Below are 41,224 nucleotides of genomic sequence, written 5' to 3'. Positions count from 1 at the left end.
TTGAAAAGGATCGGGATGAGCTGTGCCTAGGGGTGAAAGGCCAATCAAACTCGGAGATAGCTGGTTCTCCGCGAAATCTATTTAGGTAGAGCGTCATCCGAATACCCCGGGGGGTAGAGCACTGGATGGGTAATGGGGCCCCACAGGCTTACTGATCCTAACCAAACTCCGAATACCCGGGAGTACTAGATGGCAGACACACGGCGGATGCTAACGTCCGTCGTGGAGAGGGAAACAACCCTGACCGACAGTTAAGGCCCCCAATTCATGGCTAAGTGGGAAAGCAGGTGGGACGACCAAAACAACCAGGAGGTTGGCTTAGAAGCAGCCATCCTTTAAAGATAGCGTAACAGCTCACTGGTCTAAATAAGTTGTCCTGCGGCGAAGATGTAACGGGGCTCAAGCCATGAGCCGAAACTTCGGATGCATTTAATGCATGGTAGCGGAGCGTAGTGTGACATAGTTTCCTGTCTCTTTTGATCCTTTTTGGGTCATGGGAGACGCGAAGCTTTCTGTGAAGCCGGGCTGTAAGGCATCCGGTGGAGAGATCACTAGTGAGAATGATGACATGAGTAGCGACAAAGAGTGTGAGAGACACTCTCGCCGAAAGTCCAAGGGTTCCTGCTTAAAGCTAATCTGAGCAGGGTAAGCCGACCCCTAAGTCGAGGCCGAAGGGCGTAGACGATGGGAACCAGGTTAATATTCCTGGGCCAGGAGATGGTGACGGATTGTGAAGGTTGTTCCTCCTTATTGGATTGGAGGGGCCGCTGATCAGTCCCTGGAAATAGCCCTCCATAAGATCGTACCCTAAACCGACACAGGTGGACTGGTAGAGAATACCAAGGCGCTTGAGAGAACTACATTGAAGGAACTCGGCAAAATACCTCCGTAAGTTCGCGAGAAGGAGGCCCAGTTTCTACGCAAGTATTGGCTGGGGGCACAAACCAGGGGGTGGCGACTGTTTACTAAAAACACAGGGCTCTGCGAAGTCGCAAGACGACGTATAGGGTCTGACGCCTGCCCGGTGCCTGAAGGTTAAAAGGAGGGGTGAGAGCTCCGAATTGAAGCCCAGGTAAACGGCGGCCGTAACTATAACGGTCCTAAGGTAGCGAAATTCCTTGTCGGGTAAGTTCCGACCTGCACGAATGGCGTAACGACTTCCCCGCTGTCTCCAATGTAGACTCAGCGAAATTGAATTGCCTGTCAAGATGCAGGCTTCCCGCGGTTAGACGGAAAGACCCCGTGCACCTTTACTACAGCTTCGCACTGGCATCAGAATTGTGATGTGCAGGATAGGTGGTGGGCTTTGAAACCGGAACGCCAGTTTCGGTGGAGCCTCCCTTGAGATACCACCCTTCGCACTTTTGATGTCTAACCGCGGTCCGTTATCCGGATCCGGGACCCTGCGTGGCGGGTAGTTTGACTGGGGCGGTCGCCTCCTAAAGAGTAACGGAGGCGCGCGAAGGTTGGCTCAGAGCGGTCGGAAATCGCTCGTTGAGTGCAATGGCAGAAGCCAGCCTGACTGCGAGACTGACAAGTCGAGCAGAGTCGAAAGACGGCCATAGTGATCCGGTGGTCCCGAGTGGAAGGGCCATCGCTCAACGGATAAAAGGTACGCCGGGGATAACAGGCTGATACTGCCCAAGAGTCCATATCGACGGCAGTGTTTGGCACCTCGATGTCGGCTCATCTCATCCTGGGGCTGGAGCAGGTCCCAAGGGTACGGCTGTTCGCCGTTTAAAGAGGTACGTGAGCTGGGTTTAGAACGTCGTGAGACAGTTCGGTCCCTATCTGCCGTGGGTGTAGGATACTTGAGAGGAGTTGCCCCTAGTACGAGAGGACCGGGGTGAACGATCCACTGGTGGACCTGTTGTTGCGCCAGCAGCAGTGCAGGGTAGCTATGATCGGACAGGATAACCGCTGAAGGCATCTAAGCGGGAAGCCCCCCTCAAAACAAGGTATCCCTGAGAGCCGTGGAAGACCACCACGTCGATAGGCCGGAGATGTAAGCGCAGTAATGCGTTCAGTTGACCGGTACTAATGGCTCGATAGGCTTGATTTGATCCAGTAATAGTCAGATATTACTCACATCAAAAAGCATACACATATATATGCTTGACTTGGATTTGGTATTTTCTCGGTTTGGTGGCCATAGCACGAGCAAAACACCCGGCTCCATTCCGAACCCGGCCGTTAAGTGCCGTTGCGCTGATGGTACTGCGTCTTAAGACGTGGGAGAGTAAGTCACCGCCAAACCTAGAAAATACCAAATCCGCGTATCTCTCAAAACGATCACAATACATATCCCAAACTATATCGCTCAAAGCCCTTTTCCAACGCGTAAGATAAATCTGCATGCGCGATTGCTAGAACAGGCGTCTTAAATCGAAGGCATCATCGCAATAAACAAGCATCGCCTCGCAGACAGATCCCCAGCGCAAACCCACAAAAAACATCCCTCTAAAACAAACAAAACACGCCCGGATGCGGACATCTGTCGCGATCCCGCGCCAAAAGCCCTCACATCGGTAAAAATCAAATACCAAAACACATGCCTCATCTTGCCAGCGCAACGCATCACGGCGCCGAATTGAACCCAAACAGCCTTCGATCATTGACAGCTTATATATATCGTCAAAAAATGCACGATGCACGATGCACGATGCACGATGCAGGAGGCCAGCGATCAAATAAATAGCTCTTAGCAAAGCCCTAGAGCCAATAAATCAAAACAGAAAGTCTCTGGAAAAAGTTAAGACAAAAGCCACACCGGCACACTGATAAGGCCAATCCGACGTTGCTTTGAGGGAGAGCAGGTATGGCCGAATGTCGCGACACTTATTGCTCAGATCTTCGCAAGGTATTGGGATCATTCACTCAACGCCGTTCTGAGGACATATGATCGAAACTGTATTTTATAAATAGACTTCACTCATCAGTGTAAACGGATCTATTCAGAGCCTGGCTCTATTTGACGCGTGTCCATGTACCGCCATCGCGGCAGATAAACAGCACGCATCCTGACACTTTCAGCGCATTCCCTTCCAGAACGAGTTTCGAAGAATATGTTTTGTCGCGATCGGGCGAGTAGATTTTACCATTTCCATAGTTTCCGTCGCCTTGGTTTTTCATATCCCAAATCAATGTTCGGCCAATATTTTCACTCTCACGTTTTTTCCCGTCAGCTCCGTAGCTCTGAACCAAAACACCGCATAAGGACGTGTCGCAGAGCGATATTTCAACATGGCCGAAATTGCCATTGTCATCCGGGACGGTTTGCCATTTTCCAACCAGCGGATCCGCCGCGATAGAGCTGGCTAGCAATGTTGTAAGCAGGGTGGCTGTGCCGAATAAATTCATGAGGACCTCGCTTCTATATCGGATAAATTGTAAAAATTATTAGGCCTTACGCAAACAGTGGCAGATTGGCTTTCTAAAAGCAACGCTGTGCTCAAGCCAAGATGGCGGATTGAAACGGCCCTTCGGTGAAGTTGCGTAACCATTATGTTGTTTTGAGCACAATTTTGCCCACGGCTTTGCGGTTCTTTAGATCGTTTAACGCCTGTGCTGCCGCCTCTAATGCATAGATCTTAGAGGCGTAAGGTTTCAGCTTTCCAGCCTCATACCAAGCAAAAAGCTGCTTAAAATTTTCATTATCCTCATTGGTGTAATTAAGCCGAAACGCGCCCCAGAACACGCCAACGATCGAACAACCTTTCAACAGCGCAAGATTTACCGGTATTTTGGGAATTTCGCCCGAAGCAAAGCCAACAACAAGAACGCGCCCGCCCCAGGCTGTTGATCTAAGGGCCGCTTCAAACATGTCTCCGCCAACGGGATCATAGACCACGTCAACGCCTTTTTTGCCGGTGATATCCTTAAGCGCGCTGCGCAGATCTTGCTGCGAATAGTCGATTAAGTGATCGGCGCCGGCGTTTTTGGCCGCGTTTAATTTTTCTGCCGAGCTGGCAGCCGCGATGACCGAGGCGTTCATCTGTTTGCCGATTTCAACGGCGGCCAAACCAACGCCGCCACCGGCGCCCAGCACAAGCAGCGTTTCGCCGGCTTGCAATTGCGCGCGCTGTTTAAGCGCGTGCATCGAGGTGCCATAGGTCATGGTAAACCCGGCGGCAACGGTGCTGGGCATAAAGCTGGGGCGGATAATCAGATCTTCGGCTTTGCACAGGGTTTGCTCTGCAAATCCCCCGATAAGGTCATACACATTACAGATTGCCCAAGCAGATTTTGCGACACCCCATCGCCAACCGCATCCACAATCCCGGTGACCTCGCCGCCTGGTGCAAAAGGCAGGTCGGGCTTGAATTGATATTTATTTTCAATGATCAGCGTATCGGGGAAGTTCACGCCGCAGGCCTCAGTCGCAACGCGCACCTGACCCTGTGTTGGAATCAGATCCGGAACTTTTTTGAGCACCAGATCTTCAGGAGGGCCAAATTTTTCGCACAGCATGGCTTTCATTCTGTATGGTCCATTTTTAATTGCCCGCGTTTTATACGAATTTTGTGGATATTAGTGATAAGGGGCAAGGTCTTTCCCGCCTTGGGTGTAGTTCTTCGCTATAATTGCAAAAATTCATCAGAGAAGCGCTATGGGGTTTTAAAAAGGTAGCTCTATCCCGTTTTGCAGGGATAGAGCGCATTGTGCATAACGTTAAAAGTTCATGCCAACTTTGATGCCATAGCTTAAGACGCTGTTACCGCTGAATTTATCAGAACCTAAGCCAGCCACAGTAATAGTTTTATTACCGACTGTTGTGTAGTTTGCCCCTGCACTAATCACTAAATTATCAACAGTGTATTTGCCGCCAAGGCTATACCCATTGTACCCGTTGGTTGGTGACAGGAGCGATGTTCCTGACGATTCTGTGCCATTTTCCCAGTTTGTCGACAGGGAAAGGGATAAGTTGTCAGTCATTTTTCTGCCAACACCTATACTGTAGGTCGTCGAATTTGAAAAGCTCGAGGTTGGTGCTGCCAACGGTTGAGGGCCAACCGCAATTTGGTGGTTTTTCCAATCAGCCATTCTGATAGATCCAAAGGCCAAAGTATCGGCTGCGATTCCCGTCTGAAAGTTTATTGTCTGATAATCTGGAAGCGAGCCGCTTGTGTACGGGTTAGTGGCTACGCCGGGATGTCCCCCTGTAGTGTCTAACTTAAAAGATGTATCAGCCTCATAAAGATATTCGACGCGCAAAGCGATATCAGGTCTTTCATATGCGATTGCCGTTATCGCTCCAGACTCAGTTTTTCCAGCGATAGTTGCCGCAGTGGTCGCAGCAGTTGATAATTTAAAAATATCTGCAGTTGCATCTTTGATGGTAGAATTTTTTATCCCCAAAATGACGCTAAAGTTTTCGTCAACAACATATCGGCCCATTATGACCAATGCGTCGATATCCAGGCTAACCTTGGGACCTTTCGCGGTTAATGCGCCGCTCAGTGCGGTTTCACCGGCTCCTTGATAATCCAAGCTAATCCCTGCCTGATTATATTGGCTCAACCCGACGCTGATAGCTTCGGTGATATCAAACTTCGCCGCTATTGAAATATCATTTAGGTCTCCCAATACGGATTCTTTAGGTGCAAATGTCGGCGCGGTGACTGTATAGTCTCGGCTCGAATAAGCCACTTCGGCATATCCGCCTTTTTCATACATAAACCCAGTTGAAAGCGCAGTTCTTTCCATGCCGCCAGCCATTAATGTGGTGCTGGATACGCATAAACCAGCTACACGTACAATAAATCTTACCATTTTCTTCTCCCAGTTTTAAGTCAAACTGTATCGCTTTTTCTTTCTTTAAAGCCAGTAATTCTATTGTTTTTCGAAAGAAAAAGCACAAATTTATACTTTATGATGTGCCTGTATACCCTTTTTGATACATTATGCCTGCGATGTGATGGCCCCTTAGGTGCAATCAGAAGTTTTAGAAATGCGCTGCAGAATGATCGCAAAGCCAAGGTTGGCGCTTTACAGGTTAGTTTTTCTTCCTATTAAGTTGGATTGGTTTTTTTACCCCGCTGCGTTATCGTTGCGCGGCTAAATTGCAGCCTATTGTTTTGACAGGTCTGCGATTTAGAAAGAGGCCATGCTTAGAGTTAACCACAAAGTTATCCACAGGATCGTTTGGTTTTGAGTTGCCCGGTCTTCATGCATGGCATATTTTTTAAGACATTGTTTTACAATGCTTTAATATATTTATATACAAAAAAATACATGATTTTAAGTTCTGGCATGTTATTTGCTTCTTTATATTACGCACAATGAAAATTATTCTACTTTAGCGAGATTTTGTATTCATATTATCAAATTTAATTATTTGAAAATAGCTTAAAATACACGTTTTGAGTGTATATTAGTTGCGCTTGGCTCGCCCAATTGCTTGCGTTATTTTAAAAACCTGTCCATGTCGGCGCGCTATAATAAAGCGTCAGATCTTACAGAGCAAAGGAGGCGATGGGTTATTTTTAGCACCTCGATTGTTTTTTAGACTGGCTCTCAAAAGAATAACGCGTAAATTATACTCTATGAAACCACCTTAAGATGAAAGATTGGGGGCGATAGGATGCAGCGTGATTATAGCCTGTTGGGAGAAAACGGGCGTAATGCAATAGAAACGGGGTTGGCTGCGGCAGAGTGGTATCATTCGGACGTGTCTCGAAAAGACATGAAAGCCTTAATGAAGCGCTCGAATGGGCCTGCGCTGCGCGATACAGCTATTCTATATGGCTTGATGATCTGTTTTGCGGTCGCTGGTATTGCGCTCTGGCCCAGCCTTTGGTCGCTGCCGTTCTGGCTCGCTTATGGTGTTTTATACGGATCTGCATCGGACTCACGCTGGCATGAATGCGGGCATGGCACCGCCTTTCGAACGCCGTGGATGAACGATGTGGTATATCATATTTCAAGCTTCATGATGGTGCGCAACCCCTATACGTGGCGGTGGAGCCACGCGCGCCATCATACCGATACGTATATTATTGGTCGCGATCCTGAATTGTTGATGATGCGCCCTCCGGCTTTGGTCAGCATTGTTATCAACTTTTTTGGGTTGATTGATGCCTATAATGGCTGGGCGCGGATGTGCCTTCACGCAAGCGGGAAACTGCATCCTGAGGAAGCTTGTTATGTGCCAGAGACCGAAGCAAAAAAGGTCATTCATGTTGCGCGGATTTGGGTTTTAATCTATGCGGCAACCGGTGCGCTTGCGCTTGTTTTAGAGTCCATTCTGCCCTTGATGGTGATCGGCTTGCCGCGGCTTTATGGCGCGTGGCACCATGTGATGACCGGTGTGTTGCAGCATGGCGGATTGGCAGAAGATGTTTTGGATCACCGTTTAAACACGCGCACGGTCTATATGAACCAGATCAGCCGGTTTATTTATTTAGATATGAATTATCATGTAGAGCATCATATGTTTCCGATGGTGCCGTATTATCGTTTGGCGCAGCTGCATGCGTTGATAAAAGATGATCTGCCGGCGCCAAGCCCATCTATTTACGCCGCGTTTAAAGAAATGATACCGGTTCTGAGGCGCCAAGTGACGGATCATGATTTCTTTTTAAAGCGTGAATTGCCGTCCTCTGCGCAACCCTATCGAGACGCGTTTCACACGGTTCTTCCATAACGGCGCGTGGCGGACCTGATTTGGTTCGGGTTTCTCAAAAGAATGATTGCCGCTTTGCCGTAAATTTGAATTGACCCAAGGCACTTGCGTTAGGCGCCGTTAACATTGAGATAGGCGGCATAAAGCGACGTGGTGCCTGAGATAAACAACCGATTGCGGGCAGCGCCCCCGAAACACAGATTGGCGACCATTTCGGGAATGAGTATTTTTCCGATCAACGTGCCATCTGGATCATAGCAATGCACGCCATCGGCCGCAGAGCTCCAAAGCCGGCCCGCAGTGTCAAAGCGAAATCCATCGAACAAGCCTGCGCTGCATTCGGCGAAGACCGTGCTTTCGCCTAGCGTTTGTCCGTTTTCGCAAAGGCTAAATTTGCGAATATGTTTCGGCCCGTTTTCCGCATGCGAGGCCCCCGTATCAGAGATGAATAACGCCGTTTCATCTGCGTCAAACGCCAAACCATTGGGTTGCATAAAGTCGCGGGTCACTTGTTTTATATCGGATGTCTCCGGATCAATTCGATATACATGACAGCCGCTTTGTTCGGCCGGTGCCCGGCGGCCCTCATAATCGCTTAAAATGCCATATGTTGGATCGGTAAACCAAACAGATCCATCTGATTTCACAACTACATCATTGGGTGAGTTTAGCCTTTTGCCGTTAAATTCATCAGCCAAAACCCGGATCGATCCATCATGTTCGGTGCGCGTGACGCGCCGCGTGAGATGTTCACAGGTAATCAAGCGCCCCTGTTGGTCAATCGTATTGCCATTGCAGTAATTTGAGGGGTTGCGAAATACGGACATGCTGTCATCCGTATCATCCCATCGCAAAAGACGATTATTGGGAATGTCTGAGATCAAAAGATAGCGTCCAGCGGCAAACCAAACCGGGCCTTCCAGCCAGCGCGCGCCGCTCCAAAGCCGTTCAACGCGCCCATGCCCGGTTAGGCAGGCGTCAAAGCGGGGATCAATCCTGTCAAACCCCGTTCCTTGAATTTCACCATACATCACGATTTCCTTAATTATTTTGTACTGGCGCCACATGTCGGCAAAATAGCCCGTGGCGCGAGAAGAGTATCAAAAGATAAGCACAGATTATTTTGCGGATCAAAGCTTTTAGCGCTTGCTGGGTTCAGCCAAGGCAATGCGCTGCGTCTTTGTTTGGTCACGGGTTCAGATTGCTAAGTTTCAGGGCCGGTGTTAGCCTTTATTGAGCAGAAGAAACGGGGGATTAATGAAAACCGGCGGCGATATCAAATTTGCAGGGCGTTTGAACGCTTTTAAAATCGGGGCAGAGGCTTACTGGCCCGGAAAAAACAAAATTACTACGATTGACCTGCTGACGCGCGCGGCAACCGCAGGGCTCAACGCTGCAGATCTCAATTACCCGGATCATTTTGCCGATGTGTCGGTGCAAGATTTAAAGCATCTGTTTCAAGATCAACAGATCACGTTGAACGGTTTGGCCATGCGCTATTATACTAATCCGGGTTTCAAGCTGGGCGCGTTTACCAATCCAGACCGAACGGTGCGCCGCGCTGCGATTGATGAAACGAAGGCGGGCTTGGATGCTTTGGCAGAACTTGGCGGGTCTTTGATGACGCTCTGGATGGGGCAAGATGGGTTCGATTATTCCTTTCAGGCCGATTATTCCAAAATCTGGGATGATACGGTTCAAGCGATCGCTGAGGTGGCGGATCATAATCCAGATATTGAAATTGCTTTAGAATATAAGCCGAATGAGCCGCGGGCTTTCGCGCTTATGCCGGATGGTGCAACTACGCTTTTGGCGCTTAAAGAGATTGGCCGCCCGAATACCGGCGTAACGTTAGATTTTGCGCATGTGCTTTATGCGGATGAAATGCCGGCCTTTGCGGCCAGTTTGATTGCGCGGCATTCGAAGCTGCTTGGAGTTCATTTAAACGATGGCTATGGCAAATGGGATAATGGGTTGATGGTGGCGGCGGTGCATCCGATCCAAACGGTTGAGCTTTTGGTTGAACTGCAACGTTTAAACTATCGCGGCGCGTTGTATTTTGACACATTTCCCGACCATTCCGGCTTGGATCCTGTTGCCGAAGCCCAGAGCAATATCGCCGCAATTCACAAATTACTGCCTATCGCCGCCCGTCTGGCCGATAATGCCGATTTGCAGCGGGCGATTGCCCAGCAAGATGCGCCCAATGCGATGCGCATCGTTCAGGGCAGCCTCTTCGCATGACACGGCTCTGCGTGCTTGGGGCTTTGCATTGGGATGTTTTGGTTCAAGCGCCCAATTTACCGCAGCGCGATGAAACGGTGCGCGGCAGTGCCGTGGCGTATGATTTTGGCGGTAAAGGGGGCAATCAGGCGGTTGCGGCGCAACGCAATGGCGCCAATACTTATTTTGTAGGCCGCCTTGGCCAAGATGAGTTTGGCAAGAGTTTATTGCGCGTTTTGCAAGAGTCTGGCTTGGATCTGTCGCAATTGCAGCAGGATCCGGGGGCCAGTGGGATGAGCGTGGCAATTCTGGAGGCGGGCGGCGAATACGGCGCGGTGATCGTCTCTGAAGCCAATTTGCGGATTGACGCAGCGCAAGTGTCGCTTGACGCGGAGACTGGCCTGCTTTTGCTGCAAAATGAAATTCCCGAGGCAATCAATTTGGCACTTGCGCAACGCGCGCGCGCAAACGGCAGCGAGGTTTGGCTGAATGCTGCGCCAGCCCGCGAGATTGGGCCGGCGCTGATGGAACAGCTGGATGTGGTGATTATGAACCGTGTCGAAGCGCAATTCTATCAAGCCTTTTTTTCTAACCCTGCCTATCAGAGATTAACTAAGATCATAACCAAAGGGGCGGATGGGCTTGATTTGATTTTGCCCGATGGCGCCTGTCAAAGTTTTCCTGCTTTTGAGGTGCCGTCTTTGTCTTCGCATGGGGCAGGGGATGTTTTTGTTGGCGCCTTGGCGGCGCAGCGGCTTGCGCAGATCCCTTGGGAAACCGCGCTTAGATATGCCCAAGCTGCCGCGGCGCTGCACGTCGCCACACCGCGGCGTCAGCGTGCGGCGATCACCCCTGGCGACATCAAAGCCCTTATGCAGAAAGGCGCGCTTTAGGCCGCGTTATCGCAAGTGATAAAAATTTCGGGCATTTTGCCCAAAAACCTTCCCCTGCTCGAGCGGCGTTAAATGCGCGGTAAGGCTTTGGGCTGCGCTAAGCCATACGTTATATTCGCCTTGTAGGCGGCAGACTGGCCAGTCCGAGCCCCACATCACGCGATCAGGCCCAAAGCTTTGCAATATGTGATCGGAGAACGGTTTTAAATCGGCTTTTGTCCAGCCCTCGCCCGCTTCGGTGATTAAACCTGATAATTTGCAATATCCGCTGCCAATATTGGCCAGGGCGGTGATCCCCTCAGCCCATTCTGTGAACGCGTCTTGCCCGGCCATGGCATCGCGAATTTGCGGCTTCATACAATGGTCATAGACCGTTCTCATTTCAGGATACCGTTTCGCCAGCGTTAAAAAATTTGGCAAATGTTGGGGAAATCCAAGTGCATCAAAGCTCAGGTCAAGCTGGCAAATGCTTTCAAAGGCCCATTGGATATCCGATCTGAGCATCCAATTGACATCGGGTATATCTTGGATCATCGGGCGCACCCCCAAAAACTTTGGATGCTGCGATAATCGTGCGAGCGTTTGGCGTTGGCTGGGGGTTTCAAAATCGACCCAGCCAACGACGCCCAAAATCGCATCGCAGCCATCTGCCAAGCCTAGCATATATTCGGTTTCTTCCACACTGGGGGCCGCCTGAACCAGGATGGTGCCGCCAATATTGTGCCGCGTCAGGATCGGTAACAGGTCTTTTGGGGCATAGGCTCTGTTCAGCGTTGGGTTATCTTCGGGCATCCAGCCGTAATCGCCGCGCAAGGGCTGCCAAAAATGTTGATGCGCATCAATGATCATTTTGGCAATCCTGTTGGTGCATCTGGGTGCATCAGCCCGGCGGATTTTAAGCTGGTCCAAAGTTCGCTTGGAATATCACATTCCAAAGCCGCAATGTTCGAGCGCGTTTGCTCTGCGCTTTGGCCACCGGGAATCACCGCCACATGCGTATTGTGCAAGAGCGGAAACTGGAGCGCTGCGGCGATAATAGGAACGTTAAATTGCGCGCAAATTACCTCGATTTTGGCAACTTTCTCCATTATATAGGCGGGGGCTGGATCATAGTTGTAATATGCGCCTGGCACGGCTCCGGTTGCCAGAATACCCGAATTATAAGGCCCCCCTGTAACGATGCCGATTCCGCGCGCTTCGCAGAGCGGTAAAAAGCTTTCCAAGGCCTCCTGCTCTAACAGCGTATAGCGCCCGGCCAATAAGAAGAGATCAAAATCACCCCGCTCGGCCAAGGTTTGGCATACTTCCCATTCATTCACACCGCCCCCAATGGCTTTGATGACGCCCTGATCGCGCAGTTCAAGCATCGCCGCATAGCCTTTTTCATCAAAAAAACTGTCGATCTTTGCATCCGAGGCCTGTTTTGATCCATGGGTGAAAACGCATAAGTCATGGACATATAAAATATCAATGCGGCTAACGCCAAGCCGCTCGAGCGAAAACTCTACCGAGCGCATGACCCCGTCATAAGAATAATCATAGTGTTCTTGGCGCTGGGGCACCTCGAACCATTTTCCCAGCCCCGTGCGCGCTTCAGGAGCGCAGGGTTTCATAATCCGCCCGACTTTGCTTGACAAAAGATACTGATCCCGCGGTTTATCGCGTAAAAAGCCATTCAATCTGGTTTCGCTTAGGCCCAGCCCATAAAGGGGGGCTGTATCAAAATAGCGCATGCCGCTATCCCAAGCTTGATCCAATGTTGCGCGCGCTTCAGAGTCAGAAATCGCTTTGTATAAATTCCCCAATGGCGCGGTGCCAAAGCCTAATTCGGTGAAATGCAAACCGCCGGTTTTATGCCGATCCCAGTGACGCGTGTTAAGCATATTGGTTCTCCTTGTTTGCCAGAAGCTTAGCGAGTTTTCTTTTGCCTGCACAGATTTTAATGGCTAAGCTTTTGGCAACCAGTTCTTTTTGGAAGGCCGCAGGTATGACACGATTTTCTAGGCTGTTTCAAAAGCCCAAACCGGTGATTGCAATGGTGCATCTGGGGGCTTTGCCTGGCAGCCCTCTTTATGATGCTGACGGAGGGCTTGAGGGGCTTTTAAGCGCCGCGCGCGCCGATTTGATGGCGCTGCAAGCGGCTGGTGTTGATGCGGTGATGTTTGGCAATGAAAATGATCGCCCCTATGAGTTTAACGTGGATCCTGCCTCAACGGCCACGGCGGCCTATGTGATCGGGCAGTTGCGCGCCGAAATTACGGTGCCTTTTGGCGTGAATATGCTGTGGGATCCACGTGCTTCGGTGGCGCTAGGGGCGGCAACCGGCGCCGCGTTTATACGCGAGATTTTCACCGGGACCTATGCGTCTGATATGGGATTTTGGGCGCCAGATGCGGGCGATGCAATGCGTTATCGTGATCGCCTTGGGCGCTCGGATATGCTGATGCTGTTCAATATTTCGGCAGAGTTTGCGCATTCTCTTGATCAGCGCTCTTTGCCCGATCGTGCCCGCAGCGCCGTGTTTTCTTCGATTCCCGATGCGGTTTTAGTCAGCGGTCAAATCACCGGAGAGGCCGCCGCCCTGTCCGATCTTGAGGCGGTGAAAGCCATTTTGCCCGACACCCCTGTTTTGGCCAATACAGGGGTAAAACACGAGACGGTGGCTGAAGTGCTTCGGGTGGCAGATGGCTGCATTGTCGGTTCTTCGTTAAAACACGATGGCGATACTTGGAACAGCGTTGATCCTGCACGGGCCTTAGATTTTATGGATCGCGTCAGAGTTTTAAGGGGGCGCATGTGAAAAATCGTATAAAACAGGATTTACAGGCCTTGATGCTGGTGCCGGGCCTGTCGGGCTATGAAGAGCGTGTGGCAGGCTATCTGAAAAAGCAATTGCATGCGTTGGGGCTTTCAACGCGCAGTGATAGGTTGGGAAATCTATTGGTTCAGTTTCCAGGAAGCGGGCCCAAGGTGATGTTATTCACGCATATGGATCAATTAGGATTCGTGGTGCGCAAAATAGAGACTGATGGGTTTTTGCGTGTTGAGCGTTTGGGCGGCGTGCCCGAGCGCGCATTGGCAGGGCAACCGGTCTTGGTCTGCGTTGGCGAGGGGCGCGATGTTGCTGGCGTTTTTGCAAATAAAAGCCATCATGCCACCTTGCCCGAAGAAAAGTATAAAGTTCTACCATATTCCGAGATGTATATCGATTTGGGATTTAGTTCGGCCGCTGACGTTAGGGCGGCAGGCATCAATATTGGCAGCCCGGTTGTTTATTTTCCCAAAACGCAGGCGTTAAGCGCCGACCGGGTGGCTGGAACCAGCATTGATGATCGGGCGGGCTGCGCGGTTTTGTTAGAAGTTGCGCGACATTTGGCCGAGCGCACAGCCGGACCGCCCGTGGATATTGTGTTCACCGTTCAAGAAGAATTTAACCTGCGCGGGGCTTTGCCCATGGCGCAACAGCTTTACCCTGATATTGCAATCCAGCTTGATCTTATCTTGGCGACCGACACGCCTGATATGCAGGGGCGCGGCGATGTGGCTTTGGGCGCCGGCCCGGCGATGAGCATGTTTTCCTTTCATGGGCGCGGCACACTGAACGGGGTTATACCGCACCCAAGCTTGGTGGCGCTTTTTGATCGCGTTGCGCAGGAACTTTCGCTGCCTTTGCAGCGCAGCGCGCATATTGGCGCCTTAACTGACCTGTCTTATGTGCAGCTGGTGGGCGAAGGGGTGGCCGCTTTGGATCTGGGTTTTCCGATGCGATATTCACATTCGCCCTCTGAGCTGTGTGATCTAAATGATTTAGCGGGGTTGAGCAGGCTTTTGATCGCGGGTTTGCAGCGCATTGATCCAGCGTTTTCATTGCTGCGGGGAGAATAGCCTAATGCGCTATACATTAGGAATTGATATTGGTACCTATGAAACCAAAGGTGTTTTGGTTGATGAAGGCGGGCAGGTAATCGCGCAAGCGCGGCGCGCGCATAAAATGTTGGTGCCGCAACCTGGCTGGGCAGAACATGATCCCGAGCAAGATTGGTGGGGCGATTTTTGTGTCGTCAGCCAAGCATTGTTGCAACAATCCGGAATTGATCCGACAGATATTCTTGCGGTTGCTTGCAGCGCGATTGGGCCCTGTATGCTGCCGGTGGATGCGCAGGGAAACCCGTTGATGAACGGGGTGCTTTATGGGGTAGATGCCCGCGCTGAACGCGAAGTGCGCGAGCTGACAGAGCGCATTGGTGAAGAAAAGATCCTGAGCCGCTGCGGAAATGCGTTGACGTCGCAATCTGTGGGACCAAAAATTCTTTGGCTCAAGCGCAATCGAGCTGATCTTTATAATCAAACCGCTCGGATTTTAACTTCAACCAGCTTTTTAGTGCATCGGCTCACAGGGCGCTATGTGATCGATCATTACACAGCTGCTAATTTTTCGCCGCTTTATGATGTGTCAACGCAATCATGGATTGAGGATCTGGCAGATGATATCGTCGATTTGGAGAAATTGCCCGAGTTGCTCTGGTCAACCGATATTGCGGGTTATGTCACCAAATCTGCCGCGCAGGCAACAGGGCTTGCCGAAGGCACACCGATCACGGCTGGCACCATAGATGCTGCGGCTGAAGCGGTTTCGGTTGGGGTAAATACGCCTGGCGATATGATGGCGATGTATGGTTCAACCATATTTATTATTTTACGCACAGCGCAGCGCGTCAGCGATCCGCGTTTGTGGTATGCGCCTTGGTTGTTTGAGGGCGAACATGCTTCTATGGCAGGACTGGCCACCAGTGGAACGCTTACGCATTGGTTTCGCGACCAGTTTGCCAAAGATTTGGATCCCGAAGAGGCTTTCCCCTTATTGGCGCTAGAGGCACAAGAATCGCCCCCTGGCGCGAAGGGTCTGCTGCTCTTGCCTTATTTTTCGGGTGAAAGGACGCCGATTCATGATGCCAATGCCAAGGGCAGTTTTTTTGGATTAAACCTTACCCATACGCGGGGGATATGTATCGTGCCTTGATCGAGGGCATTGCCTATGGAACGCGCCATGTCACCGATACATTTTCTGAAATCGGTCATCCTCCACACCGGTTATTGGCGGTTGGGGGGGGACCAAGAATGCAGTTTGGCTTCAGGCCACGTCCGATATTTGCGGCTTGCGCCAGGAAGTGCGCAAAAACACGGTCGGGGCGAGTTATGGTGATGCGTTTCTGGCGGCTTTGGCGATTGGCCGAGTGAAGCGCAGCGATATTGAACATTGGAACCCAATAGCCGCGGATATCCGCGCGAATGCTGATCCGCGATATGATCATAACTTTCAAATATTTCGAGATCTTTATGACGCGACAAAAGCCATCATGAGGCGGCTGTAGCGGCCCCTAAAACCTTATGCTTTCTTTCTGGATTGAATGAATTGGGTTGCGCGTGCTGCGATGGAAAGGTTGTGCCGCCATAGCTGACGTGTTAGGGGCCACGCGCAGCGCGAAACTGCGCGGCTGGCTTGACTCGTCAAGCTATGGCACTAACATGTTAGCATATCACATCGTGAGGGCGGATTTCTGAATTGGTAAAGTCAGAGCCGAAAAAGTTGAAAACCATAGAGCCATCGCTAGGCTCTTTAGCGCAACGCACCTATACTACGCTGCGTGATGCGATCATCAATCTGCAATTCAAACCCGGAGAGTTGATCCGAAAAAGTGAATTATGCGCCAGCTTGGGGGTGTCACGCTCGCCGATTTCTGAAGCCATAAGCCGGCTTGCTCAAGAGGGGCTTGTGGAGGTGTTTCCACAAGCGGGCACCTATGTGGCGCGTTTTTCTATGGATGAAATCAGGGAAGGGGCGTTTATTCGCGAGGCATTAGAGCTTGCCGCGATAGAACGGCTGGGCCGTCAAATTTCGCAGGAGCAGATCGTGCTATTGCGGCGCAATATCCGCATCCAAGAGGCTTTTGTGGCGGATAAGGATTTTCAAGGGTTTTACGGGTTAGATCGTGAATTCCATCAAATGCTTTTGGCATTTACCGGTTTTAAGAAATTGACATGGTTCGCCGAAACCGCGTGGGTGAATGTGGATCGCGCGCGACAGCTTGTTCTGCCGGTGCCGGGGCGGGTTGCGGAAACCTTGACGGAACATCAGGCTATTTTTCAGGCCCTGCAACGGCGTAATCCAGCGGCTGCTCGCGCGGCGATGCAGGCGCATTTGGGCAGATTGATGTCCTTTTTGACGCCATTGGAAAAAGAACATCCTGAATTCTTTTTAGAATAAACGGCGGCGACTGATGGGCGCGTTTGGAGCGCGGCCCTTAAGAGATTCCAAGGAAGTTTTCACTTCACCGCGCCGGCGGCCATGCCCTTGATGATAAACCGTTCAAGTACAATACCGATCACGATCAAGGGTAAAATCGCTGCGAAGGACAGCGCGGCCATTGACCACCAGGAAATGCCTTGAGACCCGGTTTGGCTAGCCACCATAACGGGCAGGGTTTTGGCATGCGAAGAAGTGAGCAATGCTGCAAAGAAATATTCATTCCACGTCAAAACCAGCGCAATGATGAACGAGGCCACCATGCCGGGCAAAGCGATAGGCAGAATAATCGTGACAAACGCGCCCCATATGGAAAGCCCATCCACCAGCGCGGCCTCTTCCAGTTCAACGGGGATTGAGCCAAACTGATCCCGCATAATCCAGATCACGATTGGTAAAACTGTAAGCGTATACAGCCCGATCAACCCAATACGCGTATCCAGCAAATCGAGCTCTTTGTATAAAACTAGGAAGGGTAGTGCCAAGACGACCGGTGGCAAAATCAATTGCGATAGAAAGAAAAACGAAATATCGGAATTGCGCATAAAACCAAAACGATAATTAAACCGGCTGAGGCCATAGGCGGTGCAGCTGCCTAAAATCACCGCCAAGGCTGAGGATCCGGTTGCTGCGATGGTTGAATTCCAAAATCGTTTTAAGAATTCTTCGCGTACAGTGCTTTCTTGGAATATGGTTTCGGGCGATAATCCCAGCGAGCGCATGCCAAGCCATTTTGGGGTGAAATCCCACCAAGGCACCAGATTGCCCTTCATCACATCGGGGGCCGCTTTGAAGCTGGTGGTTAGTGTCCAATAGATCGGAAACAAACAAATCAAAGCCCACAGGATCAAAACCCCATAAATCACCGCCCGATTCACCATCCAACTGGGCCGGAAGGCCAAATCTGACTTGCTATCTTTGAAAATTTGCGCGCTCATGTTTTAATATCTCGGTCGCATCCAGCGGTCTGCCAATTTCATTAAGATGGTCATCGCAATCACAATAATCACCAAATAAAAGATCGCCAAAAAAGTGCCATAGCCCACATTTGAACGATCTCGATACTCGCGAAAGATAAAGCTGGTGACGCTGTCTGTCGCGCCACCGGGCCCGCCGGAAGTGACATTGATAATCACATCAGCCAGTTTCAATTTGAAAATAATGCGGATTAAAATGGCTGTGATGGACACCGGCAGCATCAGCGGGAAGGTGATTTCCCAGAAGCGTTTCCAGGCCGGCGCGCCATCTACTTCCGCTGCCTCATGCAATTCTCGTGGGATCGCTTGCAAGCCGGCAAGGATCATAATCATCATAAAGGGAATAAACGTCCAGGCGTCCATAATCATGATCATCGCCCGAGCGATTTCCCCCGAACCAAAAAAGGAGGGACTGTCCCAGCCCAATTCGCGCGCAAGCCGTGAAATAGGACCAAAGCGAATTTCGAGCATTGATTTGCCAATCATCCAACTGACCGCAACGGGTGACAGCATCAAAGGCAGCAAGAAGGCTACGCGAAAGAATTTACGACCCCGTATTTCTGAATTCAGCAGCAGCGCAAGCGCGAAGGCGATGATATATTCAGGAATGATGGCCAATGTGTAATAGACCATGTTTTTCAGAGCGTTCCAGTAAAAGGGATCGCTCCACATCTGCCATACATTCTCAAGCCCGTTAAATTGCCGCCCATTCGGGGAGGCTAAATTCCAACTTGAGAAGGCGATACCAAGCGCAAAGATGAGCGGAAATATTACCATTGAAACCACGAATAGCACCGCGGGCAGGATGAATAAACTGCGCTTTCCTTGCTCGCCCCGCAAGATCACTTGGCCCCAGCATAGGCATGTCGCCCAAAGCAAATAAGCATAGAGCGTGGGCCGCCATGTTTCAAAGCCGATCGATAAAATGGCGCGGTGATCCATCGTTTGAAGTAAAAGAACAACGCCCATCAGCGCCGCAGATCCCCAAATGATTGCGCGGCCAAAGCGTTGCCGGCTGGCCGATATTTCATCGGGCATCACAATGTGTAAATAATCGCCTTCTGAGTTACTCACTGCTGCCCAAACCTGATTTTAGCTCGTTTACGCGGGCAGGGCGGATATATCCGCCCTGCCCAATACTATAATGTTATAGACCAAGCGACGCTTTATACAGCTTAATCTGGCTGTCGCGCCCGATTTGATCGGTGATCTTTTCCCAAGCTGCGGCGATCGCATCTGCGGTTTCTTGGGCTGATCCGTATTGGCCCGCATAGCCTTTTGCCAACTCATCTTCTGCAACGGAATAATATTGGAAGATCCCCGGAATACGCGGTTCGATGGCGGCGTTTGGATGGTTGTAGCTATCTGCGTTTGATCCCAGATAATCCTCGATAAAGGCGCGGTCATAGCCCGCAGCTTCCCATTCATCATATTGGAAATGCGAGTTCCGATAAGGCTGAAAGCCCGATGGATAGGCGGACATCCAAAGCGAGATATCTTTGCCGCCCAAATGCGCCGCTGCGGACCAGGCCGCTTTGCGCTTTTTCTCATCGCCCGACACCCGCTTGGTGACGTAAACGCCCCAACCAAGATAGGCCATGTTAGGCGCCTCATTATAGGTTTCTTCCCAAGCGCCGCTGATCGAGTTGTAAACGCGATCCGAGCCAGGGTTCATGCCAAAGCCCACAACATCCCCGACAACCGAGGTATCCGAGGTGCGTGCGTTCGATCCGATATCGCCCCACCACATCAGCATTGAGCCGGTGCCCGCCAAGAATTGTTGGAAGCCCGTCGTGCCAGGATCTGCGTTAATCTGGTCGGTTGGATAGGCGCCGTCTGTGGCGATAAGATCCATCACATCTTGAATCGCCTGCACCCAAGCCGGGTTGTTGACGCGCGGCTTCATGGTATCGGGATCGAACAGCCAAGCTGGATCATTTGGATGTTTGGCATAAGCTGCAGCCCGGTTTTCTAAGAAATAGAACCCAAATCCCCCCCAGCCTTTCAGCGGGTCAAGATATCCATGCGCTGGCAGACCGGTTAATGGATCTTCTTTGCCGGCCACATCTTTGGAAATCTGGTTGACTTCCTGCCATGTTTTAGGCGGGTTTGCGCGGCCAGTAACAGAGCCTTCGCCAAAATAATCTTTACGATATGAGAAGGTATGGCAATCGCCATCAATGGTGATTCTGTATGATTTTCCATCCCATGTGCCGACCGGCGGCTGGAGATACCCTACCAAATCATCTGCTTCAATTTGATCCTTTACCCAATCGGGCATTTCATCAAGCAGGCCTTTGCCAGCTGTGTCACCTTCGAATGGTGCGCCCATTTCGATAATATCAAAATCAACGGTTCCGGTTGCAATCGCTTGCTGCAATCTGGGGTTATAATCGGCTTGCGCCAGATCGATCCAATTGATTTTTGCCCCGGTATAAGCTTCCCAAGGTTTTAAGAACCCGCGGAACAAAAAGTTGTGAAGGTTCTGGTTATTCAGGCCCATAAATGTCAGCTCGACACCCTCAAACTCACCCTCTGCAACGCGTTCTTTCGTTGGGCCTAAGCACATTCCGCCAACTTTTTGCCAATCGGCATCGGTGGGGGATCCCATGCCGACGCCGGGCACTTTGAGAATCTCGGCGCGTAGCGATGAATGGCCTCCCGCGAAGGCAGGCACAGCGCCCCCCATTGCCGCCAAGGCGCCCGCGCTTGCGGCCCCTTTTAAAACATTGCGTCGGCTCATTTTGCCGCGCACCATCTGATTATATAATTCGACTTTCACGTTTTCGTCCTCCCAATTTGTTGGCGCCCAACCGGATCTTTGAAACGGTCCAGCGCTTCGCTCAGAAAATAACCTTCCAACATCTCGAGCTGTGCCTCTTACCGGACAACGCTCTTATGAAACCATCTCAATGATCTATGCGTCTGTCAAGCAGCTAACATGTTAGCATGATCAGAGATGGACAGCTGCTTTCTCATGGTCTAGGTTTTTGGAAATATAATTTTACGGGAACCCTTTGAAATGGCAGAGGTCACGATTCGCAACTTAAGAAAATCATACGGAACCACCGAGGTTATTCATGGGTTGGATGTTGATATCAAAAATGGCGAATTCGTAGTGTTGGTTGGCCCCTCTGGTTGCGGTAAATCAACTTTGCTTCGGATGATCGCCGGCCTCGAGGGGATTTCAGATGGGCAAATTTCAATCGGTGATCGTGTGGTGAACAATCTGGCACCGGCGGAGCGCGATATTGCAATGGTATTTCAAAATTATGCGCTTTACCCGCATAAGACGGTTGCGTCGAATATGGCGTTTTCCTTGCGCATGAAAGGGATGGATAAAGCAGAAATCAAGGCGCGGGTTGATCGTGCGGCCGAGGTTTTGGGCTTAACACCCTACCTGCAGCGATATCCAAGGGCGCTTTCAGGCGGGCAACGGCAACGGGTTGCGATGGGCCGCGCGATTGTGCGCGATCCGCAGGTTTTTTTATTCGATGAGCCGCTGTCAAATCTAGACGCGAAATTGCGCGTGCAGATGCGGGCGGAAATTCGCGAATTACACCAGCGCTTAAAATCCACCACGGTGTATGTGACGCATGATCAGATTGAAGCGATGACCATGGCGGATAAGATCGTGGTGATGCAAAACGGCCATATCGAACAGGTCGGCAGTCCGCTCGAGCTTTATGACAGCCCCACGAATACTTTTGTGGCAGGATTTATCGGCTCGCCAGCGATGAATATGATTAAGGCTTCCGTTTCAATTGACCCGATTGCTGGCCCACAAGCGTTGATTGGCAAGGCCTGTTTGAACTTGCCCGCGGTGGCCTCGCTCAAGGCCGGCCAAGAGATATTGATCGGTATCCGGCCGGAAAACCTTTTGCCGGCGGCTGATGGTATTGCAGGGGAAATAACCGTTATTGAACCAACCGGATCGGAAACGCATGTTGTGGTGCGATCCGATGACCAAGATTTTGTGTCAGTGCTGCGCGAACGCCCAAATTACCAACCGGGCCAATCAATCAAGTTGTCAGCGGCGGCCGAAGATTTGCACGTGTTTGACGCCGATAGTCTGCGGCGCCTGAATGATCTGCATTAGCCTGCGTTTACGGCATGCGATGGATTGCGCGATAAAAATTTCAAGGCTCCGGGGCTTGCAGGTGAAATGCAAGCAGTGCCATCATGCACAGAAGAAAATGGGGCAAGAACGATGCCTGCTGAAATAAGACATGCGGCGGATCGCTTGGGCGGGGCGCCGTGTGGGCACTAGATAAGAGAAAGGATCCTTAAATGCTAATTGGGCTAAACCCACTTTTAAATGCAGATGTGTTATACGCCTTGCGCGCGATGGGGCATGGCGACGATCTCATCATTGCGGATACGAATTTTCCATCGGATAGCGTGGCCCGCGAAACCGTTTTGGGCGAGGTGTTGCGCATCGATGCATCCGCAGCAGAGGTGGTGCGGGCAGTGCTTTCTTTATACCCGATTGACACGTTTGTAGAGGATGCTGCTGCCAGGATGGAAGTGGTTGGTGCGCCGGCTGAAATTCTACCCGTGATGCAGGAAGTACAGGCTGAAGTCAGCGCGGTGAAAGGGCCAGCCGCCATGATGCCGATCGAGCGCTATGCTTTTTATGCGCGGGCAAAACAAGCTTATGCCGTGATTCAAACCGGCGAGCGCCGGTTTTATGGGTGTTTTGCATTGCGTAAGGGCGTTGTGCCGCCAGATCAGGAGTAGATTATGGGAAACGTGGTTGTTTTGGGCGTGTTCGTCGCAGACACAGCTTATCGGGCTGACCGGATGCCGCGCATGGGCGAAACCGTTTTGGGCAATTCCTTTTCGCTTGGCCCCGGCGGGAAGGGATCGAACCAAGCCGTGGCGGCAGGGCGCCTTGGCGCGGATGTTGCGATGATCAGCCGTCTTGGCCAAGATGATTTTGCTGAAATGGCGTTGAACACCTGGAAAGCGGCCGGTGTAACGCCTTATGTGACGCAAAGCCCTGATGATTATACGGGGGCAGCTTATATTTTTATTGAACATGCCACGGGGGACAATGCGATTATTATCGCCCCCGGCGCAGCGGCAAACATATCTGCGCAAGATCTTGAGGATCATGCTGACCTTATTGCGGCGGCGGATGTTTTTGTCACCCAGCTGGAACAGCCATTGAGCGCGGCGCAGCGCGGGTTGGAATTGGCCAAAGCTGCCGGGGTGATTACAATTTTGAACCCGGCGCCAGCGGTTGAGCTGCCCGCCGAAATGCTTGCCCTTTGTGATTACGTGACGCCGAATGAAACCGAAACTGAAATTCTTACGGGAATGCCGGTAACCAATGAAGCAGAGGCCGCGCAAGCCGCGGCCGCGTTGCATCAAATGGGTGTTAAAACGCCGATTATCACCTTGGGTGAAAAAGGTGCGTATTTACACGGCCATGGATTGATACCCGCCTTTTCGGTTGGAGAAGTTGTCGAAACAACCGGCGCGGGCGATGCGTTCAACGGGGGACTCGCCGCGGCTTTATCGGAAGGGTTTACTCCGGTCGAGGCAGTTCGAATCGGCAGCGCCGCCGCGGGAATTTCAGTAACGCGCGCGGGCACGGCCCCGGCAATGCCATCGCGCGCTGAGGTGGATGCGCTGCTTTGATAGCCGCCCTTTATGCTGCATAATTTTATCGGTTTGGGCCGCTGCGGTGTTCAGAAAACGGCTGGATCTTTTGCGATCAATCGCTCAACACGTTCCAAATTTTTTGAGCCTGTTGCAAGAGCTCTTGGTCGCGATGCATTGCGCCGATCACTTGCACGCCAATCGGCATAGAGTTTGGGCCTGTTGAAACGGGAAGATGTACAACGGGCAGGCCTAGCAATGTCCAGGGTCCGTTGAAAAGCGAATTGCCGGTTGATGCAAGCCCTTTGGGCGCTTCTCCCAATGTCGATGGCATCAAAAGGCAATCATATTCGTTTAATAAAGCTGAACAAGCCTGCCGCAAAGCGGTGGTTTCGTTAAGCGCGTCGAAATAGCTGCTGGTTGAGATTGCCGCGCCAGCCTTATGGGCGTTAAGGATATGAGAGCTGAGCCTCTGGGGATGGTTTTGTACCAGATTGTTGAATTGATGATGCAGCTCATAATCATTGATTTTGCTGCGCAAAACCGCGCAACGCGCCAGGATATCATCCAGAATTACATTTGTGATATGCGGTGCACAAGCCGCGCTGATATCACCGCTTAACGTCTTCATATAGGGGGCCGCTTGCTCTATGAAATTGCCCTCAATCATCGCGATGCTGAACGGTTTTTTCGCCGGGCGAGGGGCGGCGCTGGGCGTGCAAAATTGTATCACTTGCGCCAAATCCCCAAGCTCATGGGCCATGAAACCAACCGTATCCAAGCTGGGGGATTGGCTTAAAACACCAAAGCGATCAATCAAGCCGAAACTTGGCTTAATGGCGAAGACGCCGCAAAATGCGGCAGGGCGAATAACCGATCCTCCGGTTTGGGTGCCAATGGCCAATGGCAATAGGTTTGCGGCCACCACTGCTGCTGATCCTGAGGAAGATCCACCGGGGGTAAAGTCGAGCCCACGGGGGTTGCGGGTGCGGGAGGGCTCGAGAAAAGCCAATTCAGTCGTAACCGTTTTGCCGATCACCAGAGCGCCCTGCGCCTTGAGCTGTTTCACAATGCTGGCATCGGTTTGTGCGCTGTAGCCGATTGGCGCGGCACAACCAAACGCGGTGGGCATGCCGGCAACATCGATGATGTCTTTAACGGCAAAAGGCAGGCCCGCCAAAGGTAAGGCCTCCCTTTGCTCTTGTGGCAAAGCGTCAAGACGGGCGGCGTCGGACAGGACGGTTGCCTCGTCAATATATTCAAATAACCCCAATTCGGCATTAACGGTTTTTATATTGGCTAGAACGGTTTTGATGAAAGCTTCAATACTTTGGCCGTTTTGCGCAATGGCGCTACGGCATTGCTTAAAGTGGCTGGCAGGCTGTTTCATTGTGACCCCCTTATTTCTGGCGATCAGGCTACGTCAACATGCGGCTAGGGTAAAACGGGAATATCGCCGCGCTTCAAAAAATAGGGCCGCATCATCAGCGCGGACAGCCCCCAGATGACCGAAAGCATATACATACAAGCGGTGATAGAAATATATTCCGCCACCAAACCCACCAAAGGGGGGCCGAATAAGAATCCCGTAAAGGAGACGGTGGTGATATCCGATACAATTTTAGACGCGTTTTCCGGATTGCGCCTGGCCGCAAGCCCCATCACTAAGGGAATAAAATTTGCGCTACAAAACCCAAAAGCTGCGAAGCCAAATACGATTGCGGCCAGCGATTGGCTATAGGTCGCGGCTGCCATCGAAACGCAGCCCAACAGCATGGCCGATGTGCCCATACCACGCTCGCCAAAGCGAGAGATCAATGAAGCGCCAAACATGCGCGCCACAATTTCAGAGCTGTTAAACGCAAAAATACCGACACCGCCAAGCGCGAGGGCAAGCCCAATATCGTGGGTTAACCACAAGGCTGACCAGTCCAAAATAATACCAATCGTTGCCATTGAGATAGCTGCGACAGCGCCTAAAAACAGCGTGTCGCCGGTTGGAATTCCAAATCGAAACTTTTGTAACGGCCTTATCCGGCGCTGCGTGTTTGAAAAAATAAGGCAGGTCAACCCATAAAGAATATCCAGCAACATCAGCGCAAAAAACAAAGAGAGCGGCGGAAAGGCGAGGGATGCAAAAAAGCCGCCGATAAGCACGCCAAGCAGGCTTCCGATTGAAAAGCATGCGTGATGAAGCGGTAGCAAGCGCTGCCCGATGGCTTGTTCTGTATCAACCGTGATAACGATTGCGCAGGGACTGATCACCCCAAAACTGAATCCCACTGGCACGGTCATGAGCGCAAAGGTTAACGCTGTTTCTGTCGACACCCACAAAAAGAGCATTACGCTAAAAGCGATGACGCCAAGCGGGAGTAAAAAATGCGGCCCTAGTTTTGGAATGAGAAGCTTATTTGTTGCTTGCATCGAAAAGATCGACCCAATACCAAACAGCAATAGAATATATCCGAAATTCTTTTTCGACAGCCCGATTTCTTCGATTTTCCAAGGAATGAATACAAACCAATTTCCAATAATCAACATGCAGATGACAATGGCAAACCTAGACATGAAAATGGCTGGAATGAGTGTTTTAATAGAGAGATTTGATATCATATTTGGCCTATTTAAATCGCTTGAACTGAACTAGAAAACACATTTTAAAGGACTTTGCGGTGATTCCAGGAAGCAGTATAAAGTATTAATATAATATTTTAATCCCGGAGGTATATAAAATTAAACCATGCGCAGTAAGTATATTTTTCATTTGAAATTTTGAACGGTCACAACCTGTGGAAAACGTGTAAAACGAAAGGTCCAAGCGAGGTTTGGTTTCACGTCTTACGCTGTTGATTGACGCGGATTTTCCGCGAGATGCTGCTGAGTTTGATATTTGAGGCTTTTTTGTGTTTGCGAAATCTTAAATTTAGTCTGGCGGACCCTTTATTGAAAAAAGTATCGGAACGTTAATTTCACCCAAGGCTTTTGAGTGGTTCTGCTTATATTGAAACCGTTATTTGTGTGATTTTGGCCTGTCGGGGTGTTTTCAAAGCGCAGACCTATCGCTATCGTAGCGCGAAGATAGGAGCCGCTATGCGTTGGTTGTTTTTAATTTTTTTCTTTTTCCATTCGATTGCTTTTGCAGGTCAGGCAGAACAAGAAGAAGTGGATCAGGTTTTGGAAGGGTTGAGACCCTGTCTGCTTGCCTTCGTGCATTTGAATAAAAGCAATAATGGGGTAATCCAGCGCGAAGCTCGGTTGCAATTGTTTCTGAAAGTTGATGAAGAGCTATTTAGCGTTGAAAACCAGCAAAAGATGGCGGTTAAATTTAAGCAGATTGTCGACCAATCCCTTTATTTGTTGATTGGAAAAGCTCAACAAAATGCCAGTAAGGAAGATCAGGAATATATTTTGGAAAAGATGCGGCCCATCGTGAAAAAACTTGAAGTTCTGGCCGCAACGCCGCCGCAAAATCTGCAATCTTGGGGGGGAGAGCTGAAAGGCTGCGTGGAAAAATACGATCTTTTGAAATGACCTTTAGGCTATTTAAAATGCTTTGATCAGCAGTTGTTTTGGGCTATTGCGTAGCTTTAATTCATATCGTGGCATTCTATTGGTTAATTTTGGATCCTGTTTTTATTGGTGATAGCCGATGTCACATCTAAACTTGTTAAAAAGCGATTTTTGGCCCTTTCCCACCTTTATGAAAGTTTGCGCAGCGGCTCATCGCGAGCGGTCGATAAATATGTTTCAATAAATGTTAAATTAGGAAGGTAAATTTTTTCGATCAACATCAATACTCAAATTATTTTGCCAAGCTGCAAATTTAGGTCGGTAAGCGTCGCTTAAATTTTATGAGGGGATTGCAGCACTGACCCTTATTATAAGGATTCTTTATTTCAAAATTATGAAATTTTAACGGTGTATGCCCGTGCTGGTGGCGGGTTATAATTTAAAATAATTTATATTTGTATACGAGATAGAATTTGATCCAGTCCGCTGATTTAGCTAAATTGTATCGAACATTGTGCGCGTGACATAAAATCTGAGAACAATACGTCCAGCAAACAATATTTAAACGTCGTTTGATGTGCCGTTTTTTTGCGCCGTATAGCTTAGCTGATGCGAGTGGTCCTAAAGCTCGATTTTGGGGGCGTAAAGTGCACGCGGGATCTTCGCAAGAATTAAGATCAAATTCGCAGCTTAAAAAAACGGGGATCCAGTGGTCTTGTTGAAACGTTTCGATGTGGCGTGAAGTGATTACTCTTCAAAGCAGGGCAGGTGGAATATCGTTGTGGCGTTACCCTATGCGCTTTGGGAGCAGCTATTAAGGGCGCTTAAAGGAAGTGCGAAAAGGATAACCGACCTTTACTATCCCGATTCTTTAGCTGCTCGGAAAAAACAGATTTGAGATCAAAAATTAGTAAACGTGAAACGCAAATTAAATTTGTTGCCAACTGGGCTCGAAACACGGACCGGTTTGAGATATTGGATTGAATGCGATGAGCAATGCTAGAAATACAAAACCTTGAAGCCTAGACAATCTTTGATGGTTAAAACCTATCTTGCAGGTCCCTGGTTGGTTTTAAGAGTGTTGAACTCCGGACCAAAATCTTGTCTTGCATTGGTGCGGGGGCGAAAGCAAAGCTCTGAATTGCAGATATGGTAAAGGTGTTTGGCTGAATATCTTTGATTAACCATCAAAAAGAAATGGGAAAAATTTTTCTTAATATTAAATTCTTATGGCTGGGAGTTAAAATAATTTTGGTGCGTTGTCGGAGGTTGAGTTTTGAATGGATAGACCAAGTGCGCGGGATTTAATAAAACTGCAGCTAATAAATTAATCCGTAGCATGATAGACGTTGCACTCAGTCTATCTTTCGGGCACCCAAATTTAAATTAAACCTTGTGAATGAAAAAATGAAAATAGTTTTGGTTGCTCCAGAAATCCCGCATAATACTGGCGCGATCGGGCGCACTTGCGTCGCGTTGAATTTAGAGCTCATTCTTATTAAACCCTATGGTTTTTCACTTTCTGAGAAAACTGTGATACGCGCGGGTACGCGCTATTGGCAACATGTCCGCCTGTCCGAATATGAGAATTGGCAAAGCTTTCTTGAAGATCGGCAGCCCGCGCAAGACGATCTTTATTTGTTTGAAGAACATGGGCAGCAAAGCTTTTACGCGCCAGTTTATAAAGACGACGGGTATTTGGTATTTGGATGTGAATCTGCGGGTCTTCCACAAGAGGTAATGTTGGGCAGAGAGGATCGCATTTTTCATGTGCCGATGCGCAATCCGGTGGTTAAATCGCTGAACCTTTCCAATGTGGCGACCGCTGTGATTTACCAAGCCATGCGACCTTTTTTATAAAAATGAAGTGATTTGATATCATTCTAACGGGACAGGGTCGGGTCGATTTTAAGGTGGATCGTGATATGCGTTGACGCTTTGATAAGTTTGGGCGGCTCATAAGATTAAAAATGCGCATCGTTTATATTTTTTAAAGGCCGAATTGGCTCAATCGGTTAAAAGATTTATAGCTAAGTATGTTCGGTTTTTGTCGATTAATTTTTCAAGCGGATATCTGGATTATGAATGTGTTTGGCGTTTCAGTTTTTACGCTGCACCGTTCTGATTTCGCATAGAGTCTGACTTGGATTTGCCAAGCGAATAAACAAGTAGGGCGTTACATAACTGATGCCGAGCTGCGGTTATGTCGAAGCTCATCAACCAATAGAATCTGCGCTAAATCTGATCCAGTTGGCGTAAGACGGTTTCGACTGTCAAAAAAACCGCCCGCTTTGCCGTAATCCTCTGCATTTTCATAAAGCTCCGAATTGGCGGAACTTTGACAATGCGCGAGAACGGCTTCATATTTTTTAAAATCAGAATATGCAGTCATGGTACTTTTCCTTCATTGAAACAAGTACGCCGTAAATTGTTACTTGGATTAAAATAATACTTAATTGAGACCAAAAACATTTAAGCCAGTTGCTTTTCAAAATTGTAGCCTCGCTTGCGCCCAGCATTAACCCGGGCCAGCCTTTTACACGAAGCTTGTGCTTGGTTTTTCACAAAAGGTCAGCTGTTGATTTTATATAATGCATCTTTATCCGAACAAATGATGCGGTTAAGCCGTTTTTTGGCGCTGTTAAATCGTGAAGCGCGGGTTTGGTTTGGGCGCACCTGTTAGACACGAACGGATGTGACTCCCGTTTCAGACCTATATAAAAGCCCGTCTTTTTTTAACGAAACATGCAGCGTGGCGTCTTTGGTTCCATTTGGGTAATCTGCACGCAAATGCTGCACCAATATATCGTCATTTTCATAAATGCAGCGGCGATTTTTGATATCGGCATTTTCCATGATCGCTTTCATTTGTTCGGCGCTCATGCTGCTTAGATTTGTGACTTTACCAGTGGAATGCCACGTCATTTCCCAATCGGGATGAAAGCAGGCCCAGTAAGCCTCTACGTCATGGTTTTCCCAGGCTTCGGTCATTTTGCTATAAAGTGCCAAATTTCGTTCCTTTCACGTAATGGTCGCTGAGCGTTTTATCTTTAGTTTTATTCTCTATTTCAAAGTGAGCTTGGGATTTGGTTCAATTTTATCAAGTGACAGTTTTCATCAACCTATCCAAAAGCGCTATTTTTTCTGAAAAACAAACGATAAATTATTAGCCGGCATATTTTCAGTTTCCTTATGTATCAGACCTGCCTGAGCAAATAGATCAAGGATATCCGCGTCATTTTTATATCCCAGTGCTGGATCGGCTTCGATAATGCTTTGATGAAAGTCGATATCGCCTTGACTGCACAATTCACCATTGCGCTTGAAGGGACCATAAAGAATGGCAATCCCCTTCGGGGCAAGCGCCCTGGAAATTTCTGTGATCAAGATTTCTGCTTCTTCGCGGCTCACCAAATGCAGCAGGTTTGACAAAAAAATCAAATTATATTGGGTATTTACCTTCGACCATCCCGTCTCAGTCGCATCTAACAGGATCGGTGGCTCCACGTTATCTCGTTTTTTCTCATTGATCCAAATCTTGATACTTTTTAGGCGAGATGGATCCACATCTGACGGCTGCCAAATGAGCTCTGGAATCGCTGCGGCAAGTGACACGATGTGTTGGCCAGTCCCGCTTGCGATTTCTAAAGCCCACCCGCGGCGCGGCGCAAAGCGTTTCACCAGCGTTAAAATGGCCGGCAAATTCCGTTCAGCCGATGGCGCGTTTAACCGGCCTTCGCCCTCATCTTGTGCGACGCTTGCCGTCTTTGGAAGGTTTTGTCGATGCCCCATTTAGATTTTTTAGTCGACGGGCTTTATGCAAGCTTTACGCCTGCATAAAATATCGATTTGGTTCAATGTGCGTGTTTCCAAGGCCCGAAATCTTTGCCGCCTTCAACAATCTCATACATCACGCAGGGCTCATCTCCGATAACCCAGCCATCATGGCCCGGCGCGAAGTAATAGGCATCACCGGGCCCCACTTCTATTTTTGAGCCATCATCATGCGAGCAACCGAGGCGCCCGGAAATTACAATACCGATATGTCCGGCTTGGCAGCTATCGCCACCAACGGTGGGTTTGATACATTCTGACCAGACCCAACCTGGCTGTAAAACCAATTTTGAGGCGTTTACATTGCCAAGCTTTACCACCTCTACTTTGGCCTTCGGCGGGTTTTTAACTTCATCTGCATCATTAAAGTTCTTTGAGAAAAGAGTTTGCATTTTACCATCCTTTAAGTTTTCTTATGATATTTGTAACTTTTCACAGACAGATCCTAATTGTCACCAAAAAAATATTAAATTCGGATTTTGAGGCCCTCACTAGCTTACTTTTGCATCGGTTTAAGCTTGTTGCGTGATCCAAACGCCCAATCCCATGATGCCAATGCCCAAGGCACGGATCGCGGAAAGCGGTGTTGGGGTTGCTGTAAAGAATGCAAAATGGTCAATCACAGCTGCGCTTACCAACTGCCCGATTAAAACAAAAAATACCGCGTTTCCAATTCCAAAATTGGGTGCGATTGTGGTGATAGAAAGAATATAGAAGACCATTAATAAACCTGCCAGAAAAAGATACTTTGGCGCGGTTAGAATCGAAGCGATGGCCAGCTCTGAGCTGCTCAAGAGGGCTGCCAAGCTTGTGAAGAAGGCGACAAAAAGCAGAGTGGTTACCGCCAATAAGGGGGATCCTAAAAACTTTCCAAGATGCGCGTTTAATGCCGCCAGCACTGGAACGCCGATACCAGCGGCCAGCATGATCAGTGCAGATGTACTGTAGGACATGATTTTTCTTCCTTCTTAAAGATTGTGACCTGATGATCTTCGGTTAGGCCAACTGTGTCTAGCCTGCTCAGAAACAGCAAGATCCTACGGCAGCCCCAAACGTTGGGAGGTTTGGGTTGAATTCAAACACTCCGTGCTAGTTTAGCGGCATGGTAGAATTGGAACAGCATGAAATCAGCGATATCATTCAAATGGCTTTGTCGGATCACGTGTCCTTTGCCGATATAGAGGGGCAATATGGGTTGAAAGAAAGCCAAGTGAAAACGCTTATGCGGCAGAATTTGAAACGTGGGAGCTATCAAGCCTGGCGCAAACGTGTGGCGCGGTTTGCGCGCCGCCGCGCGCATTACAAGTAGGATCGCGGGGCAGGGCAACCCGCCTATTGTTCAAGATAATTGAGTGATTTAGAAATTCATGTAGTGAGCGGTTATCGGCTTTGAAATCGTCTGGATAAGCGTTAAGGTTCGGTAAAAGATTGAAAAAGAGTTTAAAAAAGAGACTTACATGCCGATCGAGACCGATGCAGACCCCATGACACCGTATCAGCTGCCATTTCCGAAAGAGGCTCTTGATGAGATAATTATCCCAGATGCGATGCCTAAGGATGATCGTTTATGGGTGCCTCAGGCAGAAAATGTTTGGTTTCGACCTTTGTGTTTAAACCGCTCTCAGGGATATTGGACAACATTACTGAAGGTGCGCAAGGCGGGGGTGTTGTCTCGTCACCGGCATCCACAGGGTGTGCACGGATTTGTTTTGAAAGGGCATTGGCATTATTTAGAACATGATTGGGTGGCCGAAACAGGTTCCTATGTATTCGAACCTCCTGGAGAGACGCATACATTGGTGGTGCCCGACGGCGTGGATGAAATGATCACGTTTTTTCAAGTGAACGGTATGATGTTATATGTGGATCCTTGGGGAAAAGTTCAGGGCTATGAGGATGTGTTTTCCAAGATTGATCTGTGTAAAAAACATTTCGCGGCCGTTGGGCTTGGGGAAGATTTTGTGAATCAATTCATCCGATGATGTGACATCCTTTTCAGCGAGCGATTATCAGGGCAGGGCGTTTCGCATATGAGCTCTGTCTGTATCATGTGGTTCTCACGCGATTGGAATTTGCAGATAAACTTCTTTTTCTTCACGGGCTTTGCCGATTAAAAACGCCAGTTTGCCGCTTGGGCGTAACGGGGCCTCTCGCTATTCACGGGTGCGTTACGGCTAAATTATCGCCTTTAGACATAGGGCGGGTCAGCATCCTAAGTAAAGCCATGGCGAAACGCAGGGCATAAGTAGGAAGGTTGCAACACTCGTGAAAGTCGGGGATGTCTTGCACTCAACCGCATATCCCTGAGATATATAGATCACGAGGGTCGATCTGCGATTATAGGCTTTTCGGGGTGCGCACGCCCTTAACGATCCGGAGTGAACGGCGTTCGAAGGGAGGTTATGATGAGGCAGTTTTGCGTTCAAGTATCTGTAAAAAAGCGAAAGTTATGGTTTGGTGGTGCAGACAGTCTCGAGCTAACCAGTCTTCTCGTATTTTCCCAGTTAACAGGGAATTTATAGGGAAAAGCGTGGGCTTTGGGTTGATATTGGCCGTTTTCGGCTGAATTGGTTCTGAATCGTACCACAATAACAGCGTCTTACAGGCCGTTTTCCTATTAATTAAAGAACAAGGAAAATTATTTTCGGAACAGGGAAACGGGCAGGGCGAACAGGGTAGCCTCATTTTGCTTCGGGCGCATGACGCCTCAATCGACAAGGTCAGACCCCGTTGAAACCAAACGCAATGGCCTGCATCGAAAAACCTCATTGAAAGCGGACATACGACGTCTGACCAAGAGAGAAACCTTAGATAATCGAACACCAAAGTTGTAGGAAAGGCCAATGCGTGCAATCATACTTCTATGCTTGTTGATGTTTTAGCGCCTGTGTCAGCACAGGAGTTGGCAGTCATCACGTCCTTTCCGCCCAGAATGACGGAGGCCTACGCAGACCTCTGGGCGAAGCGAGGGCCCGCATCTCAAATTCGGGTGCTTCACAAAAACACAGTCGCGGCGATCGATGAGATCGCGCGCGGCAATGAGCGTCGGTTCGATGTTTTCATGGTGTCATCGCCGGAAGCATTTGAACTTTTAGCGCGAAAGGGTGCATTTGCCCCCGAGCGGGTTTGCGGCGAGGGACCGACCAGTGTCGAGCCCTTTGCTTTGTCTTCAGTGGGCTGGACACGCCGCACAGACAGTGAGCTGTTCATGCCAGGCGAGTGGAACGATCTGTTGCGCGCGCCGTATCAGGACAAAATTGCCATGGCCCGCCCGGCCCGCTCAGGTTCGACGCATATCATGATCGAGCATCTGTCCCAAAGGCGCTGACGTTAGACAGCCTGCTATGCGGGACCAAACGGTCCCTCGCAGATGCAGCTATTGCTTATGCAGAAAACGCTCGCATCTGATTCATTTATTTTCTGAGGCCGCAGCACAGCGTGATCATACGGCCATTCATGTGCTTTGATCGTTGTCGATCCTAAACTGACCTTTGGTCGATTACGTTCGCAACAGACGCGGCGCAAACGTTGTTGCCATGCATAGATTTATATCAGGCAGCCTTTTCGCTTGGTAAAGTAATTTCCAAGTACGGTGCGTTTACTTTTCAGCCCCGCCGTGTTTTTTGAACTGTGTCTTGAAGGACTCGCTATACGGAAAAATCAATATTGAAGTTGCTAACACAAATGAAGAGAAAGCCATGAACATGTCGCAAATAAGCCTGAAGTGGCTTGAGGTTTTTCACTTAATGGCTTGTCATGGATCGGTTCAAGTTGCCGCGTGAAGCCGGGTTATCAATTAGCACCGTCTCTCACCATTTGCGAAGTCTTGAAGCACAATTGGGGGTCACCCTTCTGAATCATGCGCGACGACCGATGACGCTCACACCGGTGGGCGCTGTGTTTTTTAAAAATGTCGATGAAGCGTTAAAGCTAATCCGAATGGCACAGACTTAAGTAACTCTTGGTAATATGATCGAAGCTCGCCATCTAAAATTTGGCCTTATTGAAGACTTCGATAGCGATATTGGACCAGAATTGGCGGTGCTCTTGGCGAGTGGCATGCCCAAATGTGAATTTGCCCACTATACGCGGTCGAGCAGCGAGATATTGGACATGTTGCTGCGTCACTCCTTGGACATCGGCATCGCGAGTAGTCCTAATAATAATACTGACCAGTTGAAAGAATTCCCGATGCTTCGCGATCCCTTTGTATTGGCAGTGCCCGCAAATTGCACAATCCACCCAGAAAGTTTTCTGGCAGGATCGGCGGAGCTGACAATGCTACACTACGCAAAAGATCAACAGATCAGAAAGCAGATCGCAGCGCATTTACGACGCTTGAACATTGGGATTCCCGTCAGATTTGAAATTGAAAGTAACCAAACAATGATGGCGATGATTGCGGATGGTGCAGGCTGGGCAGTGACGACACCAGCCTGCTACTTTCGAGCCCGAAGGTTTCACAAACAAGTCCAACTGCACGCGTTTCCTGCAAAGGGCTTTGCGCGTCATCTGTCGCTATTTGCACGCGAAGAATGCGCTGACGAAATTGTCGGAACCATCAATGCGGCGATGCGAAATCTCATCGAAATGCGTCTAATCAATCCTGCGACCGAGGCGATGCCGTGGTTAAAAGATGAGCTGTGCCTGTTGCCTTTAAAGGCAAATTCCTAGAATAGCGTCAGAGAATCTTGAACTGACTGCGGATCATGGCGTCTTGATCTGAAGAGAGATATTTTGGATGGTGCGTTGCGAGGATACCTCGTACCCGTTCGGTGGCGACGGCCCAAGCACTCTTCGCTCCGTTCTCGGCCCAGCTTTGTGGTTCAATCCGGTCCGCGAGCGATGGATAGAAATAATCCCGTTCCATCGCGGAAATTGTATGCGCCCCGCCAAGAAAATGCCCTGGCCCCAAAACGGCTTCGTTAATCGCATCAAAGCCTAAGTTTTCCTCGCGCACTTCGATGCCTCGCAAGATCCGGTAGGTGTTTGAATGCATTTCGTCGTCTAGTACAAAGGCTTCAAAGCTAGCGCCTAACAGCGACGCAGTCATGCCCGAACTTTCATAGATAAGGTTGCCACCAGCGAGGGCCGCAGCAAGTGATGTTAGCCCCTTTTCCGCACCGTATTGCGCGTCAATCGCTTTGGCGTCGGTCATTGAACAGGCCACACCGGATGGAAGCCCAATCCAGTTTGAAAGCTGTGCAGATGCGGCGTTGAGCAAGGCACTTTCGCCACTTCCACCGGCGAATGCCCCCGTGCGTAGGTCGACAACTAATGGCCAGTTGGAAAACACCATCGGGTATCCTGGCTTAATGGCGTGAACCATAACCAAACTGGCGAGTGTTTCTGCCAAGGATTGTACGAGAAATCCGGCCATTGTTGCGGGTGCGGTAGCACCGGCTTGGGCGGCCGTAATACAAGACATTGGAATGTTATGTTTGATGCATTCATAAACAACATCTACGGCATCCTCGCCGTAGCGCATTGGGGAAATGACGGGGCTTATGTGCGCTTTCATAAAAGGACGTTTAGAAAACGCACCTTTGCCACCGGCAGCGATGTCTAGCATTTTGACGATGGGCGCTACATAATCGGCCAATGTAAACGAGGTGGCTGTTGGTTTCGTCGTATTTAGGAGCAGGGCGTAAGCCGTGTTGACGTCGAGATCAAAGTTGCTCGGCACGTCGGTCGCAACGCAGCACCTCGTATACCAGCTTACATTGGCCAAAGTATCCTGAAGGCGCGTGAAATTATGCAGATCAGCAAGCGTCGATGGGCGGTATGTTCCGCTGTCCAAATCAAGCGTTTGAACGGCAGCACCACCAGTTCCAAAATAAACTTTGCTTCCTCCCACTTGGATAGAACGGGTTTCGTCACGCCCATGCAGAACAAATGTTTTGGCAGCTTTGGCTATTGCATCTTCAGTCAAGGATCTGGGAAAAACGACTCGTCCTGCTTCGCCGTCTTGTGCGCCAGCGGTCAGCAGGTCCTGTCGCAGCCTATTGGGGATTTCACCCATGCCAAGTTCAGATAAAAGCCGCAGCGCCGTGTCAAAGATGTTCTCAAGATCTGGTTGCGATAGGGGTTTATACATTCCTCCAAACTGACCAGGTGGACAGGGATTAATAACAGGTTTTGCCGCGCGCTTTATCAGACGTTGTGCCCGCCCACCGCTGCGTCCGGAAGTCGTTTTTGATATATCCGTCATAGGGGTGGCCTTCCTGCTTATAATTACATCACAGCAATATATAGAGGTTCACTTAAGGCGCCGATATAGCGCCCTAAATTTTCTAAATATATAAAAGTACATTTTGAAAATTTCGAATTAATATAAGTTTTGTTGACCACAACACGTACAACAACACACTTGAATAAAAATTTTTATGGGAGAGTTCATATGAAATCGCGCACCAAAGTTGTTGTTATCGGGGGCGGGATTGCTGGCTGTTCGACGCTGTATCACCTGACGCAAGAAGGCTGGTCGGATGTTGTCTTGATCGAACGCAACGAACTGACATCTGGCACAACGTGGCATTCCGCAGCGCAGGTGACGAACTTTGGTATGAACCAGACGATGGTGGGGCTGAAGACACATTCGATCAATTTATATAAAGAACTGCGTGATGATGCAGATTACCCTGTCAGCTATCGTCACGGCGATGGTGGCATCCGTCTTGCCAATACCCGGGCACAGATGGATGGCTATGCGCATTTTGCATCCATGGCGCAGGGCATGGATGTTGAATTTGAAGTGCTCGACGCAGCTCAATGTGCACGCCGTCACCCGCTGATTTCAACCGACAACCTGATGGGTGGTCTTTGGGATGGCAACGATGGCGATATTGATCCTGCCTCTTTGTGTCAGGCGCTTGCACGCCGAGCTCGCTTAGCCGGTGCCGAGGTGTACCGAAACACGCCCGTCACTGACTTGACCCAGCACAAAGATGATACATGGACCGTACATACCGAGTGCGGCGACATTGATTGCGATATCGTCGTGAATGCGGGCGGCTACCGCGTGAACGAGGTTGGGGCGATGATGGGTGTTCATCACCCCGTCGCTTCGATGGAACATCAGTATTTCGTGACCGAGGATATTCCTGCAATCGCAGATGCCGGCCACCGGATGCCACTGCTGCGCTGTCCTATAAGTGACTTCTACAGCCGTCAGGAAAAAGGCGGCCTGCTTATTGGCTTTTACGAACAAGCTTGCAAAACTTGGGGTATGGACGGCATTGACCCTAATTTTGTTAATGCGTTATGCCCGAACGATCTGGACCGTGTGATGGACGTATTAGAGGGCGTTTTTAAACGCATGCCTGTCTTGTCCGAAGTCGGTATCAAGAACATCGTCAATGGTCCGATCACATATACCATCGACGGAGCGCCTTTGGTCGGCCCCATTCCAGGCAAGCGCAACGCCTATTGCATCATCGGTCTGCGCGCCGGATTGGGCGAAGGCGGCGGTCACGGCTGGCTCTTGGCTCAGCAGATTGTGCACGGCGAGGCACAGTATGACACTTGGTGCATCGACCCACGCCGTTTTACTGGCCACGCCAATGTAGAACTGACCGCGCTGAAGGCGATCGAGGACTACCAAAACGAATTCCGGTTCCACTTTCCCCATGAACACCGCTCGGCAGGTCGCGGCGCAAAAACCACATCTTTAACACCTGTCTTGGCCGCCGAAGGCGCAGAATTTACCATCGTGAATGGCTGGGAACGGGTTGAATACATCAAACCATCCTCTGATTTTCAGCCCACCCTTGGCTTTCACTTCGACGAAGCCTTTAACGTCATCGCTGGCGAAGTCAAAAACGTGCAGGAAAACGTTGGCCTGTGCGAAGTGAACGGCTTTAATCGATTTGAAATTACAGGCGTAGATCGTCATGCGTTTTTGGATCGCATGTTTTGCGGCACCGTCACCAAAAAAGCGGCGCGCGTCGGGCTTGGTTACCTGTTGAACCATCACGGCATGGTCAAAGGCGAGGCGACAATCGCCAATATCCCCGCATCTGACCGTGGACCGGATCGCGTCTGGTACGGGTCTGCAGCGGCGGCAGAATATCACGATATGGATTGGCTATGCGGGCATCTTGATCCCGCACTCGACGTTCAGGTCAAAAGCCTAACCAATGATCAAACCATTCTGGTGTTGGCTGGTCCCAAAGCACGCGACGTTTTATCCGCTTGTTCGCGAGCCGATTGGTCACGCGACGCATTTCCATGGCTAACCGTTCGGGAATGTTTCATCGGTTTCGCGCCTGCAACCGTACTTGGCGTCAGCTTTTCAGGTGAATTGGCGTATGAAATTCATGTGCCCAACCACGCGCTTTACGCAGCATATACTTCATTGCGCACAGCAGGTGGCGCGCAAGGTCTTAAAATATTTGGTGCGCGCGCTGTTGACTCAATGCGGCTAGAGAAGGGTTTCTTGCATTGGAAGTCTGACTTGCTGACAGAATTTGATCCCTTCGAAACAGGTCTTGAGCGTTTCGTCAAAATGAATAAACCCGACTTTATCGGCAAGGCTGCACTATCAAAACGTGTTGCAACAGGCCCCCGAAAAAAATTGGCGTCACTGCATATTGATTGTACCCACGCGCCTGCCCAGGGCGGCGCTTCCGTGAAAGTGGAGGGCCGCGTGACCGGTACCATTACATCGGGTGATTGGGGACACCGTTTGGGAATGAACTTAGCCTATGGTTTTGTGAGCCCAGAGCATGCCGAAATAGGCACTAAAATGACCGTTGATGTGATCGGTAAACCGGTGCCCGCAACCGTGATCGGCGCGGGTCCCTATGATCCCGCAAACGCCATTATGCGTGGCTGATAGAAAGACCTACTGGGTCCGCAAGTTGTTTTGCAAGCATAAATTATAAGCCGCAATGTGCTTGGCTGGCCGGTTTCCGCCTATGGCACGGCGTGCAAAACCGGGCATATGTAGAAACTTCAATGCTAAGAGCGCGCAGCGGAAAAATCGCACTCACTGTATGAGCTTCTAGCAGCCATTCGGGGCGCTTTTCGCCAATAGCTGCATTAGCTCGTTCTTATTTTTGCAAAATAAAATCAGTTACCACCTTCCCCGTCGGACCACCCAAGAAGAGTGGCCGGAAGGGGGGGGTGTTTGGGGATTAAAACGCCAGCTCTGTTGGCAGCCTAATGCCACCCACGATCTCCCTCTTCTGCTCATCCGTGATGCCCCTCTGCAAGGGATTGAGTCCCTACGATTTTGACTATTTCAAGAAGAATTTCGACGAAGCGGTCCCGAATGTGGTCCTTTCATAAATCAACGCTTTAATATCGTTGCATTTCCTCGGGGTGCGGGGTGCGGGGTGATTTTGTTGCCAAGGAGAGGACCTCGTGCGTTTTGTAGTTCTATTGAATTACCGATACTTATTTTAAGACTGAAATCATAAAACGGTCTTAGAAGTGCCCTGCAGTCAATCAATTAATTACAGGATACTTTGCGAGTGCAGTTGTAAAGTTATTAGCCTAGATAATCGATTATTGGGCAACTCGGACGGTCATCCCCATTACAAGAGTTGACCAGATGCGCCAGCTCCTTTCTCAAGCTCTCGAGCTCTTTTTGTTTTTGGATGATTTCTTCAAGCCGCCTTTGGGCTATCACTTTTACGTTGGCGCTTGTGCGTTCTTCATCTTGATATAAACTAAGCAGTTCTTGGCATTCTGAAATGCTAAACCCAAACTCGCGAGCCCGTTTTGCAAAAATTAATTTTTTTAAAGCGGGCTCATCATATGTGCGATACCCAGCTGCAGATCGTTCAGCTTCTGGAACCAACGCGATATCTGCGTAATAGCGTACGGTTTTTACAGATAGACCCGCTTTTATGGCCACCTCAGAAATATTCATTTTACTTGACCTTCCTGTTACTAGAAGTTGTAGGTCCTTCAAGGTTGGATAGCAAGTGAGTCGGATTTCAGCGAGGAGAACAATTTGACACGGATAGAGGCGCAAAAACAGGCGGTTTTATATCGCATGGTTACATCTCAAAAAATATGCGTGCATGGTCTGAAAGCAAAGGATCTTCTAAAGCGAAATGGCTATCGCGTTGACGATCGTCACTTGAAAGATACTGATGCAATCCAAACCTTTAAGAAAGCTCATAATGTTCCTTCCCTGCCGCAGGTTTTTATAGAGAATAAGGCAATTGGAGGGTTTGATGAATTGCGCAAGCATTTTGGCGTAACATCAAACGCTGAAAATAGTACGACTTACAAACCAATC

35 protein-coding genes, 2 rRNA genes and 2 pseudogenes (2 of these 39 only partly in view) are annotated in these 41,224 nt (G+C 49.7%); 21 read left to right on the top strand and 18 right to left on the bottom strand.

The window, feature by feature from the left end; translation table 11 throughout:
* Both GN241_11535 and rrf read left to right on the top strand, forming a co-directional pair.
* Positions 1–2,068, top strand: a 23S ribosomal RNA gene (locus GN241_11535) (it extends 774 nt beyond the left edge of the window).
* A 73-nt stretch (positions 2,069–2,141) separates the two neighbouring features.
* Positions 2,142–2,256: ribosomal RNA gene (gene rrf, locus GN241_11530) — 5S ribosomal RNA — on the top strand.
* A gap of 711 nt (positions 2,257–2,967) precedes the next feature.
* Here the strand turns inward: rrf and GN241_11525 are convergent.
* The 3 genes and pseudogenes from GN241_11525 to GN241_11515 all read right to left on the bottom strand — a co-directional run bounded on the left by GN241_11525 (position 2,968) and on the right by GN241_11515 (position 5,772).
* Positions 2,968–3,360, bottom strand: a complete 393-nt coding sequence (locus tag GN241_11525) for a DUF2147 domain-containing protein (GenBank protein ID XAT57933.1) — start codon at positions 3,358–3,360, stop codon at positions 2,968–2,970.
* A gap of 142 nt (positions 3,361–3,502) precedes the next feature.
* Positions 3,503–4,479 (bottom strand): annotated as a pseudogene (locus GN241_11520) (zinc-binding dehydrogenase).
* 192 nt (positions 4,480–4,671) lie between these two features.
* A complete protein-coding gene (locus tag GN241_11515; protein XAT57932.1) occupies positions 4,672–5,772 on the bottom strand; it encodes a hypothetical protein in 1,101 nt (366 codons plus the stop codon).
* 811 nt (positions 5,773–6,583) lie between these two features.
* Here GN241_11515 and GN241_11510 point away from each other — a divergent pair.
* Positions 6,584–7,645, top strand: coding sequence for a fatty acid desaturase (locus tag GN241_11510; protein XAT57931.1), 1,062 nt, complete (start codon positions 6,584–6,586; stop codon positions 7,643–7,645).
* Positions 7,646–7,734: 89 nt separating this feature from the next.
* On the opposite strand, the gene GN241_11505 is transcribed toward GN241_11510, so the two are convergent.
* Entirely contained in the window at positions 7,735–8,655 is a 921-nt protein-coding gene (locus tag GN241_11505) for an SMP-30/gluconolactonase/LRE family protein (GenBank protein XAT57930.1), read from the bottom strand.
* Positions 8,656–8,881: 226 nt separating this feature from the next.
* Here GN241_11505 and GN241_11500 point away from each other — a divergent pair, with 226 nt between their 5' ends.
* Positions 8,882–9,868: a TIM barrel protein gene (locus GN241_11500; protein ID XAT57929.1), complete on the top strand. Its 987-nt coding sequence runs from the start codon at positions 8,882–8,884 to the stop codon at positions 9,866–9,868.
* Positions 9,865–10,740, top strand: a complete 876-nt coding sequence (locus GN241_11495) for a ribokinase (protein ID XAT57928.1) — start codon at positions 9,865–9,867, stop codon at positions 10,738–10,740. The genes GN241_11500 and GN241_11495 overlap by 4 nt, the downstream gene beginning before the upstream one ends.
* A gap of 6 nt (positions 10,741–10,746) precedes the next feature.
* On the opposite strand, the gene GN241_11490 is transcribed toward GN241_11495, so the two are convergent.
* Both GN241_11490 and GN241_11485 read right to left on the bottom strand, forming a co-directional pair.
* Positions 10,747–11,589, bottom strand: a complete 843-nt coding sequence (locus GN241_11490; protein ID XAT57927.1) for an amidohydrolase family protein — start codon at positions 11,587–11,589, stop codon at positions 10,747–10,749.
* Positions 11,586–12,623 carry an aldo/keto reductase gene (locus GN241_11485; protein ID XAT57926.1) on the bottom strand — a complete coding sequence of 346 codons (1,038 nt, stop codon included), beginning with the start codon at positions 12,621–12,623 and terminating at the stop codon, positions 11,586–11,588. The genes GN241_11490 and GN241_11485 overlap by 4 nt, the downstream gene beginning before the upstream one ends.
* 104 nt (positions 12,624–12,727) lie before the next feature.
* Between GN241_11485 and GN241_11480 the strand changes: the two genes are divergently transcribed.
* The 4 genes and pseudogenes from GN241_11480 (at position 12,728) to GN241_11465 (ending at position 17,005) form a co-directional block, all read left to right on the top strand.
* Positions 12,728–13,540 (top strand): BtpA/SgcQ family protein, encoded by an 813-nt coding sequence (locus tag GN241_11480; protein ID XAT57925.1) that lies wholly within the window; start codon positions 12,728–12,730, stop codon positions 13,538–13,540.
* A gap of 32 nt (positions 13,541–13,572) precedes the next feature.
* Entirely contained in the window at positions 13,573–14,625 is a 1,053-nt protein-coding gene (locus tag GN241_11475; protein XAT59269.1) for a M20/M25/M40 family metallo-hydrolase, read from the top strand.
* A gap of 4 nt (positions 14,626–14,629) precedes the next feature.
* Positions 14,630–16,112 (top strand): annotated as a pseudogene (locus GN241_11470) (carbohydrate kinase).
* Between the two features lie 215 nt (positions 16,113–16,327).
* Positions 16,328–17,005, top strand: coding sequence for an FCD domain-containing protein (locus GN241_11465; protein ID XAT59268.1), 678 nt, complete (start codon positions 16,328–16,330; stop codon positions 17,003–17,005).
* A 59-nt stretch (positions 17,006–17,064) separates the two neighbouring features.
* Here GN241_11465 and GN241_11460 read toward each other — a convergent pair whose 3' ends face one another.
* From GN241_11460 to GN241_11450, 3 genes are all read right to left on the bottom strand, one after another.
* Positions 17,065–17,982 carry an ABC transporter permease subunit gene (locus GN241_11460; protein ID XAT57924.1) on the bottom strand — a complete coding sequence of 306 codons (918 nt, stop codon included), beginning with the start codon at positions 17,980–17,982 and terminating at the stop codon, positions 17,065–17,067.
* 3 nt (positions 17,983–17,985) lie between these two features.
* On the bottom strand, positions 17,986–19,095 hold the full coding sequence (locus tag GN241_11455; GenBank protein ID XAT57923.1) for an ABC transporter permease subunit: 1,110 nt from the start codon (positions 19,093–19,095) through the stop codon (positions 17,986–17,988).
* Positions 19,096–19,168: 73 nt separating this feature from the next.
* The gene (locus tag GN241_11450; GenBank protein XAT57922.1) at positions 19,169–20,803 is read right to left on the bottom strand and encodes an extracellular solute-binding protein; all 1,635 of its coding nucleotides are present in this window, start codon (positions 20,801–20,803) and stop codon (positions 19,169–19,171) included.
* 240 nt (positions 20,804–21,043) lie between these two features.
* Between GN241_11450 and ugpC the strand changes: the two genes are divergently transcribed.
* From ugpC to rbsK, 3 genes are all read left to right on the top strand, one after another.
* Positions 21,044–22,120 (top strand): sn-glycerol-3-phosphate ABC transporter ATP-binding protein UgpC, encoded by a 1,077-nt coding sequence (ugpC, locus tag GN241_11445; GenBank protein XAT57921.1) that lies wholly within the window; start codon positions 21,044–21,046, stop codon positions 22,118–22,120.
* A 191-nt stretch (positions 22,121–22,311) separates the two neighbouring features.
* The gene (locus GN241_11440) at positions 22,312–22,761 is read left to right on the top strand and encodes a ribose ABC transporter (GenBank protein ID XAT57920.1); all 450 of its coding nucleotides are present in this window, start codon (positions 22,312–22,314) and stop codon (positions 22,759–22,761) included.
* Between the two features lie 3 nt (positions 22,762–22,764).
* Complete coding sequence (gene rbsK, locus GN241_11435) at positions 22,765–23,667, top strand: ribokinase (GenBank protein XAT57919.1); 903 nt, start codon at positions 22,765–22,767, stop codon at positions 23,665–23,667.
* 76 nt (positions 23,668–23,743) lie between these two features.
* On the opposite strand, the gene GN241_11430 is transcribed toward rbsK, so the two are convergent.
* Together GN241_11430 and GN241_11425 are read right to left on the bottom strand one after the other, a co-directional pair.
* Entirely contained in the window at positions 23,744–25,018 is a 1,275-nt protein-coding gene (locus GN241_11430) for an amidase (protein XAT57918.1), read from the bottom strand.
* Positions 25,019–25,062: 44 nt separating this feature from the next.
* Complete coding sequence (locus GN241_11425) at positions 25,063–26,241, bottom strand: MFS transporter (GenBank protein XAT57917.1); 1,179 nt, start codon at positions 26,239–26,241, stop codon at positions 25,063–25,065.
* Positions 26,242–26,718: 477 nt separating this feature from the next.
* Here GN241_11425 and GN241_11420 point away from each other — a divergent pair, with 477 nt between their 5' ends.
* Positions 26,719–27,159, top strand: a complete 441-nt coding sequence (locus tag GN241_11420; GenBank protein XAT57916.1) for a hypothetical protein — start codon at positions 26,719–26,721, stop codon at positions 27,157–27,159.
* A 1,386-nt stretch (positions 27,160–28,545) separates the two neighbouring features.
* A complete protein-coding gene (locus GN241_11415) occupies positions 28,546–28,998 on the top strand; it encodes a tRNA (uridine(34)/cytosine(34)/5-carboxymethylaminomethyluridine(34)-2'-O)-methyltransferase TrmL (GenBank protein ID XAT57915.1) in 453 nt (150 codons plus the stop codon).
* A 316-nt stretch (positions 28,999–29,314) separates the two neighbouring features.
* On the opposite strand, the gene GN241_11410 is transcribed toward GN241_11415, so the two are convergent.
* The 5 genes from GN241_11410 to GN241_11390 all read right to left on the bottom strand — a co-directional run bounded on the left by GN241_11410 (position 29,315) and on the right by GN241_11390 (position 31,925).
* Positions 29,315–29,530 (bottom strand): hypothetical protein, encoded by a 216-nt coding sequence (locus GN241_11410; protein XAT57914.1) that lies wholly within the window; start codon positions 29,528–29,530, stop codon positions 29,315–29,317.
* Between the two features lie 287 nt (positions 29,531–29,817).
* Complete coding sequence (locus GN241_11405) at positions 29,818–30,147, bottom strand: nuclear transport factor 2 family protein (GenBank protein ID XAT57913.1); 330 nt, start codon at positions 30,145–30,147, stop codon at positions 29,818–29,820.
* A gap of 126 nt (positions 30,148–30,273) precedes the next feature.
* The gene (locus GN241_11400) at positions 30,274–30,930 is read right to left on the bottom strand and encodes a DUF938 domain-containing protein (GenBank protein ID XAT57912.1); all 657 of its coding nucleotides are present in this window, start codon (positions 30,928–30,930) and stop codon (positions 30,274–30,276) included.
* Between the two features lie 62 nt (positions 30,931–30,992).
* Positions 30,993–31,364, bottom strand: coding sequence for a cupin domain-containing protein (locus GN241_11395; protein ID XAT57911.1), 372 nt, complete (start codon positions 31,362–31,364; stop codon positions 30,993–30,995).
* Positions 31,365–31,484: 120 nt separating this feature from the next.
* Complete coding sequence (locus GN241_11390) at positions 31,485–31,925, bottom strand: EamA-like transporter family protein (protein ID XAT57910.1); 441 nt, start codon at positions 31,923–31,925, stop codon at positions 31,485–31,487.
* 149 nt (positions 31,926–32,074) lie between these two features.
* On the opposite strand from GN241_11390, the gene GN241_11385 reads away from it, so the two are divergent.
* From GN241_11385 to GN241_11365, 5 genes are all read left to right on the top strand, one after another.
* Positions 32,075–32,281 (top strand): TIGR03643 family protein, encoded by a 207-nt coding sequence (locus GN241_11385; protein XAT57909.1) that lies wholly within the window; start codon positions 32,075–32,077, stop codon positions 32,279–32,281.
* A gap of 148 nt (positions 32,282–32,429) precedes the next feature.
* On the top strand, positions 32,430–32,954 hold the full coding sequence (locus tag GN241_11380; protein XAT57908.1) for a cupin: 525 nt from the start codon (positions 32,430–32,432) through the stop codon (positions 32,952–32,954).
* 881 nt (positions 32,955–33,835) lie between these two features.
* Positions 33,836–34,300, top strand: coding sequence for a hypothetical protein (locus GN241_11375; GenBank protein ID XAT57907.1), 465 nt, complete (start codon positions 33,836–33,838; stop codon positions 34,298–34,300).
* A 428-nt stretch (positions 34,301–34,728) separates the two neighbouring features.
* A complete protein-coding gene (locus GN241_11370) occupies positions 34,729–34,926 on the top strand; it encodes a LysR family transcriptional regulator (GenBank protein XAT57906.1) in 198 nt (65 codons plus the stop codon).
* 15 nt (positions 34,927–34,941) lie between these two features.
* A complete protein-coding gene (locus GN241_11365; protein XAT57905.1) occupies positions 34,942–35,646 on the top strand; it encodes a LysR family transcriptional regulator in 705 nt (234 codons plus the stop codon).
* 7 nt (positions 35,647–35,653) lie between these two features.
* Here the strand turns inward: GN241_11365 and GN241_11360 are convergent, their stop codons facing one another.
* On the bottom strand, positions 35,654–37,183 hold the full coding sequence (locus tag GN241_11360) for a trimethylamine methyltransferase (GenBank protein ID XAT57904.1): 1,530 nt from the start codon (positions 37,181–37,183) through the stop codon (positions 35,654–35,656).
* A 189-nt stretch (positions 37,184–37,372) separates the two neighbouring features.
* Between GN241_11360 and GN241_11355 the strand changes: the two genes are divergently transcribed.
* Positions 37,373–39,808 carry an FAD-dependent oxidoreductase gene (locus GN241_11355; GenBank protein ID XAT57903.1) on the top strand — a complete coding sequence of 812 codons (2,436 nt, stop codon included), beginning with the start codon at positions 37,373–37,375 and terminating at the stop codon, positions 39,806–39,808.
* Between the two features lie 657 nt (positions 39,809–40,465).
* Here GN241_11355 and cueR read toward each other — a convergent pair.
* Positions 40,466–40,849 carry a Cu(I)-responsive transcriptional regulator gene (cueR, locus tag GN241_11350; GenBank protein XAT57902.1) on the bottom strand — a complete coding sequence of 128 codons (384 nt, stop codon included), beginning with the start codon at positions 40,847–40,849 and terminating at the stop codon, positions 40,466–40,468.
* Positions 40,850–40,975: 126 nt separating this feature from the next.
* Here cueR and GN241_11345 point away from each other — a divergent pair, with 126 nt between their 5' ends.
* Positions 40,976–41,224 carry the 5' end (the start) of a glutaredoxin gene (locus GN241_11345; protein ID XAT59267.1) on the top strand. Its footprint extends 462 nt past the window's final position, so the window shows 249 of its 711 coding nt (coding positions 1–249); it begins with the start codon at positions 40,976–40,978; its stop codon lies beyond the right edge, outside the window.

It is taken from the genome of Rhodobacteraceae bacterium IMCC1335 (assembly GCA_039640495.1).
In the GTDB taxonomy this organism is placed as follows: Bacteria; Pseudomonadota; Alphaproteobacteria; order Rhodobacterales; family Rhodobacteraceae; genus Thalassovivens.
The sequence above is the reverse complement of the archived record's forward strand: the minus strand, read 5'-3'. Positions and strand labels throughout refer to the sequence as shown.

What these genes read in the sequence shown, in the direction of transcription:
- GN241_11410 (XAT57914.1), bottom strand. Translation starts at nt 29,530, where the DNA reads ATGACTGCATATTCTGATTTTAAAAAATATGAAGCCGTTCTCGCGCAT.
- GN241_11460 (XAT57924.1), bottom strand. Translation starts at nt 17,982, where the DNA reads ATGAGCGCGCAAATTTTCAAAGATAGCAAGTCAGATTTGGCCTTCCGG.
- GN241_11390 (XAT57910.1), bottom strand. Translation starts at nt 31,925, where the DNA reads ATGTCCTACAGTACATCTGCACTGATCATGCTGGCCGCTGGTATCGGC.
- GN241_11360 (XAT57904.1), bottom strand. Translation starts at nt 37,183, where the DNA reads ATGACGGATATATCAAAAACGACTTCCGGACGCAGCGGTGGGCGGGCA.
- GN241_11515 (XAT57932.1), bottom strand. Translation starts at nt 5,772, where the DNA reads ATGGTAAGATTTATTGTACGTGTAGCTGGTTTATGCGTATCCAGCACC.
- GN241_11525 (XAT57933.1), bottom strand. Translation starts at nt 3,360, where the DNA reads ATGAATTTATTCGGCACAGCCACCCTGCTTACAACATTGCTAGCCAGC.
- GN241_11415 (XAT57915.1), top strand. Translation starts at nt 28,546, where the DNA reads ATGAAAATAGTTTTGGTTGCTCCAGAAATCCCGCATAATACTGGCGCG.
- GN241_11430 (XAT57918.1), bottom strand. Translation starts at nt 25,018, where the DNA reads ATGAAACAGCCTGCCAGCCACTTTAAGCAATGCCGTAGCGCCATTGCG.
- GN241_11475 (XAT59269.1), top strand. Translation starts at nt 13,573, where the DNA reads ATGCTGGTGCCGGGCCTGTCGGGCTATGAAGAGCGTGTGGCAGGCTAT.
- cueR (XAT57902.1), bottom strand. Translation starts at nt 40,849, where the DNA reads ATGAATATTTCTGAGGTGGCCATAAAAGCGGGTCTATCTGTAAAAACC.
- rbsK (XAT57919.1), top strand. Translation starts at nt 22,765, where the DNA reads ATGGGAAACGTGGTTGTTTTGGGCGTGTTCGTCGCAGACACAGCTTAT.
- GN241_11480 (XAT57925.1), top strand. Translation starts at nt 12,728, where the DNA reads ATGACACGATTTTCTAGGCTGTTTCAAAAGCCCAAACCGGTGATTGCA.
- GN241_11420 (XAT57916.1), top strand. Translation starts at nt 26,719, where the DNA reads ATGCGTTGGTTGTTTTTAATTTTTTTCTTTTTCCATTCGATTGCTTTT.
- GN241_11510 (XAT57931.1), top strand. Translation starts at nt 6,584, where the DNA reads ATGCAGCGTGATTATAGCCTGTTGGGAGAAAACGGGCGTAATGCAATA.
- GN241_11500 (XAT57929.1), top strand. Translation starts at nt 8,882, where the DNA reads ATGAAAACCGGCGGCGATATCAAATTTGCAGGGCGTTTGAACGCTTTT.
- ugpC (XAT57921.1), top strand. Translation starts at nt 21,044, where the DNA reads ATGGCAGAGGTCACGATTCGCAACTTAAGAAAATCATACGGAACCACC.
- GN241_11365 (XAT57905.1), top strand. Translation starts at nt 34,942, where the DNA reads ATGATCGAAGCTCGCCATCTAAAATTTGGCCTTATTGAAGACTTCGAT.
- GN241_11485 (XAT57926.1), bottom strand. Translation starts at nt 12,623, where the DNA reads ATGCTTAACACGCGTCACTGGGATCGGCATAAAACCGGCGGTTTGCAT.
- GN241_11505 (XAT57930.1), bottom strand. Translation starts at nt 8,655, where the DNA reads ATGTATGGTGAAATTCAAGGAACGGGGTTTGACAGGATTGATCCCCGC.
- GN241_11385 (XAT57909.1), top strand. Translation starts at nt 32,075, where the DNA reads ATGGTAGAATTGGAACAGCATGAAATCAGCGATATCATTCAAATGGCT.
- GN241_11370 (XAT57906.1), top strand. Translation starts at nt 34,729, where the DNA reads ATGGATCGGTTCAAGTTGCCGCGTGAAGCCGGGTTATCAATTAGCACC.
- GN241_11395 (XAT57911.1), bottom strand. Translation starts at nt 31,364, where the DNA reads ATGCAAACTCTTTTCTCAAAGAACTTTAATGATGCAGATGAAGTTAAA.
- GN241_11375 (XAT57907.1), top strand. Translation starts at nt 33,836, where the DNA reads ATGCTTGTTGATGTTTTAGCGCCTGTGTCAGCACAGGAGTTGGCAGTC.
- GN241_11495 (XAT57928.1), top strand. Translation starts at nt 9,865, where the DNA reads ATGACACGGCTCTGCGTGCTTGGGGCTTTGCATTGGGATGTTTTGGTT.
- GN241_11380 (XAT57908.1), top strand. Translation starts at nt 32,430, where the DNA reads ATGCCGATCGAGACCGATGCAGACCCCATGACACCGTATCAGCTGCCA.
- GN241_11490 (XAT57927.1), bottom strand. Translation starts at nt 11,589, where the DNA reads ATGATCATTGATGCGCATCAACATTTTTGGCAGCCCTTGCGCGGCGAT.
- GN241_11400 (XAT57912.1), bottom strand. Translation starts at nt 30,930, where the DNA reads ATGGGGCATCGACAAAACCTTCCAAAGACGGCAAGCGTCGCACAAGAT.
- GN241_11355 (XAT57903.1), top strand. Translation starts at nt 37,373, where the DNA reads ATGAAATCGCGCACCAAAGTTGTTGTTATCGGGGGCGGGATTGCTGGC.
- GN241_11440 (XAT57920.1), top strand. Translation starts at nt 22,312, where the DNA reads ATGCTAATTGGGCTAAACCCACTTTTAAATGCAGATGTGTTATACGCC.
- GN241_11425 (XAT57917.1), bottom strand. Translation starts at nt 26,241, where the DNA reads ATGATATCAAATCTCTCTATTAAAACACTCATTCCAGCCATTTTCATG.